This window comes from Deefgea chitinilytica (genome assembly GCF_016881405.1).
Lineage (GTDB): Bacteria > Pseudomonadota > Gammaproteobacteria > Burkholderiales > Chitinibacteraceae > Deefgea > Deefgea chitinilytica.
Genome location: NZ_WOFE01000008.1, coordinates 57,672 through 115,342 on the forward strand (window position 1 = coordinate 57,672; position 57,671 = coordinate 115,342).

General features: G+C 48.0%; 42 protein-coding genes (2 of these 42 cut by a window edge). 12 read left to right on the forward strand and 30 right to left on the reverse strand.

Going from position 1 to position 57,671, the window contains the following annotated elements; all coding sequences use genetic code 11:
- From GM173_RS13345 to GM173_RS13365, 5 genes are all read right to left on the reverse strand, one after another.
- Positions 1 to 957, reverse strand: the 5' portion of a protein-coding gene (locus tag GM173_RS13345; protein ID WP_203571882.1) for a response regulator. The gene continues 183 nt to the left of window position 1, outside the view; 957 of the gene's 1,140 nt are visible here — the first part of the coding sequence; the start codon lies at positions 955 to 957; its stop codon lies beyond the left edge, outside the window.
- Positions 950 to 5,437 (reverse strand): EAL domain-containing protein, encoded by a 4,488-nt coding sequence (locus GM173_RS13350; RefSeq protein WP_203571883.1) that lies wholly within the window; start codon positions 5,435 to 5,437, stop codon positions 950 to 952. The genes GM173_RS13345 and GM173_RS13350 overlap by 8 nt, the downstream gene beginning before the upstream one ends.
- A 272-nt stretch (positions 5,438 to 5,709) precedes the next feature.
- Complete coding sequence (locus tag GM173_RS13355; protein ID WP_203571884.1) at positions 5,710 to 6,108, reverse strand: YidB family protein; 399 nt, start codon at positions 6,106 to 6,108, stop codon at positions 5,710 to 5,712.
- Positions 6,109 to 6,199: 91 nt separating this feature from the next.
- Positions 6,200 to 8,239, reverse strand: coding sequence for a putative bifunctional diguanylate cyclase/phosphodiesterase (locus GM173_RS16320; RefSeq protein ID WP_203571885.1), 2,040 nt, complete (start codon positions 8,237 to 8,239; stop codon positions 6,200 to 6,202).
- 1 nt (position 8,240) lies between these two features.
- Positions 8,241 to 9,191 carry an HDOD domain-containing protein gene (locus GM173_RS13365; RefSeq protein ID WP_203571886.1) on the reverse strand — a complete coding sequence of 317 codons (951 nt, stop codon included), beginning with the start codon at positions 9,189 to 9,191 and terminating at the stop codon, positions 8,241 to 8,243.
- Between the two features lie 389 nt (positions 9,192 to 9,580).
- Here GM173_RS13365 and GM173_RS13370 point away from each other — a divergent pair, with 389 nt between their 5' ends.
- Entirely contained in the window at positions 9,581 to 10,324 is a 744-nt protein-coding gene (locus GM173_RS13370; protein ID WP_203571887.1) for an LOG family protein, read from the forward strand.
- A 71-nt stretch (positions 10,325 to 10,395) separates the two neighbouring features.
- Here GM173_RS13370 and GM173_RS13375 read toward each other — a convergent pair whose 3' ends face one another.
- From GM173_RS13375 to gpmI, 7 genes are all read right to left on the reverse strand, one after another.
- Positions 10,396 to 11,691, reverse strand: a complete 1,296-nt coding sequence (locus GM173_RS13375) for a DUF3999 domain-containing protein (RefSeq protein ID WP_203571888.1) — start codon at positions 11,689 to 11,691, stop codon at positions 10,396 to 10,398.
- Positions 11,691 to 14,432 carry a DUF2339 domain-containing protein gene (locus GM173_RS13380; protein ID WP_203571889.1) on the reverse strand — a complete coding sequence of 914 codons (2,742 nt, stop codon included), beginning with the start codon at positions 14,430 to 14,432 and terminating at the stop codon, positions 11,691 to 11,693. The genes GM173_RS13375 and GM173_RS13380 overlap by 1 nt, the downstream gene beginning before the upstream one ends.
- Before the next feature lie 188 nt (positions 14,433 to 14,620).
- Positions 14,621 to 16,600: a glycosyl hydrolase family 18 protein gene (locus GM173_RS13385; protein ID WP_239078525.1), complete on the reverse strand. Its 1,980-nt coding sequence runs from the start codon at positions 16,598 to 16,600 to the stop codon at positions 14,621 to 14,623.
- Positions 16,601 to 17,216: 616 nt separating this feature from the next.
- Positions 17,217 to 17,771, reverse strand: coding sequence for a hypothetical protein (locus tag GM173_RS13390; protein ID WP_203571890.1), 555 nt, complete (start codon positions 17,769 to 17,771; stop codon positions 17,217 to 17,219).
- Between the two features lie 249 nt (positions 17,772 to 18,020).
- Positions 18,021 to 19,469 carry a S41 family peptidase gene (locus tag GM173_RS13395; protein ID WP_203571891.1) on the reverse strand — a complete coding sequence of 483 codons (1,449 nt, stop codon included), beginning with the start codon at positions 19,467 to 19,469 and terminating at the stop codon, positions 18,021 to 18,023.
- A 49-nt stretch (positions 19,470 to 19,518) separates the two neighbouring features.
- Entirely contained in the window at positions 19,519 to 20,877 is a 1,359-nt protein-coding gene (locus tag GM173_RS13400; RefSeq protein ID WP_203571892.1) for a murein hydrolase activator EnvC family protein, read from the reverse strand.
- Positions 20,878 to 20,998: 121 nt separating this feature from the next.
- On the reverse strand, positions 20,999 to 22,531 hold the full coding sequence (gene gpmI / locus GM173_RS13405) for a 2,3-bisphosphoglycerate-independent phosphoglycerate mutase (RefSeq protein ID WP_203571893.1): 1,533 nt from the start codon (positions 22,529 to 22,531) through the stop codon (positions 20,999 to 21,001).
- 192 nt (positions 22,532 to 22,723) lie between these two features.
- Here gpmI and GM173_RS13410 point away from each other — a divergent pair, with 192 nt between their 5' ends.
- Positions 22,724 to 23,029 carry an ArsR/SmtB family transcription factor gene (locus tag GM173_RS13410; protein WP_239078526.1) on the forward strand — a complete coding sequence of 102 codons (306 nt, stop codon included), beginning with the start codon at positions 22,724 to 22,726 and terminating at the stop codon, positions 23,027 to 23,029.
- 47 nt (positions 23,030 to 23,076) lie between these two features.
- Here GM173_RS13410 and GM173_RS13415 read toward each other — a convergent pair whose 3' ends face one another.
- From GM173_RS13415 to cutA, 3 genes are read right to left on the reverse strand one after another with little or no spacing between them, the layout of a single operon-like run.
- Positions 23,077 to 23,547, reverse strand: a complete 471-nt coding sequence (locus GM173_RS13415) for a TlpA family protein disulfide reductase (protein WP_203571894.1) — start codon at positions 23,545 to 23,547, stop codon at positions 23,077 to 23,079.
- Positions 23,544 to 25,097, reverse strand: a complete 1,554-nt coding sequence (dsbD, locus tag GM173_RS13420) for a protein-disulfide reductase DsbD (RefSeq protein WP_203571895.1) — start codon at positions 25,095 to 25,097, stop codon at positions 23,544 to 23,546. The genes GM173_RS13415 and dsbD overlap by 4 nt, the downstream gene beginning before the upstream one ends.
- Positions 25,094 to 25,432, reverse strand: coding sequence for a divalent-cation tolerance protein CutA (gene cutA, locus GM173_RS13425; protein ID WP_203571896.1), 339 nt, complete (start codon positions 25,430 to 25,432; stop codon positions 25,094 to 25,096). Before cutA ends, dsbD begins: the two co-directional genes overlap by 4 nt.
- Between cutA and GM173_RS13430 the strand changes: the two genes are divergently transcribed.
- On the forward strand, positions 25,431 to 25,844 hold the full coding sequence (locus tag GM173_RS13430; RefSeq protein WP_203571897.1) for an FxsA family protein: 414 nt from the start codon (positions 25,431 to 25,433) through the stop codon (positions 25,842 to 25,844). The two genes, cutA and GM173_RS13430, sit on opposite strands and share 2 nt — an antisense overlap.
- A gap of 18 nt (positions 25,845 to 25,862) precedes the next feature.
- Here GM173_RS13430 and GM173_RS13435 read toward each other — a convergent pair whose 3' ends face one another.
- The 4 genes from GM173_RS13435 to GM173_RS13450 are packed head-to-tail and all read right to left on the reverse strand — an operon-like array spanning position 25,863 to position 28,281.
- Positions 25,863 to 26,156 (reverse strand): DUF167 domain-containing protein, encoded by a 294-nt coding sequence (locus GM173_RS13435; protein WP_203571898.1) that lies wholly within the window; start codon positions 26,154 to 26,156, stop codon positions 25,863 to 25,865.
- Positions 26,156 to 26,743, reverse strand: a complete 588-nt coding sequence (locus GM173_RS13440) for a YggT family protein (RefSeq protein ID WP_203571899.1) — start codon at positions 26,741 to 26,743, stop codon at positions 26,156 to 26,158. The genes GM173_RS13435 and GM173_RS13440 overlap by 1 nt, the downstream gene beginning before the upstream one ends.
- Before the next feature lie 15 nt (positions 26,744 to 26,758).
- Entirely contained in the window at positions 26,759 to 27,574 is an 816-nt protein-coding gene (gene proC / locus GM173_RS13445) for a pyrroline-5-carboxylate reductase (RefSeq protein ID WP_203571900.1), read from the reverse strand.
- Complete coding sequence (locus GM173_RS13450; RefSeq protein WP_203571901.1) at positions 27,571 to 28,281, reverse strand: YggS family pyridoxal phosphate-dependent enzyme; 711 nt, start codon at positions 28,279 to 28,281, stop codon at positions 27,571 to 27,573. Before GM173_RS13450 ends, proC begins: the two co-directional genes overlap by 4 nt.
- Positions 28,282 to 28,371: 90 nt before the next feature.
- On the opposite strand from GM173_RS13450, the gene GM173_RS13455 reads away from it, so the two are divergent.
- From GM173_RS13455 to GM173_RS13465, 3 genes are all read left to right on the forward strand, one after another.
- Positions 28,372 to 29,415 (forward strand): type IV pilus twitching motility protein PilT, encoded by a 1,044-nt coding sequence (locus tag GM173_RS13455; protein ID WP_203571902.1) that lies wholly within the window; start codon positions 28,372 to 28,374, stop codon positions 29,413 to 29,415.
- Positions 29,416 to 29,426: 11 nt separating this feature from the next.
- Positions 29,427 to 30,563: a PilT/PilU family type 4a pilus ATPase gene (locus GM173_RS13460; protein ID WP_275412355.1), complete on the forward strand. Its 1,137-nt coding sequence runs from the start codon at positions 29,427 to 29,429 to the stop codon at positions 30,561 to 30,563.
- Between the two features lie 189 nt (positions 30,564 to 30,752).
- Entirely contained in the window at positions 30,753 to 32,792 is a 2,040-nt protein-coding gene (locus GM173_RS13465) for a type IV pilus assembly protein FimV (RefSeq protein ID WP_444542502.1), read from the forward strand.
- A 211-nt stretch (positions 32,793 to 33,003) separates the two neighbouring features.
- On the opposite strand, the gene GM173_RS13470 is transcribed toward GM173_RS13465, so the two are convergent.
- Together GM173_RS13470 and GM173_RS13475 are read right to left on the reverse strand one after the other, a co-directional pair.
- The gene (locus GM173_RS13470; protein ID WP_203571904.1) at positions 33,004 to 34,887 is read right to left on the reverse strand and encodes a methyl-accepting chemotaxis protein; all 1,884 of its coding nucleotides are present in this window, start codon (positions 34,885 to 34,887) and stop codon (positions 33,004 to 33,006) included.
- Between the two features lie 107 nt (positions 34,888 to 34,994).
- Positions 34,995 to 37,196 carry a RelA/SpoT family protein gene (locus GM173_RS13475; RefSeq protein WP_203571905.1) on the reverse strand — a complete coding sequence of 734 codons (2,202 nt, stop codon included), beginning with the start codon at positions 37,194 to 37,196 and terminating at the stop codon, positions 34,995 to 34,997.
- A gap of 93 nt (positions 37,197 to 37,289) precedes the next feature.
- Between GM173_RS13475 and GM173_RS13480 the strand changes: the two genes are divergently transcribed.
- Entirely contained in the window at positions 37,290 to 37,832 is a 543-nt protein-coding gene (locus tag GM173_RS13480) for a DUF2062 domain-containing protein (RefSeq protein ID WP_203571906.1), read from the forward strand.
- Between the two features lie 12 nt (positions 37,833 to 37,844).
- Here the strand turns inward: GM173_RS13480 and GM173_RS13485 are convergent, their stop codons facing one another.
- The 7 genes from GM173_RS13485 to GM173_RS13515 form a co-directional block, all read right to left on the reverse strand.
- Entirely contained in the window at positions 37,845 to 38,615 is a 771-nt protein-coding gene (locus tag GM173_RS13485) for a BUD32 family EKC/KEOPS complex subunit (protein WP_203571907.1), read from the reverse strand.
- Positions 38,616 to 38,809: 194 nt separating this feature from the next.
- Entirely contained in the window at positions 38,810 to 39,709 is a 900-nt protein-coding gene (locus GM173_RS13490) for a diguanylate cyclase (protein ID WP_203571908.1), read from the reverse strand.
- Positions 39,709 to 46,842, reverse strand: coding sequence for a response regulator (locus GM173_RS13495; RefSeq protein ID WP_203571909.1), 7,134 nt, complete (start codon positions 46,840 to 46,842; stop codon positions 39,709 to 39,711). The genes GM173_RS13490 and GM173_RS13495 overlap by 1 nt, the downstream gene beginning before the upstream one ends.
- 85 nt (positions 46,843 to 46,927) lie before the next feature.
- On the reverse strand, positions 46,928 to 50,125 hold the full coding sequence (locus GM173_RS13500; RefSeq protein ID WP_203571910.1) for an NAD(P)-binding protein: 3,198 nt from the start codon (positions 50,123 to 50,125) through the stop codon (positions 46,928 to 46,930).
- A gap of 184 nt (positions 50,126 to 50,309) precedes the next feature.
- The gene (rsgA, locus tag GM173_RS13505; protein ID WP_203571911.1) at positions 50,310 to 51,194 is read right to left on the reverse strand and encodes a ribosome small subunit-dependent GTPase A; all 885 of its coding nucleotides are present in this window, start codon (positions 51,192 to 51,194) and stop codon (positions 50,310 to 50,312) included.
- Between the two features lie 132 nt (positions 51,195 to 51,326).
- The gene (locus GM173_RS13510; protein WP_203571912.1) at positions 51,327 to 51,638 is read right to left on the reverse strand and encodes a 4a-hydroxytetrahydrobiopterin dehydratase; all 312 of its coding nucleotides are present in this window, start codon (positions 51,636 to 51,638) and stop codon (positions 51,327 to 51,329) included.
- Between the two features lie 61 nt (positions 51,639 to 51,699).
- Positions 51,700 to 52,965, reverse strand: coding sequence for a M48 family metallopeptidase (locus GM173_RS13515; protein ID WP_203571913.1), 1,266 nt, complete (start codon positions 52,963 to 52,965; stop codon positions 51,700 to 51,702).
- A gap of 40 nt (positions 52,966 to 53,005) precedes the next feature.
- Here GM173_RS13515 and orn point away from each other — a divergent pair, with 40 nt between their 5' ends.
- The 5 genes from orn to GM173_RS13540 all read left to right on the forward strand — a co-directional run bounded on the left by orn (position 53,006) and on the right by GM173_RS13540 (position 56,920).
- Entirely contained in the window at positions 53,006 to 53,572 is a 567-nt protein-coding gene (gene orn / locus GM173_RS13520; protein ID WP_203571914.1) for an oligoribonuclease, read from the forward strand.
- Positions 53,573 to 53,738: 166 nt separating this feature from the next.
- Positions 53,739 to 54,233 (forward strand): CinA family protein, encoded by a 495-nt coding sequence (locus GM173_RS13525; protein WP_203571915.1) that lies wholly within the window; start codon positions 53,739 to 53,741, stop codon positions 54,231 to 54,233.
- Positions 54,230 to 54,835 carry an MFS transporter gene (locus tag GM173_RS13530; RefSeq protein WP_203571916.1) on the forward strand — a complete coding sequence of 202 codons (606 nt, stop codon included), beginning with the start codon at positions 54,230 to 54,232 and terminating at the stop codon, positions 54,833 to 54,835. Before GM173_RS13525 ends, GM173_RS13530 begins: the two co-directional genes overlap by 4 nt.
- Positions 54,832 to 55,719 carry an Hsp33 family molecular chaperone HslO gene (gene hslO / locus GM173_RS13535; RefSeq protein WP_203571917.1) on the forward strand — a complete coding sequence of 296 codons (888 nt, stop codon included), beginning with the start codon at positions 54,832 to 54,834 and terminating at the stop codon, positions 55,717 to 55,719. Before GM173_RS13530 ends, hslO begins: the two co-directional genes overlap by 4 nt.
- A 127-nt stretch (positions 55,720 to 55,846) precedes the next feature.
- A complete protein-coding gene (locus GM173_RS13540; protein WP_203571918.1) occupies positions 55,847 to 56,920 on the forward strand; it encodes a TIGR03790 family protein in 1,074 nt (357 codons plus the stop codon).
- A 33-nt stretch (positions 56,921 to 56,953) separates the two neighbouring features.
- Here GM173_RS13540 and GM173_RS13545 read toward each other — a convergent pair whose 3' ends face one another.
- The gene (locus GM173_RS13545) at positions 56,954 to 57,328 is read right to left on the reverse strand and encodes a hypothetical protein (RefSeq protein WP_203571919.1); all 375 of its coding nucleotides are present in this window, start codon (positions 57,326 to 57,328) and stop codon (positions 56,954 to 56,956) included.
- A gap of 72 nt (positions 57,329 to 57,400) precedes the next feature.
- On the reverse strand, positions 57,401 to 57,671 hold the 3' portion of the coding sequence (locus GM173_RS13550) for a DUF6882 domain-containing protein (protein ID WP_373309386.1). 215 nt of this gene lie beyond the right edge of the window; only the last 271 of its 486 coding nucleotides appear in the window; the start codon falls outside the window, past its right edge; it ends in the stop codon at positions 57,401 to 57,403.

Here is a 57,671-nt window from a genome sequence, read left to right on the forward strand (position 1 = left end):
CACATTGCTTAGAATAATGGATGCAGAGGCGCGGCCAGAGCGTTGCATTTCGTCAATATTGGCCAAGGTGGTGGTGAGTTTTTTGATCGTGCTGTCGATGGCATTTCCACGCTGAGAGGATTGGCTGGAGGTATTGATCGCCTCAAGCCGAATTTCAGTTGCTTCAATCAGCATCGCCAAATGATCACGTAATCGACCACAGCGATCTGGATCATTGATGGGCATATTGCTAATTAAGCAGCGCACGTGCGGATACGTAATTGACATTCGGGTTTTGAATTGGGTAATCCGATCCATGGTCGCCATATGTTGTAGGACGGATACTTCGAGCTCGGTAGCGGGGCCCCGAAGATTGAGCGCTAGTGTTTGCCCTGCCGGCAATAAAAGCTCTACCACGCCATCTACGTCAAACATCGCTAAGGCTTTGAGTGTTGCATTGGCCAGTTCAAGCGGTGTTTTACTTTGATTAAAAAATTTAATCCCTTCCAGCATCAGCCCAGTTTCACTCATGCTAGTCATCGCCAGCATCGCGGTATTGGTGGCGTATTGGGCTTGTGATTTAAGCTGCGCGCGTTCCTCTATCAGCTTGAGTACATGAGCGACTTTGACTTCAAGCACTTTGGGGTTGACGGGTTTGAGCACAAAATCTTCTCCGCCGACTTCAAAGCCGCGTAAGCGATCTTCAATCCCATCAAGCGCGGACAGAAAGAGTACCGGAGTGTCGCCGATAGAAAAATCATCTTTAATTTGTTGGCATAATTCATAACCATCCATCTCTGGCATTTTAATGTCGGCAAGTATAAGGCTAGGTGCTTTGTGTTTTAATATCTCTAGAGCAATACGGCCAGATTCTGCGGTGATGACTTGGCATGTCTCGCTCAGTGCTTCACAAATAAAATCCAGCATAAATTCATCATCATCAACGACTAATACCAGCGGTTTCACAACATCATTCATTTTCTAAGTCCTTTTGAATCAATTTATTTTTTCGCGATGGCTGAAACTCATTGGCATTGCTTTCCCAAGCATGTTTCCAATCAAGCAATTCAGCTGCGGGCATGGGGCGGGCGATTAAAAAGCCTTGAACTTCGTGGCAACCAATCGCCACGATTAAATCCCAATCGGCTTGAGTTTCAACGCCTTCGGCAACTAGGTTGAGTGAAAATTGCCGCCCCAGATTGGCGCTGTGCTCTAAAATTCGCTGTGCTGAGCTGTTGTGACTAGCGCCATGCACAAAAGCGCGATCGATTTTTAGCTCAGTAAACGGCGTTTGCATTAGATGTTCTAGTGTAGAGAAACCGGTACCGAAGTCATCGATTGATAGCCCAAAGCCTTTAATTCGTAGGCGCGTTAAAATATCTAAACTCAAGACATAATCGTGAGATAGCTGGGTTTCCGTAATTTCTAGCGTGATGGCGCTTGGAGAGACGTCGTGTTCTTGCAGTATTTTTTCAAACAGTTCGGGTAACTCAAGTCGATTTAAATTATCCATCGAAACATTGACCGATAATTTGAGAGAGAGCCCCTGGTGTTGCCACGCTTTGAGTTGCTGAACAGATTGGCGTAGCACGCAGAACGTGAATTCATCAATCAAGCCTAGCGCTTCAATTGCTGGTACAAATGAGTTTGGGCCTAATAAGCCTCTGGTCGGGTGATGCCAGCGCGCCAAACTTTCTGCACCCATCACACGCCGTTCTTGCGTGCTCACCTTGGGTTGGAAATACAGTTCAACTGCGTTATTGGCTAGTCCCCAGCGTAATTCTGCTTCATTGAGCGCAAGTTCATGCTGGTGGTGGTCTATTTTGGGCACGAAGAGCGCGCTGGTGGGTTGGGTTAGTAACTGAGCGAGTGCATTGGCTTGGACTGGTTTGCTTAAAGAGCCACCTAATTTTAGTCCAAACGAACTGGCGAGCCGTTCGGTGGCTTTGAGGACTTGTTCATCCATCCCCGACAAAATCGCAATCGCGCCGTTGTATTGCAGCTTACCCAATTCGCGTAGAAATTCGACGCCGTCCATGTCGGGCATTTGCAGGTCACACAAAATCCAGTCAGGTTGGCTGGGCTGTTGAGCGAGATAAGCGAGTGCATCACGCGCTTGCATAAAGCACGCTAAGTTACTTACCCCGATATTGGTGAGTTGCTGCTGTATGACTTCGAGCAGCAATTCATCATCATCAAGCAAGACCACATCAAGCTGCTTGGCAAGAGGGGTTGATTGTTGTTCTGCAACGCTGCTGGCGAGGGGGGCGATGAAATTGAGTTGATTAAAGCGTTGGCACGTTTGAATAAATAGGGTATCGGCCTCTTTAATCATATTTATCAATTGTTCTGGTGGTATACCTTGTTGATCAAGCGCTGAGAGCTGTTGCCCCAAGGCCATCGCACCGACCGTTTTGGCGGTCGATTTCAATTTGTGACATTCAAGCGCAATCCTTTCATAATTTGCCGATTGCAGTGCTTGCTCGATATGGAGTCGGCTTTTTTCATAAGCACTAATAAATTTAGCAATGTAATTGCGCTGCCGTTCTGGTTTGTCGCCCAGCATGGTTTGGATGACGCTTTGATCCACGATTTCATTTGGTTTGGGCGCATTGACTTCAATTGCTGGCCTGGGTTCGTGTTGGAGGCGGGCGAGTAAAACACGGTAGAGGCTGGCGACATTGATCGGTTTACCGATGAAGTCGTCCATGCCTGCTTCAGCACATTGTTGTTTGTCTTCACTGGATACATTCGCGGTCATCGCAATAATAGGCACTGCTTGCCAATCTGGATTTGCCTTGAGCTTGCGACAGGCGGTGAGCCCGTCCATGTTGGGCATTTGTACGTCCATCAAGATGGCATCAAATGGTTTGCTTTCTGCAAGTTGGATGGCCTCAAGACCATCGTTGGCAATCTCTACCGTGATTCCAATCTCTTGCAATAACTCGGTGCCAATTAGTTGGTTAAATGGATGATCATCTGCAAGTAAAATGTGTTTTCCTTTCAGCATGGCGAGGCATTCTGGGTCTGGCGAGGCTGTTGGGGGGAGCGCGGTGGGTTGGGCTGCAGGCAGCTTGATGCTGAATTTAAATTCGCTACCTTCGTGGAGTGCACTGATTAATTGAATATTCCCTCCCATTAAATGCACGATTTGTTGGCTGATAGCTAGCCCCAAGCCTGTACCGCCGTATTTACGGGTAGTGGAATTGTCTGCTTGTTGAAAGGATTGAAATAGTTTGCCTTGTTCTGCTGCGCTGATTCCGATGCCGCTGTCTTTTACTGAAAAATGGATTCGTTCATCTTCTTCGGTCTGAACGGACAAATGAATATCGCCTTTGGCCGTAAATTTAATCGCATTACTTAATAAATTAAGCAAAACCTGCCTTAGTCTTAACTCATCACCAATACATCGCGTTGGAATTGCCTCGCTGATGTGAAGGTGAAGTTTTAATCCCTTATTTTCGATTTGCGTTGCAAATAGTGCGACTAAGCCATTGACGAGTTCTGCAAGGCTAAATACATGTGCATCAAGCGTAAGTTTGCCTGCTTCAATTTTAGAATAATCGAGAATGTCGCTGATGATACCTAGCAGATGGCTGCCAGATTGTTCGATTTTTTGAATATAGTCGCGCTGCGTTTCGCTTAAATTGGTGCGCAAGGCGAGGTGGGTCATCCCCAAAATACTATTGAGCGGGGTACGAATTTCATGGCTCATATTGGCCAAAAATGAACTTTTGGCCTGGCTGGCTTGCTCGGCTTGCTGCTTGGCAATGACAAGCTCTTGGGTGCGGCGCTGCACCCGTAGTTCTAAAGATTCGGCTAATTGAAGTAGATTATCTTCGTAGGCAATACGCTCGGTAATGTCACGCACCATTGCGGTATAGATTGGCACGCCATAGTTGTCGGAATAGGAAATCGCGATTTCGACTGGAAAGGTTGTGCCGTTTGCGTGCTGCGCAGCGACTTGACGCGCGGCTTTCCCGCCCATTTTTCGGGTTTGATTTCCTTGAGCCGCAAAATGATGCATGTGTTGTCGATGATTGGCTGCAACCTTCATCGGGATGAGTGTTTCAATCGGTGCGCCAAGAATTTGATGTGCGGCAAATCCAAACATTTGTTCGGCTGCACGGTTAAATAAAATAATATTAAAATCCGCATCCGTGGTAATGATGGCGTCCATCGCCGCATCGATCATTCCGGAAAATTGAGCTCGGCTAGCCAGCAGTTTATGTTCGCTGGCTTTGAGTTGGGTAATATCGTTAATGCTGACCGGCACGTGGCGTGCCTCATCCAAACTCTGTGGAATAGGAAAAGAAAGCACGGCTTGTATCTTTTCCCCTTGCAGACTGACTAAATTGACCTCGCTGGTGAAGGTGAGATCTCCGCGCCAAAATGCACAGAGTTGTTCTCGTACGACTTGATCGGTACCTTCGCCAAATAGACGCGTAAAGCTACGTAGAAAATCGGCTTTATTATCGCTGCCAAATAATTGTAAAGTGGCCTGATTGACGTCGATGACTTTGATTAAGTCCATCATTTGATACGCTACAGCTGGGTTATGCCTTAGATAAGCTGGAAAATCGCTGATTTCGCTTTCGTGTAGTTCTTGTAAATGCTGCACTAATTTTGATTGATCTTGATTCCAGATCGAAATCCCTGCGTTATCAAATAACTGACGATAGCTTTGTTCACGGAGCCGACGTTCGGTGATATCGCTGATAAAGCCTTCAATAAATAGCAGTTGCCCGTTTTGATCGTAAATTCCGTCGGCTTGATCCCATACCCATTTTTCACTGCCATTTGCTGTGATAATTCGATACTCATTACTGCAGTGTAATTGGTGGCTAATATTGTATTGGCATTTATCCCAGAGCCATTCCACATCGTCAGGGTGAATTAGTTTGCCGAACGTGATTATCCGTTTTTCAATGAAGTCTTCGGCGGAGTAGCCGGTGAGATCTAAACTGCCTGCGGTGCAATATTCTAAAGTCCAGTCAGCATCGTTTTTGCAGCGATAAGCCATACCCGGAATATGGCGTAGTAAATGAGAGAAGCGCTGTTCGCGTTCGCTAACTTGTTGGCTTAATTTATTGAGCGTGGTGATGTCTTCGACATTGCCAATGTAATGCGATAATTCACCGTGCGAATCAAATTGCGGCGTGCCTTGCGATAAAACGTATCGAATTTCACCATCGGGCAATAAAATCCGAAACGTCATTTCAAATGCGGTTTGGTTTTTTACCGCTTTTTGCCATTCTGCGGATACTGTAGATTGGTCGTCAGGGTGAATATGACGCGACCAGCCGTCGCCGAGGCTTTCTGCATGGCTGAGCCCAAATAGCAGTTGCCAAGCCCGATTACTATCACAACAAGCACCCGTTGCGTCAGTAATAAAAAGACCTACGGGAATAGGATCAAGCCAAGCGGGGATGATTAATGGGCTGTTTGAATTCAGCATAGCCATTTGGGACGATGATTATTCGTTCTTGTAATTTAGTGTATTGTCAGAGTAAATGCCTAGTTTGTTTTTGATTGTTTTTTTGTAAGTAGATCTATAGATGTAGGGATGCTGGCTAGCTTGGTGCAATTTTTGTGGCGAAAGGTGTTCAGCGCTGAGGATGATAAGTAAGGAAAGAGGCTTATGAAGTAAAAAAACGACCTCGTAAGGTCGTTTCTTTGTTTGAGTATTGCTATGTAATCCTTCTAATTAATGGGCTACATGCATATACCTTAGCTAAAAAGTTTCCCTTTTAGTAAGCCCATTGCTGCGCCTACGAGGTCTTGCTGGCCTGCTTCAACTTCGCCGTTGGGGGTTAAGCCGTCAATCAATTGGGGTAATAGCGTTGAGATTTGACCCGCCGCAGCCTGTGGATCAACGCCAAATTTTTCTGCGACCGATGCGACGAGCTCGCTGCCGAGCACGGATTCGATTTGTTCTGCAGAAATAGGTAAGTTTTCCCCTGAGGAAACCCAAGACTGAGCCACTTCACCTAGGCCACCTTGTTGAAATTTTTCGAGCAAACCTGATACGCCACCCTGTTGTTCGAGTAAGCCAGCCAAAGCGCCCATACTGCCTTCTGCATTATTGCTACCCAAAAATTGACCCGCCAAAGTATCGAGTAAACCCATGATGTTTTCCTATTTGATAAATGAGTAATAAATGGTCAAACCGGCTTGCACCTGGAGGCTTATTCTTAGGGACGGCGTCAAGAATGGCAAGTTAAATTTCAGCTTTGCGGGCAAGGAGTTTGGCGAACTCGCCACTGGGTAAGGGCTTACTGAGAAGATAGCCCTGCATTTGATCACAATCGATTTGTTGTAAGAATGTAAGTTGTGCCGCGTTTTCAACGCCTTCGGCAATCAAGCGTAGATTTAAACTTCGAGCAATCGCACAAATGGCATGAACCAGTCCCGCGCTACCATGATCGCTGGGTAGTCCTCGAATAAAACTTTGATCAATTTTTAGGTAATCGAGTGGAAAGCGTTGCAAATACGATAAATTGGAATAGCCAGTACCAAAATCATCCAAAGCGAGTGAAAAGCCAGCCGCTTTAAGGCGAGTGAGTAAACCAATGGTGGCTTCATCGTTTTGCATCAATATTGATTCGGTGAGCTCAAGTTCAATGCGGCTGGGGTGCAGTTGTAAATGGCTAAGCAGGTGGCAGAGTTGCTCGGGTAAATTGTTTTTGAATTGCCGTGCCGATAGATTAATTGAGAGGCGTGGCAGGTAGAATTCGGCCTCATCCCATTCGGATAATTGTTTGGCGGCTTGCAGCAGCACCCATTCACCAATCGGTAAAATCAAGCCGGTCTCTTCGGCAAAAGGTATAAATTCGGCTGGCGATACAACGCCACGCACAGGATGTTGCCAGCGAATTAGTGCTTCGGCACCGACGATCTGCTTTGTGTGGCAGTCGAACTGGGCTTGATAAAAGAGTTGGAGTTCATTGCGCTCAAGCGCATGGTGCAGCTCGCTAGATAATTTAAGCCGCGCCATCGAGCGCTGATTCATTTCGGGCGAATAAAACAGCATGTCTTGTTGTGCTTGCTTGCCACGATGTAGCGCTACGGCCGCTTGATTGACCAGTTTTTCGGCATCACGACCATCATCGGGATAAACGCTGATGCCGATATGAGCATTAAGTAATAATTCTTCATGGCCTAGCGTAAATGGATGATTGATTTTTTCCAGTACTCGCTGGGCGACCATGGCGGCGTCGTCACGATGGCGAATATCAAATAAGGCGATATAAAACTCATCGGCGCCAAAGCGGGATACCACGTCCTCATCGCGCAAGCTGGTGCGGATACGTTGTGCAACTTCGATTAACACTTGATCGGCGCCGCTATGCCCAAATGAGTCATTGAGTGCTTTAAAGCGGGCAATATTAAAGCAGAGCAGGGCGCCGTGATGATTATTCCGCCTTGCTTCGCTTAAAGCTTGCTCGAGCAGCGCAAAAAGCATCGTGCGATTGGGAAGGTTGGTCAGTGGGTCAAAATAGGCCAGTCGATGAATCTGGGCTTGCGCTTGATGTTGTTCACTTAAATCGGAAAAAATCGCAAAGTAGTGTGTGAGTTCGCCGCGTTTGTTTTTAACCCCATTGATTGCCAGATGAATGGGGTAGCGTACGCCTGATGCACGCTCATCCCATAGATCGCCTTCCCAGTGATGATGTAGTTTGAGCTGTTGCTGGAGCTCTGTTAGTTTTGCCGATTCTCGTTGCAGAGCCTGAAAGAAACTAGGCAGTTGCGCTATGCTTTGTTCGAGATTGCGTTCGGTGATGTGATGGTAAGCTGCATTGCAAGCAACGCAGTGGAAGTTTAAATTGGTGATGACAATCGCATCGCTGGCTTGTTCGAAAATATGGCTATAAAGTCGATTTTTTTCTTCAAATTCCAATTGTTCAGTGATGTCGGTCAGGTAACCAATCATCCGGATTGGTCGATTTTGCTCATCACGCACCAAGGTCAGATGAATTTTGGCCCAAAATACATCGCCATTTTTTTTGCGACGTAAAACCTCCATTTGTGCGTGCCCTTGAATCAGCACTGCATTCAGAAATTCGCTATCGTCCGGACTTTCATCGGCGTAGAGCAGCAAAATATGCTGGCCGAGTACATCGTCGGCGCTGTAGCCAAATAGTTGCTCGGCGCCTTGGTTCCAGCCAGTAATATAGCCTTGCAGATCGAGTGTGATTAAAGACGCCGCTAATTGATTGATGATTTGGCTATTGGCGCCAAGTTCATTATTGGGGCTCACTTTAGTTTGACCCACAGATTAAGCGTTGCACCCAGGTGATCGCTTTGAGATCGGTATTAATCCAGCTGGCTTGTTTGGCGAGCAATGGCTTGAGCACGGGATGGTGGATTTCACCTGCTTCTAGCATCGCGAGTTGCTGAAGTGCGTGACCTAACAGGCCGTCGCCTTTGAGTAATGCAAGGCGCAAATTCGTTTCGAGCGGCAATGGTGCCAGTAGTTGTTCTAGCGGTTCGCCAAATAGACGATCCAGTAATGACAACATCCCGCACAGAAAAGCTTCATCGGCGCTGGTGTTGCCTAGCCAACCTTGTTCTGCCCACAGCGCTAAGCGTTTGCCACGCATTGCTGCAGCAATCAATATGACGGGGGCAGCATCAGCTTCGCCATATTGTTCGGCATACAGCAGCAATTGTAACCAGCGTTGTAGTTGGCGCCGCCCTAGTATGGTAATGGCTTGGCGAATGCTGCGTGCTGGTGCGGCATTGCCCATGCCAACTGAATTGACTAATTTCAGTAGATGAAGCATCAATTGTGGCGCTTTGGCTAAAGTGCTTTCTAGTGCACTGGTTTCGGCATCGCTGACAATCAGACTGAGTAGCTCTAATAGGATAGGTTTGCTTGGATTGGCGGCATGATGGCTGCTGCTGGCTGCGGTATACCATGCGCCGCAAGCCAGATCCAAAGTATTGAGTTGTTTGATCTGATTGGCATTCTGTAGGTGAAAATGCAGGCGTCCTTGATTGGGCAAAGTAATGCCATTGTTGCTTGCTTCAACAGCGATGATGCTATCCGTTAGTTGTTGCTGTGGATTACCGATTGCAAAACAGCTAAGCGCGCCTAATTCTTGGTTTAGTAACGCGGCCCCCAGTTGATCTGCATATTCAGCGCCATGATGGGCAAATAGGCCAACCCAGTGTTGCTGTTGATTCCATACTAGTTCAAACACAATCATGGCTTGATTCTCAATATATGCTTGTTTCAAATTAGGCTTTGGATAGCTGAAGGGCAAGGGAATGTCACTTTTGGAATGGGCTTGATTGAGTGTGTCTGTGAATTAAATACCAAGAAAAATGAAGTGGTGCAGGATAGAATAACGGTGAAGGGGTGTTGGGGATGTTGATATCGGGCGCATCAAATTGATCACTTGGAAAATCTGGTGATTGATACTTTGTTCATCGCCCAACTCGCCTCAGCGTGGTCGAGCTGCAAGCGTAAACAGCCCTTTGAGTTTGCTAGATCAATGGCTTATTGAAATCCTTGTTTTTAATACTTACAGAAACAAATTTTCTGGCTAAGATAAAATCGTCGTCGCCACAAGGCACGCAACATAAGTGAAATATCATGATTAATGCATACAACAAACCCGTCGGCGTGATAGACGACGAAGAAGCGCTGGATATTGTCGGTTCAGCGGTTTTGAAACTTTGGGATGCGGTGGATGATTTGTCGCGTTTGCGGCCTGCGCATACCCCTGATTATCATGTCACCATTTTTGGTTCGGCGCGGATTGAAGAAAATACGCCGGCGTATGAGGCAGTAAAACAACTGGCGGCACAGCTGGCGGCGATGGGCTGCCGAATCGTGACCGGTGGCGGACCTGGTTTGATGCAGGCGGCGAATGAAGGTGCTAGCCAAGGTGCGCCGAATAAGCCGGAAGCCTCGGTTGGAATTCGGATTGATCTCGATTTTGAGCAAAACGTGAATGATTTTGTCGGTCGCGTATTTGAGCACAAAACCTTTTTCTCGCGCTTACATCATTTCATCATGCGTTCCAATGCTTTTATTGTGACGCCGGGTGGCATCGGTACTTTGTTGGAATTATCGATGGTGTGGCAATTGATTCAGGTGCGCAAGTTGTACGATACGCCGATTATATTGGTCGGTGAAATGTGGCATGAACTCGTCGATTGGGCGCAGCACTATATGGTCGATAATAACGCTGGTTTAGCCAGTCCCGTCGATATGCAAATTCCGATTGTTGTCGATACGATTGAAGATGCGATTCACTTGATTCGTGAGCATCACGAGCGCTGGCAAAAAACCGATCGTGAACTCAAACCAGCCCGCACGTCACCGCCGCGTTGAGCGGGACTCTTGCAGAAAACCTCGATTTCTTATCAAGAAATCGAGGTTTTTTTGTTTAAATGATGTGTAGTTTATTGCTTTGATGATTTGAGTTGACCCATTAAGTTGCGCGCCATCACGGCTAATACGCCAACCGCTACGAGCAATGCGCCCCAAAGTAGCCATTTTTTTTGTTGCGCCGGATCGCTTTGCTCGGTTGGATTGGGGTTCAGGACTGCGCTGGCGACGCTGGCCCTTGCGATTGGCTGATTTGGCGTAATGAGTAGATCGGCTTCGCTTTGCACCGCGCTTTGGATATGTTTATTGCCGTAGGCGAGGGTAAACGGTGGCTGGCCTCGTGCGACAAAGATGAGCGTGCTGGGCGTCCAGCCCATTTCAATTTTGACTTGTCCTTGTCCAATCCCTCCACCTTGGGTATCGAGCTGTAGCTTCCATTCAGTATGGCTATTCGGGCTAAACATGGCTGGGGTATTGCTGATTTCAATGTTGTTACGCATCAATCGATAGAGTACCCCTTGCCAGCGAGACTGCCATGCCGCGTCACTACGCTGGCGCGAGTAAAGCTGCGCTCTTACCACCGTATTGATTTCGGGCAGTGTGATACGCATTTGATCGACTGGCGTTGCAGTCAGCGTTTGAAAGAACAGTGCGCCTTGCTCGGACTTGCTGATGTGAGTGGTTTGCCATTCATGCGGCGCTTGCGTTTTCCCCTTGTGTAAACCCACATCGACCGATTGCAATTGCGGTGCGCCATCTGGCCAGCTTAGACGCAGATATTTAGCGCTCGTGTTGGGGAGTGCCAGCGTCTGCTGCGCGAGTTGCTGATTTTGGTATTGCAGGTTGAGGACGTTGCCGCGTTGCAGCTCGCGCCATTGCTGCAAATCATCGCTCGCTTCAATAATGACGGTGCCGCTGTATTCTGGGTTTTGCCAAGTAAAGGCGATGCTGCTGAGCGGCGTTTTGATCTTGCTGGCATCAACGAGATAAGTAACGAACTCTTTTTGCAGCTCTTGCTGGGTGATGGCGAGCAAGCTGCCGTCGGAATTGCGTTGAATCTGGGTGCGGCTGCCTGGCGTGTTGTGTTGTTCGATTTGGGGGAAGAAGGGCAGTGAAATCGTTTCGGGTTTGGCTTCGATCGCGGGTGGTGTGCGTAAAGTGTACGGCACTAATTCTCCCGCAGCATTAAATACGCGTATATCGCCCAAATCGCTGCGTTGGCCGTGCTGATACACGTCGATTGGCAGGCTTAGTTGATATTGTGCGTTGCCACTGGGCGTGATGAGGCTTTGCTTGTAATGAAAATCAGCTGGGACTGGATTTGCCCAAGCGCTTGAACTTATAAGTCCTAATATCAGCCAGTTGCGCATTATGCTTCCTCCGTAGGGCTTGCATTGCGGGGCGGTAGCGGTGAAAAATACCCGATGAGTAATAACAAAATACCGACACCAATAAATGCCACAATGCGCTCAATGCCGCTAATTCGAGACAGATCAAACATAAATAGTTTAATCACGACGACAGACAATAGCGCAGCACCCACTAACCACAAAATGCGCTCAACACGGCGCGTTGCCGTTAGCATCAGCGCCAGTGCAATTAAAGTCCAGAAAATCGTCAAGCTCATTTGGACCAACATCGAGTCGGCCAAGGCATCGATTTGATACGGAATGTGCTGTGTGTGGTGCAGTGTGCGCAGCAGCACTGCATTGAGCCACACAAAAATTGAGCCGCCTGCAGTCGCTAAAATTAAGGTATTGGGCCATGCAAACTCTGGCCATTCCTCTTTGCAGCGCAGCAACCACATTGCTAATACAGCAAACACCAGCCATTGCATGATGTCGATCGGGTTGAGTAGTGGCAAGTACGGCAGTGGTGTCATATTGCCATCGGCAAACGCGCTATTAATTCCCCAAATCCATAGAAAACCGCAAACAGGCAATGGACCAATTGCCCAGTAAACGCGGCGGTAATCATCGATCGGCCAGCGCTGACCAAGTTTCAATAGTAAGAAAATAGCGGCGCAGAAAGCCAACGGCCACGCAGTGAGTGACCAAATACCTGTAGGTATCTTGTTCAAGAGAAGTAAATTTAATTCATTGGCGAATATACCCATGCATAACCAAAGCGTAATCAGGTGTAGGCCTTCATTGAGCGTCTGTGGGTCTTCATCATCGTGGCGCAATAACAGCCAGAAATTGGCAGCAATTGCGATGGGCCAAATAAGGTTATTCAAGAAGTACCCGTTGTGATCGAAGGCAAGTAGCGCCAGAATTAATGGCAAGGCTTGCGCCGGCCAGCGCGCGGCAGCCCATTGCTGGCGTTGCCAAATCAAGCTAAAAATCGTGCTGGTGAGGACTGCGAAAATAACAAAAGCCAAATTACGCTGTGAAGCGTCGATAAAACGCTCGATTTCTTCGCTATTGCTGCCGACCCACCACAGCAAACCCCAAGTGGCGAGGATCCAGCCTGCCGGGTGTAGTAGTGACTTGCGGCGAGTCCAAAATTCTTGTGAATTTATGTGGAGCTGCCAGCCACAAAATAGTCCCGCCAGTGCCAGCATCAGGCCGCTAATATAGTTGCCGTTCAGTATCGGCATCCTCGCAGTTAGGTGCATGCCCGACATAAACGCCAAACCAGCAAAAAATTGCAGCGCTAAACCAAAAAATAGCGCTAAACGACGTTGTTGACGCAGGCTCAGCCAGACGACGCCAGCCCCTTCTAGCGCCCAAATTGCCGCGCTGACATTGCCATCAAACGCCAGTGGAATGGCTAGCGTGGCAAAAATAATCCCGAGCGCGAGCAAGGATTCGAGCATTAAACGTAGGCGTGGATTGTGTTGCCGAATTAAAAAGAGTCCCAAGCCTAAATAAAATAGCGATAAGACCACCGCTGAAAATGCGAGCCCATATTCAATTTCGTGTATTAACTTGGCGAGCAAGCCAAAACTCACAATCGGTGTACCAAATACCAGCGTGCCATCGATGGGCGATTTAATTTCGCAATCTTGGCGTAGTGCATAAAGCACGCTGATGCCAACATAAAATAAGAAAAATAAAATCAGGAAGGGGAGTGTGCTAGCGAGCAAATCGGGATGATAAGACAACGCACCCCAAAAAGTTGCAATCGAGAAAGTGAACACAAATCCGAGTAAGTTGAGCGGACGCCAAGCTTTAAACCACGCTATGCCAAAAATACCCGCATTCAAAATGGCGTAATAGCTAAACAACATCACATGGCTGCCGCTCCCGGTGGACGTCAGAATCGGTGCTAAAAAACCGCCAATAATACCCATTACAGCTAAAGAGCGCGCGTTTTGCAGAATTGCTAATGCAGCAGAGAAAACACCAATCGCGACCAATAAACCGAGTGCTAAGCCAGCTGGCACCAGTTGATACAGTTTGAGTGCGCCGAAGATGGTCATATACAACATACCAATCCCACCGCCCTGCAAAATTAATGCATAGCCCGATTTTTTGTCGCGTAATCGCCAGCCAATGACAAGCAAGGCGATCGCGCCAGCAGCCAGCCCCGTTAGCCGATACTCAATTGGCAGCATACTGTTGTCGGCGGCGTACTTCAGCAAAAAACCAACGCCAAAAAATAAAATTAAAATCCCCACTCGAACTACGGTATTGCCGCCCAGTAGCCATGCTTTGGCGCGGTTGAACAATTCTTCGGCAGCACTGGGAGTTGCAGGTTTTACTGCGGCAGGGCGAGCTTGTGCTGTGCGAGGCGGGATGATTTTTTCAATCGATGCAGTCACTGTTTCGACTGGCGTAATCGGTACTGAAGTGCTTGTTTTGCTTGGCTCAGTGTGAGTGTTTTCTGCTCTCGGTGTGATTATGCTGGCTGAATTAACTGGCGCTTGCCCAGTGCGTAGGGCTTGCACTTCAGCTTCGAGCTTTTGCACTCGGTTTTGCAGTTGCATCAACTGCTGTTGCAGTGTGCTGGCTGGCACAGTGCTGCTTGACTTGGCATTGCTGCGATTTTGGCTATCAATTAAATGCCCAATGACGCCGCCAATCGCCGCCATGACTAAGGCGGTTGGCCATTCATCAATGTTCCAGCCAAAAGCAAAGCCAACTAATAGCAAGAAAAACCGCAACATAAAACACACCTCGAAGTAACCGTGTCGTCATCATAGTGTATTTAATGTCTGGCTTGTTATGAACTAATTTGCTTTTGAGAGATCGCGGAGAGTGCTGTCGTCTTGAGCGAGCCAGTGCAAGAAAAAGCCCCAACACTGATGTGTTGGGGCTTTGTGAGACTAGCCATTACTGCGTCAGGTTTGCTCTATTACTTGCGAGCAGCGCCCATTGCTTTAGTGAGGGTTGCATTGCTGTCGTCACCATCGAGAGACCAGCTAAATACACCACCCAAGCCGCGGTCTTTACCGTACTGAACTTTAGTGCCGATCACTTCTGGTGTGTCATAAGACCAGAAAGTAGTGCCGTCAAATTTGTACGATTGTTTCGTTACAGGGTGAACATACACAGTGCCTGGGGCATTTTTCAGTACTTTGTAGTCTTCGATACCTGCTTCGTAAGTACCACCCGCGGCTTTCGATGCTGCTTGGTATAGACCGTTATTGGCATTGGTCACACCAGTCCAGCCACGACCATATTTAGGTACACCCAGAACCAGTTTCTTCGGATTCACACCGGCGTTGATCAGTTGTGAAACTGCATCATCAGTGTTGTAGAACGAAACTAGACTGCGATCGCCGTAGCAAGTGTCGCCAGCTTTGCCGCTGCACTTGTAGCTTGGGTTGCTTGGATCTGCGTATAGATGCGATTGGAAGTCAGTCGGACCTTGTGCATTCCAGCCACCGTTGTAGTCGTAGCTCATCATGTTGATCCAGTTGAGGTAACGGCTGTACTCGCGTGGTTCAGTCATATCGATCTTGTCTTTACCTACCCCGATTGCTACGGTCAACAGATACTCTTTGTTGTTTGCCGCAGCCAACTCATCGATCTGTTTGCGGAACTCAGCCAACAGTAAAGTGAAGTTTTTCTTATCATCTGGCGATACGGTGTTGTACGGCTGACCGATTACACCTGGGAATTCCCAGTCAATATCGATACCGTCGAAGATGTTGGCAGCAGAGCCAGGGCCACCACGACCGTCAAACACTGGCAAATTGCCCTTCAGATAAATGTCAATACAAGAGCTCACCAGCTGTTTACGTAATGCATCTGTTTTGGCTGCATTAGAGAACCATTTCGACCAAGTCCAGCCACCCAGAGAAATGAACAATTTCGTGTTTGGATATTTTTTCTTGTACGCTTGCAATTCGCGGAAGTTACCAGCGAGTTTGTCGTCCCATTTGATTGCATCGGATGCATCAACACGGCGTTTTGCCGTCAAGCCAAAGTCTGCCCACGCATCGCCGCCAGTGCCGGCATCTGGAGCGTTCGGGTTAGTTGCACCTGGTTCAAGTTTGTTGATAATGCCGCATTCGTAGCCACCATTTTTTTGATAGATATTGCCGAATGCGTAGTTAATGAAGGTCAAGTGCGGAGCCGCACCAGAAGTAATGATGTCAGCTACTTGGTAATCACGACCGTATACACCCCATTGCGTGAAGTACGAACCTACTTGTGCGCTAGTTGGCGCTGGCACTTCTTGGCCTGGCGCTAATGTTGGCACTGCGGTTGGTTTTACTGTTGGTGTAACAACTGCAGTTGGTGTAGGAGTCGCGCCCACTGGTGTTGGCGTTGGTGTGGCACCAACTGGTGTCGCAGTTGGGGTTGCAGTTACAGTGCTGCTGCAGTCACCAACGTATTTCCATGGACCCCATTGGTCAGTTGTTGATGGTGTATTGCCTTGAGTCCACCAATTTGCCGTGAATTTTTTGCCATTGTAAGCAACAGTTGCGCCGCCGTTATAGGCAGTGGCCGAATTCCAAGCTGCTACCGTGCCACATGATGGTGGAGGTGCAATCGGAGTTGCAGATGGCGGCATTGGCAATGTTGGATTTGGGGTCACAACCGGCGCAGTGGTTGGTGTCGCAGTCGGTGCTGTGGTTGGTACAGGTGTAGCGACCGAACCTGATACTACTTTCCATAGTGTTGGCGTTGAAGCAGGATTCCAGTTCGCACCCACGTAAGCAGTATGCGTCACCAAGGCTTGATAGTCTTGACCTGAATACGACACTACGGCGCCAGCATTATAAGTCGTACCTTCTTTCCAAGCGTCTGCAGCATATGAAAAGCTAGCTACGGCCATCATGGCAGCAGGGATTGCAGCTACGGCAAAACGATTAAAGTGTGACATGCGGATCTCCATCCTATTTGTTTGGTTTTGGCATTTAATTGGTACTACGTTTGATGCCCGATACTGTCAATTAATTGAAAGTATTGTTCTTCTCTTCACTGTTTATGATGCAGCTCAGTCGTTGCTGAACTGTCGTTGTCGTTATTTATTTCTAAAATAAATCGGCTGTCAATACTTTTTTTTTCCTAGATTCGCTAGTGACGAAAGGCTGATTTTGTACTGTAAAGAAAACTACAAATAACTGATTTTTCTTTTTTGTGCGGTGCAATAAAATCTGTTGTATGTGTGCTTTTTACAATGTTTCTTTGTCTGATTGACTAATGCTGCAGTGCAATATTAGGGTTTGTTGATGTAGCAATAAAATATTGAGCATGTAGTTTTCTCGACGAAAACTACAGCTAAAAAATGTGTTTTTCATGCACCTGTGATTGATATCACAATCGCTTTTTCTTATCAGGTTTCTGCATAATTTCTTTATTTTTACTTATTTTGTAAATTTTTCTGGCGTAATTTAGTTGCGGATTGCTGGGTATGAATTATTTATGCTTGTCAGAAAGTGGTATTAGCATGCTAAGACTTGTGTTTGGGGTTATTCATGATTTAATCCAATCCATGTTTAGCTTTGCTGTGTGAGTGGTTGCCAAATTTGAATTTCGATGTACAGCTCGAAGTCGTATTCCCAATATCGCTCATAGGGAACGAGATGGTCATTGTTGGGCAGTCCAAACTGGCGCACTAATTCTGTAAGCTCATTGAGTAAAAATACTTTTTCAAAATAAGGTTTGTCAGTGCGGCTTAGTGCAATAAAACTGTCGGGAAATGTGAAGGAGGTCGTGAGCGGATTGAGATCGCTTAGATCGATAGTGAGTGCTTGATGGTGACGATTGAGATTTTTAAACCATTCTGATGCTCCCAAGATCAAATAGTTTGGGTGCTCGATTTGGGGTTGGCCGCCGCGCTCGATAAAAAGCGCCCGTAGCCGTTGTTCGACGAGTTTGCGTTTTTGAATATAGTCACGACCATAGCGACGGCGATAATCAGGATCGGACTGGTGCCGATTTAAGAGCGCTAAAAAATGTGGATCTTCTCCGCCAAGGGGGAGTTCAGATAAGCTTTTAAATGGACCATATTCTGGCAAATAGTAATGCGTAGCAAAATTCGGTATTTTCATGTTTGATATTTGCTTGTTTTGTATTGTAAAGATTTAGTGTTTAAAAGTTGTAAAATTACAACGATAGGTGGGGATGAAGCGCGTAATATAGCGTTTATGGAATGCGACTTGAACACGCTACCAGACGAGAGCTCCACCCGATGCCCCATCCTGAACAATGGGGCATTTTTACGTCTAATGAATTAGCAACTATCTGATGCCGAAAAAAAACGCCGCCCGATTGGGCGGCGTTGATGTGGTGAGTAACTATTACTTCAAATTAGGCTTCTCTTTGTTGAGCATCAACTGCTGAACCTTGAGAACGCTTAAGGCCTGTTGCAGTTGATAATCCGATTTAGAAACTAACTCCCGTGGATTTTCTTCTGATTCAGTTTCACTTGCGTTGGTTTTTGCTGGTTTTTTCGCTTCGACCTTCGCTGGTGTTGGCACTGGTGTAACTTTGCCGGCATTTTTATCCGTTGGGTTATCTAAATGTTTCCCCAAATCGGCTTCACGCATACGGAATGGGCTTTCCTCTTTGTTACTGAGGGTGGCGTCTTCCACGATGATGTCGGGGGTAATGCCCTTAGCCTGAATTGATCTGCCTGCTGGCGTGAAATACCTTGCTGTTGTTAGTTTTAGTGCGCTTTTTTCGTCAATCGGTAGGATGGTTTGCACCGAGCCTTTGCCAAAAGTTTGCGTTCCCACCACGAGCGCACGCTTGTGGTCTTGCAAAGCACCGGCTACGATTTCAGACGCTGATGCCGAGCCACTATTAACGAGTACAACTAAAGGTACCGTTTTGACTTCAGGCGGCAGATTTTTGAAAAAGTCTTTCTTGCTATCGCGCTGATAGAATTGTGGGCTGGCGGTGAGCTTGATTTTAGAATCAGCAACACGGCCTTCGGTGTAGACCACTAAGGCATCTTTGGGTAAAAACGCGGCAGACACGCCAACGGCACCATCGAGTAAGCCGCCCGGATCATTACGCAAATCAAGCACAATCCCTTTGAGAGGCGCTTTGTTTTCTTTGTACAGTGCTTCAATCGCTTCGCCGAGTTTTTCCGATGTATGCTCTTGGAACTGAGTCACACGAATATAACCATAGCCGGGTTCCGCGAGCTTGTATTTCACTGATTGAACTTTAATGATGGCGCGTTTGAGTGTCACAATAATTGGCTTGCCTTCGCCTTTGCGAAGTAGCGTCAAGGTGACGGGCTCGCCAACCTTGCCGCGCATTTTGGAAACCGCTTCATTCAGCGACATACCTTGGACTTGTACATCACCAATTTTAACGATGAAGTCACCTGCTTTAATGCCTGCGCGGTAAGCGGGTGTATCTTCGATCGGTGATACCACGCGAACTAAGCCGTCTTCCATATTGACTTCGATACCAAGACCGCCAAATTCACCTTGGGTGTTGACTTTGAGCTCTTTAAAAGCCTCTTCGTCTAAATAAGTCGAGTGTGGATCTAGGCCTGATACCATGCCTTTGATCGCTTCACTAATCAGTTTCTTATCATCGACTGGTTCTACATAGCTTTGTTTGATGACGCCAAATACCGTTGAGAAAGCACGTAGCTCATCAATCGGCAGCGGGTTGTTCGCTACTTCTTTATTTGCTGTTGCATTAAAAGACAAGCTAATGGCGATACCAAGCCCAGCGCCGGCAGCAATTAGGCTGACTTTTTTCCAGCGACTGTAGGGTTTATTCGACATTCGTATATTCCTATTGGTAATCGTTAAGGTTCAGCATGAACTCATTCAGTTATCTTACCCAAGCGGCCGGATCAAGTGGGCGGCTATTTTGGCGTATTTCAAAGTATACGCCGGAATCAGCCATTCCGCCGCTATTCCCTGCGTTGGCAATCGTGTCGCCTGCTTTGACTGAATCGCCTACGCGTTTTAAGAGACTTTCGTTGGATCCGTATAGACTCATATAGCCATTGCCATGGTCAATGATCATCAGGTTACCAAAGCCGCGTAGCCAATCGGCAAATACAATCCGACCCGATCCAACAGCGTGAACTGGCTCACCTGTGTTTGTGCGGATAAATAGCCCTTTCCACGTGCCACCTTCGCCGCGTGGCGTGCCAAATCGGCCAATGATTTCACCCTTTGCAGGTAGGCGCATTTTACCTTTCAAAGCAGCAAAATTAACCCCCGCTTGGCTTGAATCGGGAACGGTATTATTGACGTCCCCTTGGCTTTGCGATGCTGTCGCGTTTTCTTTCGGTTCAGGTGGTGCCGAAGGAATGGGTTTTCCTGCTGTTTTTGCTGCCTGTTCCAGTTGAGCTTGGCGCGAGGCTCGCTCGGCTTTCGCTTGTGCTGCGGCTCGTTTTTCTGTTTCTTGCTTTTGTTTGGCTGCCGCGCGTGCACGTGCTGCTTCTTGTTGTTTAATGATCGCGTTAAGGCGATCAATCAATTGGGTAATTCGTTTCTCATCCGCCGCGAGTTTTTGAATCTGATTGCGCTGACTATTGATGGTTTGTGATAGTTGGCTGACGAGTTCTTTTTTCTCTTGTTGTTGTGAAACGAGTTCTTGGCGTTGTCGCTGCTTGTTGCGAGCGATTTCTTGCAGTTCTTCGTTTTTTTCTCGAATGGCATCCGCGAGCAAATTGAGTTCACTTAACTGGCTTTCTAGTTGTTTGGCGAGAGCTTGTTGTGATTGGGCGATGTAGCGGTAGTAGCTTAAATCACGACTAGCTTGGCCGGGGTCTTTTTGATTGAGCAATAAGCGCCACGCTTCCGTATTGCCAGTTTTATAGCGACTTTTGAGCAATTCGCTCAGTTGTTTTTGACTGGTTTGAATGTTTTTACGCGTATTGCTGATGTCTTGATTGAGGCGCGCTAATTCCGCGGCGGTGAGTTGGCGTTCGTTGGCTAATTCATTGAGAACGCGATTGGCTTCTGAAATCGAACTTTCGGCATTCTTCAATGCATCAGCGGCTTCAGAGCGATTGGATTCGTTGGCGACAAGGTCTTTTTGCAATTGCTTGATTTGCCCGCGCAATTCTTGTAGTTCAGCTTGCTTGGCTTCCGGTGCGCTAGCGGGATTAATTTTGGGCGCCGCAAACGCAGTGCTAACAGCGCTGGTGGCAATAATAAAGAGTAGTCGTTGCAGCACTGAATCGACTCGAGTAAATAATGATCAGAAGCGATACTGTACTCGATTCATTGCAACGACTAAACCCTTAGTCGTATTTGCGGGCTGATTCCGAATCAATCAGCCCGCATTTGGTACTTTTTTACAAAAACTTAATCAGTGATTTGCCGGTCATTTCCGCTGGTTGTGGTATGCCCATCATGGCTAATAGTGATGGTGCGATATCTTGCAGGGCACCGCCCGGTGCCAAGCGAGCTTCACGACCGATGTAGCAGAATGGCACCAAATCCGTTGTGTGTTGCGTATGTGCTTGCCCCGAGTCTTTGTCGAACATCATTTCGCAATTGCCATGATCGGCGGTGATGATCACTTCACCGCCAATTGCCAATTGCGCAGCAACGACTTTACCTACGCATTCATCGAGCGTTTCAACTGCTTTGACTGCCGCTTCAAAAATACCACTGTGTCCGACCATATCGCCGTTGGCGTAATTACAGATAATCGCCGCGTACTGTTGGCTTTCGATGGCGGCAATGAGTTTGTCGGTGACTTCATGCGCAGACATTTCAGGTTTTAAGTCGTAAGTCGCGACCTTGGGTGATGGCACTAAGATGCGGTCTTCACCGGCGAATTCTTTTTCTTCGCCGCCGGATAGGAAATACGTTACATGCGGGTATTTCTCGGTTTCGGCAATTCGCAATTGCTTCAGGCCCAAATTGGCAATGTATTCACCAAAGCTATTTTGTACTTTGGGCTTGGTGTAGGCGACGGGGTGATTGTAGGCCGAGCCGTAATCGGTGGCGGTGCAGAAGTAGCCAAATGCGGGCTGGCGTTGTGGGTGTTCAAAGCCTTTAAAGTCGCTGGCGGTGAGTGCGCTGGTGAGCTGACGTGCGCGGTCGGCACGGAAATTCATGAACACTACGGCATCACCGTCCGCCATTTGCGTTGGTTCACCAATCACAGTGGCCGATACGAATTCGTCGTTCTCATCGCGTTTGTACGCGTCTTCCAAGCCTTCAATCGCGGTTGCAGCGCTGTATAGTCCGATACCATCTACGATTAATTTGTAAGCGGGTTCTACACGTTCCCAGCGAGTGTCGCGATCCATTGCCCAGTAGCGACCAACGATGCCAACGATTTTCGCTCCATTTGCATCGCAAATGGCTTGCAGTCTATCAATATATAGTTTGGCGCTGCGCGGAGGTGTGTCACGGCCATCAAGAAAAGCATGGACGCGAATATCGGCAACGCCTGCTTCGTGGGCGGCTTTAATCAAACCAAAGACGTGGCTTTCATGGCAGTGCACGCCACCGTCTGACATCAAGCCCATGATGTGTAGGGCTTTATTGTTGTTTTTGGCTGTATCAATGGCGGCTTTTAGGACTGGATTGTCTTTGAGAGTATTGTCTGCCACATCGCAATCAATGCGGCTGATGTCTTGTTGCACGATACGACCTGCACCGATGTTGAGGTGCCCCACTTCTGAATTACCAAATTGACCAGCTGGTAGGCCGACAAATTGCTCCGAGGCGTTTATCGTTGTGAATGGATATTGTGTGAAAAGGCGGTCGAAATGATGCTTGCGAGCGTGTAAAATGGCATTGTCATTGCCACCGGTGCGGTAGCCAAATCCGTCCAAAATTAATAGCAATACAGGCGTGATTTTTTGCGACATTTCTTGATCCTTGGGTCGAAAATAGAAAGTGATGATTGCGTGTTCCGCAATTTAATCGGGGTGTACAGTTGGAATCAATATCAATTATGGGTAGTATTCTAACCTATGCCGCTATTATGCCGTGTTCGCGTTAGTCTTTTTGCTGATTGAAAGCAGAAAAAATATAATTAGATTTGAAGAAAGATAAGAGACATGATGGATTCTATTGCATTAATGGACGACGAGCACATCGACCAGGCTTCACGCGCGATGAAGGCAATGTCACACCCGTTACGTTTAAAAATTTTGTGCGTGCTGGCAGACCAAGAAGTGAGCGTGCAAGACATCGTTGAACGTGTTGGCACGACCCAATCCAATATTTCCCAGCATTTGGCGTTGATGCGCGAAAAAGGCGTGTTGCGAACGCGTAAGGATGCGAATCGTGTCTACTATCGAGTTGGCGATCAGCGCACATTAGAAGTGGTCGCAATGATGCGGGATGTATTTTGCGGCTTTTAGGGTATTTAAACGCAGCCTTTGTTTGATAATGGCTGCGCTCATATACCTCACTTGGTTAGCGCTTTGAGCTGGCCGTCTAATTTTTCCTTGCTCAGCCTTCCCAATTCCTTTGCAATCTGATTGCCCTTGGCGTCGTAAATCACGGTAAAGGGTAGGCCTCCCTGCACATTCCCTTGCGCGCGCATCAATGTCATGGCGTTATTGCCGCCGATCAAGATCGGGAAATTAACTTTGTACTGTTTAACAAACACGCTCACAGGCTGGACTTCGTCGATGGCAATGCCAATAAACTGAACTTTGCCTTGGTATTTTTTCTGTAATTCGACCAATTCCGGCATTTCTTGGCGGCAAGGTCCGCACCATGTGGCCCAATAATTCACCACGATCGGTTTGCCTTGCCATTGCTTCATAGCCTGCGGTTTGCCGCTTAGATCAGGAAAGCTGGCGGCCATAAAATCGGCGGCTAGTGCGATTTGGCTGGTAGCGATCAGGCTGATCGCGAGGATGAGCTGTCTCATGGTTGTGCCTTGATTTGTTCAAGTGTTTGCAAAAACTCGCTTGGCTTTTGAAAGCCAATCACGCGAGGCTTTAGTTCTTGCCCATTCGGGCTATAGAAAATCAGCGCAGGTGGGCCGTAGAGGCCATAGCGAGCGAGTAGCGCTGCATCGTCGCTACTATTTTTAGTAACATCCAAGCGAATTAGCACGACATCTGTTAATTCATTTTGCACGGTTTTGTCGCTTAGCGTTTCACGCTCAAATTCAATACAGGCTACGCACCAGTCGGCATAAAAATCGAGCATAACGGTTTTGCCGCGAGCCGCTAGTAGTGCTTGATCCAGTTGCGCGCTTGAGCTGACGGTTTGGAAGCTGAGTTCGTGTTGTATTGGCGCAAAGTGGGGTGCCCAGAGTGGACGCGATACCCAAACCGCCATCGCTAATAATACAACCCCAAAAAACAGCTTGATGCCGTGCATCACGCGCCCAGATAGGCGCGGCAAAATGGTCGAGCCAAACGCACCAATCAATAACAGTGGTAGGCCTAAGCCAAGTGCCATTACATATAAGGCGGTGCCACCCAGTACCAAATCGCCTGTTTTGCCCAAGTAGGCGAGGGCTGCGGCCAGCGGTGGGGCGATGCAAGGGCCAACCAAGAGTGCTGATAATAGCCCCATTACAAATACAGAGAGCCAGCGGCCGCCGGGTAGGCGATTAGCCAAATTATTGATGAAATTGTGCGGGCCTTGTGGCAGTTGCAAATGAAATACGCCGAGCATCGCGAGTGCCATCAGGACAAAAAATAATGCGAACGCGGCAATGACCCATGGTTGCTGCAGGGCGACGACCAATAAAGTGCCAGTAGCAGCCGCAGTGATGCCGAGCACTGTATATGCGAGCGCCATCCCTTGGACATAGACAAAAGTTAAACCAAAGGCTTGCCAGCGTTTCGGTTTGACTGCTTTGGCGTTATGTCCAATCACGATGCCCGATACAATCGGGATCAGTGGATACATGCAGGCGGTGAGCGCAAGGCCAATTCCGGCCAAAAAAAACACGCCAAGCGTGCCGAAAAAACCGCCAGAAAAATAATCGGGTTCACTCGTAGTCTGTGGGTTTGGTGGGGCACTTGCACCAAATAGATCTTTGAGCTGATTGCCTGAGGTATTTTTACCAACTTGTAATTGTTGTGTCTGTGGTGGGTAGCAAATCCCCGCATCGGCACAACCTTGGTATTTGAAGGTGATCACTTGATTGGCCGGAACGGCTGTTTTGAATTTAAGTTGAATCTCAACGTCGTGTCCGTAAACTTCGACTTTGCCAAAGCTTGGATCGTCTTTGATTTTGCCTTTTGGGAATACCGCTTCGATGGTTTGTCCGGCCGCCGAAAAACTCATCCGGTCGCGATACAGGTAATAATTGGGTGCCACGCTAAAATGAGCGACCAAAGTTTGTTCGTTGAGTTGAGTTAACTGCGGAACAAATGCTTTTTCTGGCGGTAAAAATTGGGTTTCAGCCTGTGCGCTGAAGGTGATTAGGCAAAATAGTAGCCAGCTTAAAAAACGGTTCATGCTTTGGTCTCAATCGTTTCCGCTTGCACCCAAGCTAGGTAGCTGGGCAAGCCATAGGTCACAGGAAGTGCGATAATCTCAGGAATTGTATAAGGATGGTGGGTTTGTAGCCAGCCTTCTAATTTTGGATATGCAGTGACGCTGGTTTTGATCATCAATGGAACTTCATTGGCGCTTTCAAGCCTATCTTCCCAATGGTAGATAGATTGCACAGCGGGTAAAACGTTCACACACGCAGCGAGTTTTTCTTTGACTAGGCCTGAGGCTAGCGCAGTGGCGGTAGTTTGATCAGGACAGTTGCACCACACGATTAATATTTCAGTTGGAGTTGTCATGCCTTACCTTTTGTTTGGATTATTGTTGGCCTACCCATTTGCCGAGGTGATGTCATTAATATGGCTGGCAGATGCCATTGGTACCGCTTGGACCGTAGTTTGGATGGTGGCCTCATTTGCGTGTGGCGTTTTGATGTTGCGGCATAGTCGGCTCGCCGTTGGGCTTAAATTGATGAACGATATGCGTTCGGGCCAAGTCGGCGTGAATAGTTTGTTTGGCATTGCGCGTTACTTTGTTGCGGCCATTTTGCTGATTATTCCTGGTTTAATCAGCGATGTGATTGCTTTGGTGTTGTTACTACCATGGAAAAGCAAATCGAATTTGGGTCAAACCAAGGTAGATGACGGCATCATCGATGCCGAATATCGCCGTGTTGACCCTATTGATGAAACACCTCGCATCGAGCGCTAGTGGGTATTGCTTGCTAGGCTATGCAGGGTTTAGCTTTTCTGGTGATACCTTGCTGCCTGTAATGGTGAAAACTTTGTTTTGGGTGTTTTCACCACTCAGCAGTCCTACTTGCTGTGGCCGAACGCCAAATTGATCGGCCAACCAAGTCACTAAGCATAAATTCATTTTGCTGCTCACTGGCGGCGTTGCGACACGAATTTTGAGCGCATCACCGTAGTAGCCCAGACATTCAGTTTTCTTACCGCTAGCCTGAACGTGAATCCGTAAAGTTAAACTAGCGCCATTTTGAGTAAACCAACGATTGTGAGCCATTACGCAGATACCACGACTTGTTGCAAAATAAAGGGCTCCATTTGGGCGACAAACACATTCAGTAATAGCTGAATGATCAGAATCAAAATAAATGGAGTAATGTCGACGCCACCAATCGGATGAATGACCTTTTGAATCGGGCGTAAAAAGGGAGCCGTTAATCCAGAAACGATGGGCATAAATGGATTGTACGGTGACAGCCAGCTCATTAAGGCCTGACCAATTACCGCAGCAAATAACAGGTACAAGGACATTTTGAACAGCTCAAGCGTCGCAATTAATATCAGCGCCAGAATCGACTCAGCCGACATAAAGTTGAACGGCCAAGGGCTAATCGCTAGCAGCATTGCGTGCATCGTCAGCGCGCAGAGCCAAGCCAGTATCATGCTGGTGCTGTCATAACCCTTGAACGGCGGAATCAAGCGGCGTGTTGGTAGTACGATCCAATTAGTGAGTGCCAGCACGAACTGACCGAGTGGATGGCGAAATGACACTTTGGCGGCTTGAAAATAAAAGCGCGCCAATAGCAATAAAATAAAAAAATCTAAAATATTGCGCAGCAAAAAATCGAATACGCTGGTCAACATAGTGCGTCCTCTTGATTATTCGGTATCACGACCCAGTTCGTCGCCTAACTCACGGGAACGGGCGGCGGCAGCCGATGCTGCGGCGATAATTGTTGAGCGTACTTGGCTAGTTTCAAGCGCCTTAATCGCGCGCTCGGTGGTGCCGCCTTTAGAGGTCACTTTGACTTGCAAGGTTCCTGCGTCGTCATCACTATTTATGGCTAATTTTACTGCGCCAGCAAAAGTCTGATAGGCCAGCTTTTGTGCAATGTCGGCATTAAAGCCTTGGGCTTTGGCTGCGGCTTGTAGCGCTTCCATAAAGTAAAAGACATAGGCCGGGCCGCTACCTGAAATCGCCGTAATGCCGTCGATTTGGCTTTCATCATCGACCCAAACTTGCTCACCAATCGAGGCTAAAATACGCTCTGTGAGTGCCTTATCATCGCTTGTTACTTCTGCTGCTGCATAGACGCCGGAAATGCCAGCTTGCACCAGCGCAGGGGTATTGGGCATCACGCGGATAATCCGCTCATAGCCATTGAGCCATTTAGAAATAGTTTCGGCGCGTATCCCAGCGGCAATTGAAATCACTAGCGCATCGTTCACTTGCGGCAGAATTTGCGCGGCGACAGCGCGAAATTGCTGGGGTTTGATCGCAAATACAATCACTTGGCTGGCGGGGATACGTTCCTCCGGCGCGCTGGTGCTGATGCCATATTGCGCGCTAAGCTCAGCGCGTTTGCCAGTGTCTGGCTCTACGACATGAATGTCTTTGCCGGTAAAGCCTTGCGTTAACATGCCGCCAATCATGGCCGCTGCCATATTGCCGCCGCCGATATAGGTAATTTTCATGGTGCAGTATTTCCTGGTGGATAAGTTCTTGCGCCAAAAATAGCGCTACCAATGCGAACTAAAGTGGATCCGGATGCAATTGCGAGTTCTAAATCCGCCGACATGCCCATTGAAAGGGTGTCTAGTGCAAAGCCTTGACTGTTGAGTTGTTCTTTGAGTTTCACTAATGTGGCAAATTGCGTTGTTAACCGACTGGCATTATCAGTGGCTTCGGGTATACACATCAAGCCACGAATTTTGAGCTCAGGCAATTGACTGACTTGTTGCGCCAAGTCGAGTAATTCATTTGGTGCGACGCCAGACTTGCTATCTTCACCAGAAACGTTGACTTGAAGGCAAATATTGAGCTGCGGCATATCGCTCGGGCGCTGTTTTGCGAGCCGTTCAGCGATTTTGAAGCGATCAATAGTATGCACCCATGCCGCGTTTTCAGCGACTAAGCGAGTTTTATTACTTTGTAATGGGCCAATAAAGTGCCATTCTAAATCGGTACAATCGCTTAGCTCTTGTTGTTTGCTTGCTAACTCTTGTGCGTAGTTTTCTCCGAATGCACGCTGGCCATGCTGATAAAGCGTGCGGATGTCCTGACTTGGGAAAGTTTTACTGACCGCTAACAGGGTAACTTCATTATCATTGCGCGATGCAGTTGTGCATGCAGCGTGAATCCTCGCTTGTACGTCTTGCAATGCAGTAAATATCGTTGCCATAATGAACACAATCACTCAAGGGCCAATACGCCCTTTATTTCAATTAGGGCTAGCTTGAGGCCTTTAGATGGATAAGAGGAAGAATTATAAATGGAAATCTCAGAACTCTTAGCCTTTTCGGTAAAGAATAAAGCATCCGACTTACATCTTTCCGCAGGCTTGCCGCCAATGATTCGTGTGCACGGAGATGTGCGCCGTATTAATTTACCTGCGATGGAGCATAAAGACGTACACGATATGGTGTACGACATTATGAATGATGGCCAGCGTAAAATTTACGAAGACACGCTAGAGTGCGATTTTTCATTTGAAATCCCTAATCTTGCGCGTTTCCGTGTAAATGCTTTTGTACAAAATCGCGGCGCTGGTGCGGTATTTCGGACGATTCCTTCTAAAGTACTTTCTTTGGAAGACTTAGGTGCTCCTAAAGTATTCCAAGATATTGCACAAAATCCGCGTGGCTTGGTGTTAGTGACCGGCCCGACTGGTTCGGGTAAGTCAACTACCTTGGCCGCAATGATTAATTTCATTAATGATAACGATTATGGTCATATCTTGACGGTTGAAGACCCAATTGAATTTGTGCACCAATCAAAAAAATGTTTGATTAATCAGCGTGAAGTGGGACCGCACACGATGTCATTTTCGAACGCGTTGCGTAGTGCTTTGCGTGAAGACCCTGATGTAATTTTGGTGGGAGAAATGCGTGATTTGGAAACCATCCGTCTAGCGCTGACCGCCGCAGAAACGGGGCATTTGGTGTTTGGTACGTTACATACCACATCCGCAGCCAAAACGATTGACCGTGTGGTTGACGTATTCCCTGCGGCAGAGAAAGAGATGGTGCGATCTATGTTATCAGAGTCATTGCGTGCTGTGATTTCACAAACTTTGTTGAAAACAAAGGATGGACAAGGTCGTGTTGCTGCGCATGAAATTATGATTGGTATTCCGGCGATTCGAAATTTGATTCGCGAAAATAAAATTGCGCAAATGTATTCATCCATTCAAACTGGCTCGCAATATGGGATGCAAACACTAGATCAGTGTTTACAAAATTTGGTGCAACGAAATATTGTTTCAATTGCTGATGCGCGTAGTAAAGCTGCAATACCTGATAATTTTAAAGGCTAAGAGTTTGCATCATGGAAAAAGAACAAGCCGCAAAATTTATGCATGATTTGTTGCGCCACATGCGCGGCAAAAATGCTTCGGACTTATTTATTACAGTCGATTTTCCGCCAGCAATGAAAATTGATGGCCGAGTCACGCCTGTTTCAAACCAGCAATTGACTGCACAACACACTAAAGAATTAGCTCGTGCGATTATGAATGATCGCCAAGCTGAAGATTTTGAAGCGAATAAAGAATGTAACTTTGCGATTAGCCCAGGCACGATGGGGCGTTTTCGTGTAAACGCTTTTATGCAGCAAGGTCGGGTTGGTATGGTGTTGCGGACGATTAATTCTGAAATTCCAAAACTGGATGATCTGAATCTGCCGCCAGTTCTGCGTGATATTGCGATGACAAAGCGGGGGTTGGTGATTTTTGTTGGTGGAACGGGCTCTGGTAAATCGACTTCTTTGGCTGCGATGATTGGTCATCGAAATGAACATGCTTACGATCACATCATCACCATTGAAGATCCAATTGAGTATGTACACGAGCATAAAAATTCGATCATTACTCAACGTGAAGTTGGCGTTGATACTGATTCTTGGATGGCCGCATTAAAAAACACCTTGCGACAAGCTCCAGATGTGATTTTGATCGGTGAAATTCGCGACCGTGAAACGATGGACTATGCAATTGCTTTTGCTGAAACGGGGCATTTATGTATGGCAACCTTGCATGCTAACTCGTCGAATCAAGCATTAGATCGGATTATTAACTTTTTTCCTGAAGAGCGACGCTCACAGCTTCTGATGGATCTGTCTCTGAATTTGAAAGCATTTGTTTCTCAGCGGTTGGTTCCACATTTATCAGGAAAAGGACGTGTTGCTGCCGTTGAGGTAATGCTTAATTCACCATTAATCTCGGAGTTGATCTTTAAAGGTGAGGTACACGAGATCAAAGAAATTATGAAGAAATCTCGTGAATTGGGTATGCAGACATTCGATCAATCGCTATTTGATTTGTTTGAAGCAAATCGAATTAGTTATGAAGATGCTCTTCGCAATGCGGATTCGGTAAATGACTTGCGTTTGCAAATCAAACTGAATGGGACTGAATCTAAAAATAGAGATGTTTTATCTGGGCTCGATCATCTCGATATTGTGTAATTTTTAGATGTTGAAACTGTATTTTTTTATGGCTTTTTGAATTTTAAAGCTGTTTTTTGGAACTATAATTTGGATAGCGTAAGTTATTTAAAATAAATAATGATAAGAAAATGGCCCCATTTGATGTTTGATTCTCGCCTGCTTGCCGTTATCGTTTTGAGTTTGCTAATGGTAAATTCGGGCGCGGCAATGCTGGGTGAAATACGCGTTCATTCTGCGCTTGGTGAGAGATTCGATGCGAGTATCCCTGTCGCAGCAACCAATGATGAAGATATCAATAGCAATTGTTTTCGTTTAGTTAGCCCGCATGATAATGCAGAGATCAATTCATTGCGTCGAGCTAAATTGACGTTTCAGCACGATGGTGATGGTGGCCGCCTGTTGATTAATGGATTTGATACCCAGCAAGAGCCTGTAGTGAATGTGTCTGTGCGTGTAAAGTGCCCAGGTGAAGAAGATCGCGTCTTTCAGCGTGACTATAGAGTGCTACTTGATCCTAGAGAGTATATTGCCTCGCAAGGTCGTCGCCCTAGCGATATTATGGCCGGTAGCAACAAGCAGAATCGCCGTAATTTGCCTCGACTTGGTACCGCTTGGTTGACTGAAGAGGGAGATTCTGTTGCCAGCATTGCCCGCAGATATTATCCGAATGATGAGAAGTTGCGCGCAAGATTGATTGAGGCGATCTATGATTTAAATCCTGATTTACCCCAAGGGACTTCGGTGCGTCTTGGCGGCGATTGGCGTTTGCAGTTGCCTCCTCCTTTGTCTAGTCCTGCCGTTGTTAGCCAGCCTGCTCGAGTACAGGCAATGACCCCGCAAGAGGCTCAGCCTAGGCTGACTTTAGATGCGGTTCCTTCTGCGAGTGAACTGCCTCGTGCTAGTTTAACGCAACCTAATGGAGAGTTTCGTCTTCGCCTGTCTGTGCCCAGTCTCGATTTAAATCAGAAAAATTCGCTAAGTCCTGAGGAAACATTACGGTTACGGGAACGCTTGTTGTCTTTGGAAAGTGATGAACAGGCCTCGCAAATGTTGCAGCTTAAGTATCAGATTGCGCAATTAGAAAAACAATTAGAAAGTTTTAAAGCCAGCGCAGTTGAAGCGTCGCCTTTGCGAGTTGAAAATCAAAGACAGGCAAGTAGTTACTTTTCTTTATCATGGCTGTACGTGGTCGCCCTAATTATTGTTGTCGTTGCGCTTGTATTGTGGCGTCGATATGTTTTGCAACGCCAAGCTCAAGAAGAGCCTTATTCGATGCTTGGCATCTCAACAATGCATGTCAATCCATATGGTTCAGCGCCGACTCCACGCTCTTCAACGAACTTTCATAGCCAGTTTATGCCTCGGACTGGTGGTTTTGTTGATGATGAAGTCGCTATTCCTGTGCGAAATATTGATGATCAAGAATGGCATGATGAAGATGTTGATGTATTTTCACCAAATTCGGTGGCTGAAGAGGCTCAATTATTAATTGATCATGGACTCACTAAACAGGCGATCAATCTATTAATGCATGAGGTTGCTGAACGCCCAACGTCGTTGGCGCTTTGGATGAAGCTATTTGATGTGTTCCAACAAAATAATATGGTTGAATTGTTTCAAGAACGCGCCGTTGCATTCCGGTTACAGTTTTCTAGTGAAACACTTTGGCAACAAGTTCAAGCTTTAGGGTTGCAAATTGATCCGAGCAATCCATTGTATCAATCTCTGGATGTGATGTCTGATTTAGCTTCAGTGTCAGAGACTGCTCAGGTCGAGATTGTTGAGCGTAATTTGAGCGCCGGGTTGTACAATGCGGCTGGGTTTGAGCTTCATGATGGAGGGGCAGAGAGTCATGACGTACAAGCAAAACAAGATCTTGAGTTTGAGATTGATTTTTCTCCGTTGCAAGAACAAGCACTAGATGCCGATAACTCGGAGCAGGTTTTTATTGCTTCAATCCCCGATTCTTTTGAATTGAGCGAAGAGGTTGCGTCAATTAGTCAATCTTTAAAATCTGAAAGCCCTTTGGATCGTGAAGTTCAGAGCATGTCTAGGCCTGTAATTCAAGAAGGGGACTTTGTTTCAGATGATGAAGTATTGAAAAATATTGCCCAATTGATCTGCAATGGCCAACGGAGAGAGGCGTTTGAACATCTGGAGGTGCTGCTGTACAAAGGCACTATGCCGCAACGTTTAACTGCATCTAAGTGGCTGGATAAATTGCTGAGTAAGTACGGAAAACTTTAAATCAGCGTGCTTGCTAATTCATTTTTCCTAGTAAGTTGTCTTGCAATTTCTCGTATTAGTCTTTGTGAAGCTTAATAAAGCGTAAGAAAGAAGCGTAAGTGATGTTAACTAAACTGACTTCGTTTGAGTGTAGATTAGAACTTTGTCAGATGTTTTAAAGAACAAAGCCAGTGAAGTTGTCACTGGCTTTGTTCTTTTTAGATGATGGGATTTAAAGTTTAAAATTACCAAATAGTTGCCTTAGGAATACGGCCAAATCATTGAGTTGATGTACTGCACCGGTTGCTCTGTGCAGGGCAGCATCTGATTGCTGCATTTGGTTAGTGATGTTTTCAGCACTTTGCGCCATTGCCGTTGTAGCATCTTGTTGCTCTTTGGTTGAGTGTGCAATTTCGCCAATTTTGATCATCACGGTATGCATATTTTCACGAATGTGGGCAATTTTTTCGGCTGCAGATTCAGAGAGCGTAACGCCGCTTTGCACGGTGGTAATCGTCGACTGCATGTTGGCAACAGCAGCATCCGTTTCATTGCGTATGCCATCGATCATGCCCGTAATTTCAACTGTGGCATGACCAGTCCGCTCTGCTAATTTACGAACTTCATCTGCCACAACTGCAAATCCACGGCCTTGTTCACCTGCTCGAGCCGCTTCAATCGCCGCGTTCAGCGCCAATAAATTGGTTTGGTCGGCAATTTCTTTGATTACTCGGATAATTCCGCTAATTTCCTGCGAGCGTTGATTAAGACTATTTAAGAGACTCGCTAAGCCTTCTACTTCCGCCGCTGATTGACTCACTTCTTTAGCTACTTCACGGACAGTTGAAGCCGATTCTCCAGAGAGTGCACCTGTACTCGTCACTAACTGATTGGCGTCATTTGAGTTGTCTGCAATGTGGCTGATGCTGACGGTGATTTCTTCAATCGTTGCGGCATTCGAAGCCGCCAAGTCTGATAGTAGTGCAGAGTCATTCGCCAGTTGTTGTAGCACGCTATTGATATCGGTTACACCGTGAGTGAGGTTCTCTGTTTCTTTACGGATATCAATAAACATCGTGCGAAGTTGGCCTGTAAATTGATTAAAAGCCATCGCCATTTGCGCGATTTCATCATTGCCTTGGATGTTTAGCGTACGCGTCAAGTCTCCACCACCACTGGCAATCTGCTGCATGCGATCACGCATTACACGCAGGTTCACCAGCATTTTGCTTACTAACATACTCGCGATTGGGATAAGTACTACCAACAGGCCAATCAAGGCGACTAACGCAATTATCAGCAGTTGATTGAGCGGCGCAAGTGCGACTGCCTTATCAATAACAAACATCAGATACATGTCAGAGCCTTCAATCGGCTGAATGTAGACAAGTCGAGATTTATCATCGATTTGTATCGTGTTAAGTGATTTCTCACTGGCGTATTTGGCAAGTAAGTCAACAGATAAATCAGGGCTGATTTCGTTAATTGGTTTTTGGATATACGCTTGATTTTTGTGCACAAGTACTTTGCCATCTTTACCGAGTAAGATCGCATAGCCTTCGCCTGTGAGTTTGATATTGAGAACATCTTTTACAATATCATCAAGCATAATATCGGTGCCGACCACGCCTAGCAGCGTTCCGTTTGCTTCAACTGGCGACGCGAACGACATAGTGAGGCGTTTACTACCTGCATCAACATAGGGGGCCGTTAGGATGGTGCGTTTTTCTGCGACGGCTTGTTGGTACCAAGGTCGGCTTGTTGGATCGTAGCCTGCTGGTAATCCAAGCTCTCGGCTAGTAATCATTTGCTTATCGGCTTTGCCAAAGTAAGCCGAATCAAACTTGGCACTTTTTGCGCCTTGAACTAAAGGCGGCATTGGGTCAGCGGCTGTGCTGAGTGCTGTCGCCATGGCGCCAACAATCATCTTGTGACTAGAAACCCAGTCGCGTAGCGTCACATTATTGCCTGTTGCGGTGGCGACAACTTCACTATGCAACGAGTCAATCATGACGCCTCGCATCTTGAAGTAACCACCCAATGAAATTAAACCTACGGTGATGAGCAGCAAGAGGGCAATAAAAGCAATTAACTTATTGCGTAGAGAACTAAACATGGCGTGCCTCGATAATGTCTTTAGACGTGAAATCAGAATAGATCTTATCGGCAATAAAAAACAAATCTTTTATTGTTTTGTTTGAATAAACGTCATGTTTGTTAATGCTAAAGTCGTGATACTCGAATCACACCTTGTATTTCTTTAAGACGGGCAAAAACTTTATGTAATTGTTCGCTATCTTTGATTTCAATCGTAAAGCGCATTTGGGAGCGAGCGTCTTTATTTTGTGTATGTACAGCTGTTACGTTGATTTTGTCGCGTACCATCACATCTGATAAGTCCCGCAACATACTGGGTCTTTCGAGTGTTTCGACCAAAATATCAACTGAAAAAACGTGGCCACTCGATTTACCCCAATCGGCTTTAATTAAACGTTCAGGCGCCTCAGAAGCGAGCCGTTTCAGCGTAAGGCAATCGGTGCGGTGAATGGAAATGCCGCGGCCTTTGGTCACAAAACCCATTACTTGATCTGGCGGTACCGGTTTGCAGCACTTAGCCAGCATGGTCATGAGCTTGTCTATCCCTTCGATTAATATACCCTCGCCGCTTTGATTGGCGCGTGCGGTTTTAACAAAGTCTTCTGGTTCGTCAGGCTCATCAATTGGCGCTAATGATTCGTTAAAGGCAATTGCTAGGGCTCGTAATGAGCATTCACCTTGCCCTAAGGCGGCAAATACATCCTCGATTTGTTTGTAGCCTAATTTTTGTGCAATTAGTTCATGACCAATATTATTCGCTCCGGTGCGCGAAGATTCTTTGTCAAATAGCGCACGACCTGCTTCAATCGCCACATCGAGATGTTGCTGACGAATCCAGTGGCGTACTTTTTGCTGTGCGCGATGACTTTTGATATAGCCTTGGTGCAGCCAATCTAAACTTGGACCACCGGTTTTGGCGGCCAGTATTTCAATACGTTGACCATTTTCGAGTGGTGTTCCGAGTGGAACAATCGCCCCGTTAACTTTAGCGCCACGGCAGCGGTGGCCTAGATCGGTGTGCAAGTGGTAAGCAAAATCGACTGCGGTACTGCCTTTGGGCAGCGAAATAACGCGCCCAGCAGGGGTGAGCACATAAATCGTGTCATCGAATAATTCAGCTTTAAATGCATCCGAGAAATCAGCCTCACCGGCGACGTCTTCCCGCCAGTCGAGCAATTGCCGTAACCAGGCGATTTTTTCTTCGTAACGCGAATCGCCTTTCCCGCCTTCTTTGTAACGCCAGTGGGCTGCGACGCCAAATTCAGCGTGTTCATGCATATCAAAAGTACGAATTTGTACTTCAACGGCTTTGTCTGCTGGCCCGATCACCGCTGTGTGTAAGCTGCGATAAAAATTGCCTTTTGGTTGGGCGATGTAATCGTCAAATTCACCCGGAATTGGTTGCCACAGGTTATGTACAATCCCGAGTACAGTGTAGCAATCTTTGACATCATCAACCAAGACCCGCACCGCACGAATATCGTATAGCTCAGAAAAATCGAGTTTCTTTTTCTGCATCTTTTTCCAGATGCTGTAGATGTGTTTGGGCCGCCCCATTAAATCAACATGAGTCACGCCAGCCAGCGCAAGTTCGCCGCGCAGCTTGCTGATGACATCCCCGATGAACTGTTCGCGATCAACGCGGCGTTCGTCGAGTAATTTGGCAATTTTTTTGTAGGTATCGGTGTGCAAATAGCGAAAACCTAAGTCTTCCAGCTCCCATTTGATTTGCCAAACGCCCAGTCGATTGGCCAGTGGCGCAAACAAATCCAGCGTTTCGCGCGCAATAATCCGGCGCTGTTCTTCGCTGACGTTAGCAAGGCTATGCATGGTTTGCGTGCGCCACGCTAGCTTGATTAGCACGGCACGAATGTCTTCCACCATGGCCAACAGCATTTTGCGCTGCGCTTCAACTTGTTGTGCGTAATCTTCTGCTTTGCCATGCTGTGGCTGTGCCAATTGGCGTAATTGCCGTACTTTTAAAATGCCATCGACCAAGGCGGCGACTGTACTGCCAAAGCGTTTGTTAATTTGCTCGGTGGCGCTACTGAGCTTGTCTGGCACGCAAAACAACAAGGCCGCAATCACTGCATTGGCATCCATACGCAAATCAGCGACGATGGAGGCACTGGCAACAGCGTGTATGAATAATGAAGTTTGCGTATCCGGATTGAGCGCATTGCTATATAACTCGGCAACCCAATCGAGCGCTTCACGCAGACGAGCCAGCTCTTGTGGCGGATAACGCTCGGAAAGGGCGATCAGCCAGCGGTCAGGATCGGCTGCTTCAGCGATGGATTGGGCGAGTGGGCGAGTTACGGCAACCATGATTTTCTATTTATCTTATTTGCTGAAGTGAATAATTGAATTTTGCGACAATAATGCAGTCTGTCATAGCTAAATTCACGAGAAAATTGCCGAATGCCCCGCAAATATTTACGTCGTTGGCTACCTAATCATCAAACGATGTTGCAAAACCGCTGGCTTAGCCGTTTTGCGCATTGGTTTGAGCATCCGAATTTATTTCATTTAAATCGCAAATCGGTGGCCGGTGGCTTGGCGGTCGGGATGATTGGTGGCTTGATTCCGGGGCCCTTGCAAGTGATTACCTCGTCGATTTTGTGTTTGATTTTTCGAGTGAACTTGCCCGTTGCCATTTTAGGTACTTTCTATACCAATCCATTAACGATAGGGCCGATTTATTGGTTGGCTTATCAAATTGGCGCGTGGGTGTATGGGGCGAGCGGGGCGGTTAAAACGATGTTGATGCCATCATTTTCTGCCTTGAGTTTAGTTGATTGGATGTCGGCGATGTGGGTTTGGATCCAGTCATTGGGGGCGCCTTTATTGATTGGTTTGCCTTTGCTGGCGCTGCTATTGGCTTTATCTGCCTTTTTCTCGGTGCATATTATTTGGCGACTTTGGGTGTATTGGTCGCTAAGGCAGCGTAGAAAAAGGCGTTAGGCCAATACATCGTTATTTTCTTAGTACGTGCAATAGTTCACCAACGCCTTGTAGCGATACGACATCGCGTCCCCAGGGCTTGCGTTGGCGCGGAAGGTGGCGCAAAAATGCTAATTGCTGGCTGCAACTTTGCACTAGTTGCTGAACTTCGGGGTCATCTTGTTGTAGTTGTTGCTGCCAAAGCCTCGTCAGGGTCACAGGATCGGTATTCATTTGGTATGCCGTCGAGTGTAGATAGAGCAGCCAATCCCGGGTTTGGGCGTAGGCGACGGGCAGCGTTTTGCTGGGGTCGTCCTCAAAATCGATAAATTGAATCTTGCCATCTTGCCACATGATGTTGCGGGCAAAAGCTTGACTTAAATTTTGACCGCATTGATGGACGTGCAAAATCGCTGCTAGCCCTGCTTGCCAAACGGCTAATTGCTGCTGTGGCGAAGTGCGAATCAATTCATCGACTGAATGCGTGCCAGCGCTGGTCATTGCAAACCACTGATCGGCAATATGCCGCACCTCAGGTACTGGAACCCCCGCTTGTCGCAGAGTTCTGAGGCGCTGAATTTCGATGGCTTGTGCGGCGGCGCCCCCGGGAGCCGGTACTGCGCAGAGCAAGGGCTGCCGAAATATTTTGGCCAAGGCATTTAATAGCGTGTAGCCAAATTGTGGGCGTGCGGCTTCTTGGCGCTTGATGATTAATGTTTCGCCTGAGATGTCTTCCACCAAAATTCGGCCTGAGTGTTTGAGTAGTTCAGATTCGATTTGGCGAATCAATTTCGCAGAAAACATAAATTAATTGCTCAAAATAATAAGGGTATTGCTTTGTTGTCTATGTTCTGTAGGTATTACAAGGTTATACCTAGTGTGTCGGTTGGGTGTGCTAGTGAGTATAAAACTCGTTCGCGTGTTACATTCACGGCGGCGCTTCAATTGGCCGCTCAGCCTGAATCTGTGGAGGTATTAAGCGTGCGGTATTGTTTCGTTTAAGTGGCCAAGGCTCGATTGCGACCCGCAGCTTTGGCATGATACAGGCGAGCATCGGCGACTTGCAATAAGCTTTCGGCCGTCGGCGGCACCTTGGCTGAGCTGCTGGCGATGCCAATACTCACCGTGACACATGCATAGTCTTTTGATTTTTCGTGTGGAATTTGCAGTGAAGCAATTGCCTGGCATAGCTCTTGAGCTAGTTCGAGGGCGCCATCAATTAGGGTGTCTGGCATGATTAAAACGAATTCCTCGCCGCCATAGCGGGCGGCTAAATCACTAGGGCGTTTCATTTTGCCATTCAGTACACTGGCAATGGTTTGCAGTACCCGATCGCCCATCGCATGACCATAGTAGTCGTTATATAGTTTGAAATAATCAACATCCAACAACGCGACCGATAAAGGATTGCCAGTGCGTCCTGCGCGCGAGCATTCCGCGGCCAACACTACATCGAGTTGGCGTCGATTAGGCAGCTCAGTGAGGGCGTCAATATTGGCTAAAATTTCCAGCATTCGGCGTTGCCGAGCCACTTGCATGTGCACCGCAACGCGGGCTTTGACTACAGCAGAGTGAAATGGCTTGGTTATATAGTCAGATGCTCCCATTAATAAACCGCGTTCTTCATCGTCTGGCGTGTCAAGACCCGTGATAAAAATCACCCCAATTGGCGCTGTTTGTGGATCGGCTTTGAGTAAGCGTAGCACCTCATAGCCGTCCATTTCAGGCATCATGACATCCAGCAAGATCAAATCAGGTTTGAGGTCTCGTGCCCGAAGCAAGGCTTGTTCGCCATTTTTTGCTAACAATACGGTGTAGTCTGCTTGCAATAGCTCGCCCAAGAGTTGTCGATTACTGGCCGAATCATCCACGACCAAAATTTTTTGCCGTTCGCTCATTATGTATCCTGCTGGGCACGTAATGCCTGTTGTAGCTCAACGAGCGCGGCGATTGCAGCGTCCGTTTCCATATAGTCAAATAAGCGACCAATTTCGCTAATCTGTTTTTGCCAACGTGCCGCTAATAGTTTACTGAGCTCATCCAGTTGTCGGTTAGCGGCAAAATTGCCTGTTTGGATCAGTGGGGCGATGGCATCTAGTTGCTGCAAAGCTTGATTAATATTGTTTTCAGCATTCGATGGCACTGGCTCGCTCGCTTCGACGGTATGAGCAATCGCATCAAGCGTAATGGCCAATTGTTGCTGAAAATACGCTACACGTTCTGGAATTTCTGCCTCTTTGCCAACGCGTACCGCCGTTTCTAACGCTGCAGCACTGCTCGATAGCGTAGCTGCGCCTAAGTAGGCCGCCGCAGACTTGACTGCATGTGCGTTGTCAGCAATCCGTGGTAAGTTTCGTTCGGCTAAAGCTTCGCCGACGATTAGACCAACGGCTCCGTAGTCGCGGGAAAAAATCGCTAAGGAGCGTTGTAATAAACCTTGATTGCCCCCTAGCAATTTTAAAGCTACTGTTAAGTCGAGTCCTGTGACTGGCGCGGCTTGGCTGGTTTCGATTACGTAGTTACTTTGCTGTTCCAGCTGAACTGGCACGGTTCTGCCGACCAGTTGTTGTGGTGAAATCCAGTGTTGCAGTGTTTGGATCAGTTCTTCGGCATCGATTGGCTTGGTAATGTGTGCATTCATTCCCGCGGCCAGGCTAGCGTCGCGATCTCCCACCATCGCGTGAGCGGTCATCGCGATAATTGGTAACTGTAGACCCAATTGCCGTATCGCACGGCTGGCGCTTAAACCATCCATGATTGGCATTTGAATATCCATCAAAATCAAATCGTATTGAGTCGACTGCACCTTGTCGAGGGCAATTTGGCCATTTTCGGCGATGTCGATGGTGATACGCGCTTCGCCGAGAATGCCCAGTACAATTTCTCGATTAAACTCGGTGTCGTCAGCGAGCAATAGCCGCGCACCATCGAGCAGCGACAGTGGCGCGCTGGGTGGATGAGGGACTGTGGTCGTTGCACTGCTGCTCGAGCCTAGCAGCGTTTGGAAATGCTCGTGTAGCAGTTGTCGGCTAACTGGTTTTACCAGGAATCCATCGGGCTTAACTTGGTTTGCTTGGCGCATGATGTCATCGAGGGCATAGGCTGTAACCATGAGTATTGCTGTAGGGCTGTTGCTAAGTATGGATTCTGAGCGTATACGTTCAATGGTTTCGATGCCATCCCATTCCGGCATTTGCCAATCCATTAACACCAAGTCAATAGGCTGCTTGGCTTTGGCGGCGTTAATCAGGGTGGCTAAGGCTGCTTTGCCGGAGTCGGCCAGTACGACTTGGGCGCCGAATGAGCTGACCATTTCGGCAAGCACTTCTCGGGCTACCGCATGGTCATCAACAATGAGTACACGCTGAGGGATTGTATGAGCGAATCCAGTAGCGGCAGGATTGGCCTCCGTGCCTAATTCCAGCGTAAAACGGAATGTACTGCCTTGCCCCAGTGTGCTGCCAACGGTGAGCTGGCCGCCCATCATTTCGACTAATTGCTTGCTGATACTTAGCCCCAAGCCAGTACCACCATATTTGCGCGTGATCGAGCTATCTGCTTGAGTGAAAGATTGAAATAGCGAGGCAATTTGTGCTGGGCTCATCCCGATGCCTGTGTCGCTAAGGGTAAAGCGTAATGCCACGCGGTCGTGCTGTTGGGATTCGACGCGGATGTCGAGCACAATCTCACCTTGCTCGGTAAACTTGCTGGCATTGCTGGCCAAATTATTCAGCACTTGGCTTAAGCGTAAACGATCACCGATTAGACGTTGCGGTACATTCGGCGCAATGCGGAAAATGACCTCGACGTCTTTCGCCTCGGTACGCAGCATGATTAAATCTGATAGTGGATTGAGCAAGCTATCCAATTGAAATGGGATGGTTTCCAATTCAAGTTTACCGGCTTCAATTTTCGAAAAATCGAGGATGTCATTGATAATCCCGAGCAGATTTTCTGCCGAAATGACAATTTTTTGCAGGTAATTACGTAACTTTTCGTCGTTGGCGATTTTTAAAGCAAGGCGGCTCATCCCCATGACGGCGTTCATTGGTGTGCGAATTTCATGGCTCATATTCGCCAGAAACATCGATTTGGCTTGCGTGGCTTCTTCGGCGCGTTCTTTGGCTTCGGCTAAGGCAAGTTCGGCTTGTTTGCGTTCCGAAATATCTTGGATAGTGGTGATGATGCCTTGTTCTGGATGCTCGCTATCGAGTAAACGGGCGTGGAGTTCGCAGTAAATCTTCTGTCCCTGTTTATTCACTAATTGCAGGTCAGCATGGTAGCCGCCTTGCATGATTTGAGCATAAGCAATCTTGGCATAGTGCTCGGCATCTTCATCGCTGGCATAAAAAATACGTGTTGGCTGGCCGATCAGCTCTTCTCGTTCGTAAGCAAATAGTTTGGCTAAGCCCGCATTGCAGCGCTGCACGATACGGTCTTTGACAAAAGCAATCCCGATGGCGGTATTGTCGAAAATTGCCTGCTGTTCCAGCAAAGTTTGATTCAGATTGGCGGTGCGTTCGGCGACCTGACGCTCTAGGCTGTCGTATAGGCGCGCATTATCAATTGAGATCAGCGCTTGTACCGCGAGCACACGTAGAAATTCGACGCGTTCTTGAGTAAAAGCCCCAGCGGTTAAATTATTTTCTAAATACAGCACCCCAGTCACTTGGGAGAACCGCATAATCGGCAGGCACATCACCGATTTAGGGTGCTGAGCCAACACATATGGATCCATCGCATAATTTTCTGAGTGGCAGATATTTTCCTCAATCACTTCTTTGCCGCTGCGAACCACGTAACGTAATAAAGACAGTGGCAAGAGTGGGCTGCTGAGTCCGTTTAGCGCGATGGCTTGCGATTGCAGAACGTTGACTTGATTGTCGGATGCTTCGCCTTCCAAAAACCAAGCTTCGGTGCTTGCTTTTGGATTAGTGTTGCTGAGAAACAAACGTACGGTTTGTGCGCCAGAGTTTTCTTTAACGATGCCCAGTAGCTTGGCTAAGACTGGGCTGAGTGCCACTTCACTGGAGAGCGCATGATTCGCTTTCAAAATCGAGGCAAGATCAAGAAAATGAAGACTGCCCATTCCAGTATTTGCGGTTCCAGATAATGGTGTCATCGAAGTTGTTTGGCGATTTTTATTGCGCGTGACGGGAACGAGCTCAGGGTAGCGATATTGTAATTGCTTAGCTTTGCCTTCTGCTCCCCATGTACGATAGAGCTGGAGGGCATCACGGAAGAATACCTCGGCAATCCGTTCTTGCCGCTGTACCAGCCAGAATTCGCCATACAATTCATTGGCCAGTGCCGCTAAATTCACATATTGATTGTTTTTGGCGGTGGCGATGGCTTGTGGGTAAAGCGTAATCGCGCAGGCGGTATCGCCATTTAATTGCGCGAGTTGAGCTTGCAGTAGTAATGACTGCGCCGCAAAATTGGCGGGGCATTGCTGTGCCCAAGCGAGGAATTTTTCATTTAGCTGCAAGGCTTGGGTATAAATTGCGGCATGGTTTGCGTGTGTTGGCTGGCGTTGTAGTGTGCGCAGCCGAATGAGGGCGGTATAAAAAGTCGCTTCTGGAATCTTGCATTGACCAGGCACATATTGTTCGACCAGAGTGAGTTTGTCGGCTAATTCTTCTGCCTGCTCGGTATCAAACAAAAATGCATTTCGAATTTTTCCGTGATAGAAATAGGCCAAATGCAATGGCTTGCTCGCGTAGTCGATCAGAAATTTTTCTTCGCTAAATTCCGCATCGTCATACGTTGCTGCGTGTCGTGTTTGGCCTTGTAGATTTTTAATAGACTGCACCGTGCCTACGCTGGTGCAATCGACCATATCCTGCTGCCCTGTGCTGGTCAGTAGCAAAATATCGCGTTCACAACTTGCTAATAGTTCGGAGAGGTTTTGCCCTTGAATCACTCGGTCGGTCGAGCGAACTGCGACGATATAACCGACGGTGGCAAAATCGCCACTTTCCAAACTCCAGGTGTATGCGTTGTCGTAGTAGGCATTCGAAGTATTGAGTGGCTGATGCCAGTAATTAGTAAACGTGGCAAACAGAAAATGTGTACTGCCACGAATCGCTAAATTAGTTTGTGCATTGGCAAGTTCAATCGCACTGGCGCCAAACTGCGCCGCGACGTCGTGTTGTTGCAAAATAAAAGCGACGATGAAGGCATAATTTACATAGGCAAACGGTGAAATATCGCAATGCCCCGCCTGTAAGGAAAGCCGGGTCATGGTCGTCGTTGTTAGTGCATTTAAATTGGGTAAGCCGGCCAGGTAGCTGGCATACCACATCCCAAATAACAATTGCATCGCGGCAAGTTGCTCAGCGTCACTTAGGGTTCTGCCTTGCATCAGTTCGGCCATCGAGCGATGGGCGCATAAAGTGGCGATGTCGCTAAAATCTTGCGCTACTTCTTTGAGTAAGTCTGCATCCTCGGTTGGGATCAAAAAACCCAGTAGCTGCAGTCCTGTGCGCTGAATCGCAATCGCTTCCAAGAAACGGCCTTCTAGCTGGTATTGGCTTGCTTGTATTGTATAGCAACGGATTTGGTCCAATACCCTAGTGGATTGACGCAGCACCAGCGGGTAAATACGTTCGGCACTGGCAAAATCGCCAGAAAGATAAGCGCTTTCTGCAGCACTAATATGTAAATCCAGCGTGAGTTGAGGGCAGGCTTGCCAGCAATCGGTAGTGAGTAGGCTTAAGCCAATCTGCAAGTGATGAAACGCGGCTTGGTAAGCTGCCGAGGTGCGTGCTTTTAGACCTGCTTGTAAATTTAAGTGAGCAATCGCAACCCGTTCTGCAGGATCGCTAATTAAGACCCGACCGGCATTAAATTGCTCGATGATCGTAAATAATTGATCGTCAATATGGTCGCTAGGCACCTTGCTAAGCAGTAAGCGGCCAATGCTCAGGTGGTGATGCTGTTTCTGTTCATCGCTTGCCAGTGCATATGCCGCTTGTTGTACACGGTCATGTAAAAAACGATAGCTGATGAGGGGTTTGGTGTCGTCTTCTTGCAGATATTTGTAGTGTTGATCTAAGGGAAGAATCAAATCGGCTTGCAAGGCAGGCCAAAGACCAGCTTGGGTTTGGTAGGGAGTCCGTTTGCAAACGGTCGCAAGCGTACTCAAATCAAAGCGGTTGCCGATACTGGCTGCCAATTGCAGCAGTTGCTGAGTCAGCTCGGGTAGTCGACGAATTTTACTGATCATTAATTCGACAACATTGTCAGTAAAGTCGGCCTTTTCAATTTGCTCAATATCCCACAACCAGTGATTACGCTCAAAATCAAAACTCAGGTACGCTAATTCATAAATGGTGCTTAAAAATTGATTGAGGAAAAACGGATTGCCTTGGGTTTTGTCGAAACAAAGCTGCGCCAATGTTTGGCAGTCCGCCGCAGGCATGTGCAGTGCATCGGCGATCAATTCATTCACGTGACTTTGTTGCAGGGGCGCTAAATTGAGCGTGTGCAATGTGACTTGGCGTTTGAGTAAATCATCCCGCAGTGCAATCAAAGGATGCGCCGAATCGACCTCGTTATCACGGTAAGCCCCGATTAAAAGTAAGTAGCGCTTATCCGCGTCGCGCATACTCCACTCAATTAATTTTAATGTGGGTTGATCCACCCACTGTAAATCGTCCAGAAAGATCACCAGAGGATGTTCTTCGCTAGAAAAAACTTGGACAAAGCGCTCGAAAAGACGGTTGAGCCGATTTTGCGATTCGAGTGGCGGCAACTCAACCACGGCTTCGGTATCGCCAATGATTAAGCTCAGTTCGGGAATAAGTTGTGTGATGACCCCTGCATTGGCACCCAAGGCTCCGTGAATTTTGGCCGCCCATTGGTCAAGTTGTGAGCGAGGCTCGCTCAGTAATTGGCGGATCAAATCTTGAAAGGCTTGAATGAGCGATGAGTAAGGCGTATTGCGCTGATATTGGTCGAACTTGCCCGCCATAAAATAACCACGGCGAGCCACAATAGCGCGTTGAATTTCATTCACAATCGCTGATTTGCCGATGCCAGAAAACCCCGCCACCAAGAGCATTTCACTTTGCCCTGTGCAGACACGGTCAAATGCATCCATCAACACTTTGGCGTCTTGCTCGCGACCATACAGTTTTTGTGGGATTTGAAATACGCCGTTGTGATCGCTTAAACCCATCTCTTGATTCGGATTATTTGATTGCTGAGTTTGGCAATGTTTTAAGTCGTTGATGAGCGCTTGTAAACTTTGATAGCGTGCCTCAGCATTTTTTTCCAGCAGTCGTTGCAAAAGCGTAATCAGGTGGGGTGGTAGCGATTGAAATGCGGGCAAGGACCAATCTGGTGTTTGCGCCAAATGGCAGTGCACCATTTCCATGGCATCCGAGCTGGTAAACGGCGTTTTTCCCGCGAGCAGCTCGTAAAAGGTAATTCCCATCGAGTAAAAATCAGAGCGATAGTCAACGATGCGATTCATGCGTCCCGTTTGCTCGGGCGACATATACGCCAGGGTGCCTTCTATTGTATGTGGGTTTTGAATTTGTGGGCTTTCTTGGCCCAATTCACTGGCTACGCCAAAATCGATCACTTGGAGTTGGCGGGTCGTTTCATTCCAGCACAAATTGGCGGGATTAATGTCTTTGTGAATGATTTTGTGTTGATGGATGAATTGCAATGCCGCGCATAGTTGCAGTGCAATCTCGTAAAACGAGGCCAGATCAATTGGTCGGCCTTGTTTCAGCTGCGGATGTTGATTGAGCGACTGCCCGTGTTGATCCTCCATAATCATCACCCAGTAGGCATCGTGGTGTGTCAATGCTAGCGGGCGCGAGATGTTGGGATGGCACAATCGCTCTGCAATCGCATATTCGCGCTTAAAACGTGCAATATGGTGGTGGGAAGGATTTGATTTATAAAAAAATTTGAGCACCACTGGCATCAAATCCCGCTCATCTATAGCGCGAAACACACTGGAGTGTTCACTGTCGTGTAATTGCTCGAGCAAACGATAAGCGGGGAGAGAGATCATAGTGAGCCTTACTCAAGACACCTCGCCATCGGAATGAACTCGCGATCAATTCGCTCGCTCATTCAGATGGCTTGGCAAGTGCAAGTTAGAATGTTTCGTGTTGAATCGTTATAGGATAGCCGCTTAATGCACGGGCTGCTTGCAAGCCAGAGATGACTGTTGATTCTACGCAGCCTAGGTTTAACGCCGCATTATTGACCCAGTCGCCTGCCAAGTACAAATTGGCAAAACCGGATTGGTCAACTTTTAGGCGATACTGATTGGTATTGGCCGCGTTGCAAACATAGCGTTCGGTTGGGTCAACGTTAGCACGGAAATACTGTCCATCCAGGCGCGCTTCACCTTGCCGATTTTCTAAATCAACGAGCTTAGACCAATCTAGGCTTTGTCCATCGGCTTGGGTAGCATAAGGCCATAAATGACCGGTGTAATGCTTGAGCCATGCCTTGGCGCTTTGTTTAACACGCTCTTCTTGTTGCGCTGGGAAATTATGATCGCTAAACGGGGGTATAGGCTCAGCGTCCTTCATATTGTTGCAGAAGTAGGCAATACCAAAGGGTTGTTGATTCAGCGGCCAGTTTTCTTTGTCTAGCGTTTGATCCATGGCTGCCCAAGTATTAAACGGCTCGCCGTAGGCATCCAGAATCGGGCTCGCTAAAGGCCAGCCAGTTTCTTCTAAATTAATATTGAGCCAAAGCTGCATCGCCTGAGTTTGCGTGGTGGCGGCATTGTTCAGCATCGCTTGCCAAGCTGGGTTGGCTTGGCTGAGTTCTTCGGTAATAAACGGCAGGGCGGCGACGGAAATGCCAAGTACGACAAGGTCAAAGTCTTGCCCCAGTTGCAGCGTTTTTTTCGCAACGGCCGGCCACGGGCTCCACGCCGACTCCAGATTAATGTCTTGCGCTTTGAGCGCTTGCCCTTGTTCGAGTTGCTCGTACAGTGGCGTAGACGGCCAGCACGGCAATCCTTTCACATCGTACAGCGGATTGTAACTCGCAATATTCGGCTTTAAGGTTGCTTGGACGTCAATATCAATTGATGCGATCTGCTGCTGGTCGGCGCTTAAATGTAAATTGCTTACCTTGTTGAAAAACTCGAATTTGACGCCGCGCTGCTTGAGTACTTGGTAAATCGGCGTCATTACCACATCGCCCATGCCGGCTTGCATCTTCCACATCACCGCCCCTTTGTAGCACAGCGTGACCAGGATATAGCTGTGTAGTAATTCCCCTGCCGAGACGTTGCCGCCAATGGCAACGCCGTCGCCGACGATTTTGTTTTCGCCATTCGGAAAGCCTAAATACAAATCATAAAACGCGCGTACTAAAGCCGAATTAGCCGCATCGACGCTAGCGCCGTGCAGAATCAGCCATTCGGTAAAATCATACTGATTGATGGCGGTGTAGCCTTTGATTAAAACGCCATCGAGCAAAATGCCTTTGGCAACCGCGAGTGCGATATCGACCAGCGTTAAAATACGGCGGATTGAATCGAAAATTTCGGCAAACGGTGCTAGTACTTGCTCAACTAAGGCTTTGATTTCGGCAATTACATCCAGCCAGTGGTTTGGAACTGGCGTGGTGTGCAGTGTGGCGATTTCATGGCGTTGCGGGAATGATTCATAAAGGCTTTGCAGTTGCGTAAAAATACGCTCCACTTCGTGTTCGACCACCATTTCAACCGGTTTACCGACCACGTCGAGCACTTTTCCTAAAATGCTATCCCCTGTATGCGACACGCTGCGCGTAAAGTGGCGTGCTGCGGCTTGCCGTGCACTGTCCGATTTACCAATTTGTTGTTGCAGCGCTTGATGCAGTTCAGTCAGTGACTCGCGAAGGTGGGCGAAAAACCCAATCGGGTGATCGCTTTTGCTATCGCCTTGACCTGGAACTTCACCGTTAGGCTTGAATGATAGTGCCCAAGTGCGCCATTGTTCTTTCACATATTCTTCTACCACAATCGTGTTATGCGGTTTGAACGCCTGATCCCATGTTGCCAGTGGTGCATTACTAGAGCGCGCTAATTCGGCGTAGCAGTTTTGAATCAGTGCAAAGGCATTGTCGTAATAGCCAAACCAGATGTGCAGGCCGTGCTCTTCAATCCGATCGGCGATCTCGCGATTGCGCCCGCTTGCGCCTTTGCCGCCGAGTCGCCAGCCCATCTGATAGATGGTGATGTCATATTTTGATTGCCAATCTGGATCTTGAGTGATGCCATAGGCTGTACTTAATGAACCGATGCCGCCACCAAGGATGGCGATTTTTTGTTTTGGCGGCTTAATCGACTGTAGTGTTTTTCCTGTCTCGAGTGAGAAATCCACGTTAACCCAAAATCCTTTGGTGCTGACAGTATCGACATCTGGCGTACTGGATATTGGTGTTAAACCCAGCTGACTGACAATCGGATGGCTGGCTAGACGCATAAATTGCAAGTCGAATTGCTTCAAGCTCAGGCCTTTGAGCCATGGAAATCCGCCATGAAATGCTTGTAACTGGAACGGTGCGCTGGTGATGCTGCGTACTTCGGCATTTTGCGCGCCTTCAATTGCTGGGAATTGCTTGATAAATAGCGCAGGGCAGTGTGCGAGAAAATCTTCATTGATATCGCCCAATACCTCGCCGGTTTCGCCGCAAGTCCATTGCTGGCCAAACAGGTGCTCAATCATTCCAGTGGCGGCTTCGCTGGTGCTGGCCCATGCCGCGGCCGCGGGTGGCTCATCGCTTTGGTCGAGTAGCGAAATGAAATCGTATTGTTGGGCAATGCTTTCAGCGCTCAGCGTTTTAAAACCGCAGGTACTGGCGGTAAATTGCGGCTGCCACACGTTGAGTTCGCCGTTGGGGTAGGTGAATGCGGCGAGTTGTTTGCGAAAACCAAACATTTCCCGGCCAGTGGCTATTGCTGAGAAACTATCAGGAAATAAAAATGGCAAGAATAGTGCAGGTTTAAATTCACCGCGTGCGAGGGCTTGGCGATCATAACAAGGAATCCAAAACGACAATTCTGAGTAACGTTCCTTACCGTATACCTGACCTGCTGGATTGCTGGCGTCGATGGTCATTTGCGCCATAATCATGATGCTGAATGTTTGGCCTTTGGCGGCTAAACAGCGGTATTCAAATTGGCCTGCTGAAGGCTGATTGATATAAGTATCCAGTAGCTGATTGAGGGCGCTGGCTTGGCTGTCGAGGATAAACGTTGCCATCTTGGCATCGCTAAACAGATAGGGTTGGCCAAGAATCGGTAAGCCGACTTGGTCGACGATATACGGAAGGGATGAAGTCATTAAACACCTAGCGACGGTTTAAAGTCAGATTGCTGACGAAACAGTCATTCTAGTATGGTATTGTGAGTAATGTTGCATCGTCACGGGACTGTTGAAAATTTGCAACGATTTGATGGTGCTGATGTATTGCCCTGTGTGCATTGTTTTTATTTGTTTCTAGGGCAATACGTCTGATAGATACGACTTAGTATTTACTTGTTGCAGCCGCGCTGAGCTCGTCTTGCAGTCTGTGTAGAAAAACCAGTCTTTCATTGGCAATCTTACCGTCGGCAATCGCGGTGTGAATCGCGCAGCCTGGCTCTTGGCGATGGCGGCAGTTGTGAAAACGGCATTGGCCCACATACTGCGCCATATCGGGCATCAGACGTGGTAATTCTTCGACGCCAATGTGTGCTAAACCAAATGATTGCAGGCCGGGCGAATCAATCAATTCAGACGTCGCATTTAATTTATACAGCTGCGCGTGCGTCGTGGTGTGTTTACCCGAGTCGAGCGCCGTGGAGATTTCTTTGACCCGCGCATTCGCATCCGGAATCAAGGCATTGGTAATCGTTGATTTACCCATCCCCGATTGGCCAACTAAGACTGAAACTTGACCATCCAGCCACGGTGCTAACGGCGATAAATCTTGTTTGGCCGAGATTTCTACCACCGGATAGCCCAAGCCCGTGTAATAGGCCAAGCGCGCGCGCGCGGCATCGGCCACGGGTAAATCACATTTATTCAGGCAAATAATCGGGCGGATACCTTCGGCGGCGGCGGCGATTAGCGCGCGCCCAATCAGTTCGTCCGAAAAACTCGGTTCCGTCGCGACAACAATCACAATTTGCGTCACATTGGCGGCGATCATTTTGCTGCGCCACGCATCGGAGCGGTACAGCAGGGTTTTGCGTGCGAGGACTTTATTGATGACTGCTTGTTCGGCATTGAGTACGTCGATATCGACTTGGTCGCCACAGGCGTAATCGGTTTTTTTGCCACGGGTCGAGGCGGAGAGGCGGCGGCCATCGGCAAGTTCAACGATATAAACTTTGCCGTAGCTGGTGACAATGCGGGCGGTTTCGCTCATGGGTCCTTTATTAAATCAGAAAAAACGGAGTTCACGAAAAGTACGAAAAACTGAATCTAATGCACAGTGATATCGAGTCTGCGGTAAGCAGAAGCGATTTTGTTCGTCGTTTTCGTGGACTGAATCACCGTTTTAGGTCAATGCATCCACGCGCGCGGCGCAGATAAAGTCATTACGTGATAAGCCACCGACTGAATGCGTATTCCAAGTGAGTTTACAGCGGCTAAAGCTCAGCGTGATGTCGGGATGATGGTTTTGTTGATGCGCGATAAAAGCGACGGCGTTGGCAAACGCCATCGTTTCATGAAAACTCTTAAAGCGAAAAGTTTTCTCTAGTGTATCGTTGACGATAATCCAATCGTTCAGCTCGGTGGACAGCATTTCTGCGGCAAGTGCATCGAGCTTTTCGGCTTTTTCAACGCAGTGTTGGTTATTGAGCGACATGGTTTTCTCCAGTGGGCTTTCTCATTGTTGTAGCCCACAGCTTGGCAGAAGCCAAAGCCAATTAAGCCGCTAACCGTTTTAAGGCGGCAATCCGTAAACTGGCTGGTGGATGGCTATCGTAAAACACACTGTGCCACGGATCAGGTGTTAGCGTAGCGGCGTTATCGCGATACAGTTTAACCAGCGCATTGACCAAGTCACTGCTTGATGATTGACTCGCGGCAAACGCATCGGCTTCGTATTCATGCTTACGCGACATCATCGAGCTGATTGGCGCAAATAGGAAAGTAAACACCGGCAGCACCATAAAAAATAGCAATAGTGCTGTGGCAGTCGATGGCGTAGTTACGCCGAGTCCGTTGTAAAACCACAGCTGTGTTTTCAGTTGCCCTAGCACCCACAACATCCCCAGCATCAAGGCGAACGTCCACACTAAGCGTTTCACAATATGGCGATGCTTAAAATGACCGAGCTCATGCGCCAGCACGGCTTCGACTTCAGACGGTGACAAGTGCTTGAGTAAGGTATCAAAAAACACAATCCGTTTCGATTTGCCCAGTCCAGTAAAATACGCATTGCCGTGGCTTGAGCGTTTGCTACCATCCATCACGAACAGACCATTCGATTGAAAACCGCAGCGAGTCAGCAAACCGACGATGCGGTCTTTCATTTCGCCGTCTTCCATCGGCACAAATTTATTAAACAGCGGTGCGATAAACGTCGGGAACACCCACATCAAGGTCAATGAGAACACCAACCAAGTCGCCCATACATATAGCCACCAGTGCTCGCCCATTGCACCCATCAGCCACAACACGGCAGCAATCAAAGGCAGGCCAATCGCCGCGCCAATTGCGGTGCTTTTGATTAAATCGGCGATAAATAATTTGACTGTCATTTGGTTAAAACCAAAGCGCGCTTCGATGACAAAAGTGGAAATCAAGGAAAACGGCAGCGATAACAGACTACTCACTACGCCGAGCGCGGCAATCAGCGCCACGCCGTGCGCGGTCGAATTGGGCGTGAACCACTGTGCTGTCAGTTGCGACAACCATTCAATCCCGCCGCCCAGCGTAAATGCGGCGAGTACTATTGCGTCAAATAAAGTAGTCGCCATACCAAAGCGCGTTTTCGTCACCGTGTAGGCAGCGGCGCGCTGATGCGATTCGAGCGTGATTTGCTCGGCAAACTCGGCTGGCACTGCACGGGAATGGCGTTTTACATGGTTGATATGACGCAGCGCCAACCAAAGCTGTAATAAAACGCTAGCAAGCAGCGCAAACAGAAAAAGAAGTGAAAATTGGGTAGCGCTAAAAAGGTCGGTCATGAAGTAAAATACTATTTTTTCAAGATTGGATTACGCGAGTATGCCACAAGACCAGAACCGACTCATCTGGGTCGACATGGAAATGACGGGTTTAGAGCCTGAAACCGACCGTGTGATCGAAATAGCCGTCGTGATTACCGACAATGATCTTAATATCGTTGCCGAAGGCCCGGTGCTGGTGATTCATCAGCCTGATGAATTGATGGATAACATGGACGAATGGTGCGTTAGAACGCACGGCAATTCTGGCCTGACCGCTAAAGTGAAAGCATCGACAACGACCGAAGCTGACGCCGAGGCGCAATTGATCGCGTTTATTTCCGAATACGTACCGAAAGGCGTTTCGCCGTTGTGCGGTAACTCGGTGCATCAAGATCGCCGCTTCTTGGTGAAATATTTGCCTGAATTAGAAACGTGGTTCCATTACCGCAATTTGGATGTGTCGACGCTCAAAGAGTTATGCAAACGCTGGCAACCCGCGATCGCCAAAGGTTTTAAAAAACGCGGCGCACACACGGCATTGGCCGATATCGTTGAATCGATCGACGAACTTAAATACTACCGCGAGCACTTTATTCAAGCGCCAGCGGTGGAAGAAGCGTCTTGATAAGATAAAAAACCTGAGTCCACGAAAAACACGAAAGGCACGAAAAAATTCAAAACCTTGAAAGTGTGTTCTGTTGACATGCTTCACTTCGTGATTTACGAATTGATTTTTTCCTTTCGTGCCTTTCGTGGACTATTTTGTTTTATTTTAATTGAGTCACCAGCAAATGTTTAGTTCTGAAATTGAAGCTTTAGCCGCCGAGCTAGGCCAAATGTTACTCGCCCGTGGCGAGACGGTGACGACGGCTGAATCGTGCACCGGCGGCCTGATTGCGGGTGCGATTACCGAAGTGGCGGGGTCTAGCGCGTGGTTTGATCGCGGTTATATTACCTACGCCAATCAAGCCAAAGCGGCGATGCTCGATGTGCCGATGGCGTTTATCGATGGCCTCGGCGCGGTGAGTGAGCCTGTGGTGGCCGCGATGGCGCAGGGCGCAGCGGATGGCGCGTGCGCACGTTGGGCGGTGGCGGTATCGGGCATAGCAGGGCCGACAGGTGGTTCAGTGGAAAAACCCGTCGGCACCGTCTGGCTGGCGTGGGCCACGCCGTACGGTATTACTACTGAAAAGCAGGTATTCGCTGGTAGTCGTTCTGAGGTAAGGGCTGCAACGGTATACCGTGCGCTTGAGCGCTTGGTTGAATTAATGAAGGAACAAGCATGACGACGATTGTTGCCGTAAAAAAGGACGGCGTGATTTCTATTGCCGCGGATAGTCAATCCACGTTTGGTGACACGCGCCTTGCGGCGCTGGATGATGCGCGCTGGAATAAAATTTTTCAGCATGGCGACAGCTATTTTGCGATTTGTGGCAGCGCTGCGCACGATTTGGTTTTGCAATCGGCGCTGAAAAAAATGAAAAAGCTTGATTTTTCCAATCGCGCCGCCATTTTTGAATCATTCCGAAAATTACATAGCAAGCTGAAAGACGATTTTTTCCTCAAAACCGACGAGGAAGAAGACGACGCTTATGAATCGAGCCAGATGACGGTGTTGATCGCCAATGCGCACGGCATTTTTGGTGTGTACAGTCTGCGTGAAGTGTATGAGTTTGAGCGATTTTGGGCGATTGGTAGCGGCCGTGATTATGCGATTGGTGCGATGCAGGCGGTTTACGATCAATTAGCGGCCAGCGACATCGCCAAAGTGGGCGTCGAAACCGGTTGTATGTTTGACGTGGCATCCAGCTTGCCAATGACAAGTTATAGTGTGGCCTATGTTGGCGCAGCGCCAGCGGCGGTTGCAATCACAAAGAGTAAAAAATGAAAGATATTTTAGAGCGTTTCTTGTTTGATCAAGCCCCAGTGCGCGGCGAGTTGGTGCAACTTGATGCCACGTATAAAGAAGTCCTCGCCCGACATCAATATCCGCTGGTGCTGCAACGCATTATCGGCGAATTGATGGCGGCTAGCGCCTTGCTGTCGGCGATGCTGAAGTTTGACGGCACGCTGATTATGCAAATGCACGGTACCGGTGCGGTGCAATTGATCGTCATTGAATTCACGTCGGACCGCACGATGCGCGCCACGGCGCGGTGGGATGCGGAAAAAATCCAAACCTACGGGCCCGGTTCGTCTCTTGCCGAGTTGCTCGGTCGTGGTCGTTTTATGATTACGCTCGACCCTACGGTGGGCGAAGCCTACCAAGGCGTAGTCGGCATGGAACGCGGTCAATCGGTGGCGCAAATTATCGAGCACTATATGGCAACGTCTGAGCAGCTGGAAACGCGACTTTGGTTGGCGTGTAGCGAGCCTGGCAGCGATAACAAAATGGCGGCAGGGATGATGCTGCAAAAAATGCCAGCGCAAAGCGATGAAACGCAATCATACGAGCATCTAGTCACCTTGGCTGAAACGGTAAAACCGGAAGAATTACTCGAATTGCCAGCGCGCGAAGTGCTGTATCGCTTATTCCACGAAGACAGCGTGCGTGTGTTTGATCCAACAACACCGCGCTTTGCGTGTTCATGCTCGCGCCATCGCGTGGCCGGTATGATCAAATTGATGGAACGCGATGAAGTCGATGAAGTATTAGCCGAGCGTGGCAATGTGCATATCGTCTGTGATTTCTGCGGCAAAGAATACGAATTCGACGCGGTCGATATCGGTGCTTTGTACGCAGGTAGCCCAGAAACCGGCTCGGTACACTAGGGTATTGCGCTATAGCTCTTGTTGGTAAATTGGGTGGTGTATATACCCTATAAAATCAAAGCCGCTCCGTGGAGCGGCTTTTTAATTTCGCCATCATTTTTAGCTGGCAGCAAGGACATTTGCCGTTATGATGCGCTTTTTAATGGCCGTGGCGAATGCGATGCGACATTTATTCCTTCTTCTGATGTCTTGCTGGCTAGCGACGGTGTCGTTGGCTACTGAGTCAAATCCGCCACGTTACAGCTTGGGCGCCGAGCAGCTCGGCCTCGTCGTCAATAAAAATGACCCGCTTTCTGTCGAAATCGCCGCGTATTACGCCAAGCAACATCATCTAAAACCTGAGCAAATTTTGGAAGTGAGTTTGCCGACTGATCGAGTCTGGCTCGCCGAAGGCGAGTTAGAACAGCTCAAAGCGCAAATCGACGCGCATTTTTCGCCCGAAATTCAAGCGCTGGCACTGGCGTGGAGCAAGCCGTATCGCGTCAATTGCCTTGGTATTACCTATGGCATTACTTTGGGTTATGTCGAAGGTGTCTGCAGCAATCTGGGCAAACCCACACCTGAATCGCCGTACTTTAATCATGCTACGACGCAACCTTTTACTGACCTTGGTATCCGCCCGAGTATGCTACTGGCGGCGAAAGATATGCCCAGCGCCAAAAAGCTAATTGACCGTGGCGTTGCCGCTTGGGGCAATCAACCTAAGGGTACTGCGTATTTTTTAACCACCACCGACAAAGCCCGCAGCTCGCGCGCGCCGTTGTTTCCGGCTAGCCAAACTGTCAAAAAAACCGCAATCAAAATCGAAAACATTAGCGCCAATACGCTGAAAGATAAAAACGACATCATCGTTTATCAAACGGGGTTGGCGAGTGTGGGCGATTTAGAAACGCTGCAATTTGTACCCGGTGCATTGGCCGATCATTTGACCTCGTTCGGCGGCATGCTGACCGACAGCAAGCAAATGAGTAGTATGAAATGGCTAGACAGTGGCGCGACAGCCAGCTACGGCACGGTGAGCGAGCCGTATAGCTATCCGCAAAAATTCCCGCATCCACAAGTTTTGCTCGCGCATTATTTAAATGGTGCCACGGCAGTTGAAGCTTACTGGAAAAGCGTCGCATGGCCCGCGCAAGGGGTGTTTATCGGCGATCCGCTGGCTGCCCCGTATCGGAGTTTGAGTCCGTTTAAAACTCAGTAAGTCCATAGATGGTTTGTAGCAGAACTGAGGCATTCATTTAAATAAGCTCGCGTTGTATTCAAGTGACTTTTGAAATAATGGGCATTGGCTTTGGTTGAATCGTACTGTGGTGGCAACTTGTTTTTTTATGTGCTGCTGAGCTTCTTGGATAAAGGCGAGTTGCTCCTTCTCTGTTAAACCTGCCGATTTTGCTTGTGTTTGGAGCGCCTGCAAGGAATTGCGCTGAATTGTGCGATGAGTTTCAAGCCATTTGTTAAATTGTGCTTGGGTAGCATAACCATAAGGACTGCAAAAATTAGCTTCTTGGCGAGAAGATTCAATGATTGTCAAATTATGTCCAGCAGCATGATAACTAATGGCAAAACAGCAGGGAGAGAATAGCAGTGCCAACAGAATGGCGATTCGCATTGAATAGAGTCCAAATGAAAATTGCGATAAGTTTGCCCGTGATGATCTGGTTACTGAACCCACGGGCAAATTTTAAGGTTTTGTTTGCTCAATAGCCATAATCGCCAAAAACGTCACCGGCCCATTTTCGACTGAGGATGGTGCTTTGTAGCAGCCCAACGCGCCGAGGAAATGCACCGCCATCGCGGTGAGCTCCCAGGCCATTGCTTCGTCGCCAATTTCAAACACATGATCCAAGCCAAATAGCGCAATCCCCGTTAGTGTTTCTAGCTCTTTGAGTTTGGCAGCGCGTTCGCGTAGCGCGGGCAAGACGGTTTCATTGCACCACGCCCATTTCCACGAA

What these genes read in the sequence shown, in the direction of transcription:
- GM173_RS13350 (WP_203571883.1), bottom strand. Translation starts at nt 5,437, where the DNA reads ATGCTGAATTCAAACAGCCCATTAATCATCCCCGCTTGGCTTGATCCT.
- GM173_RS13355 (WP_203571884.1), bottom strand. Translation starts at nt 6,108, where the DNA reads ATGGGTTTACTCGATACTTTGGCGGGTCAATTTTTGGGTAGCAATAAT.
- GM173_RS13365 (WP_203571886.1), bottom strand. Translation starts at nt 9,191, where the DNA reads ATGATTGTGTTTGAACTAGTATGGAATCAACAGCAACACTGGGTTGGC.
- GM173_RS13370 (WP_203571887.1), top strand. Translation starts at nt 9,581, where the DNA reads ATGATTAATGCATACAACAAACCCGTCGGCGTGATAGACGACGAAGAA.
- GM173_RS13375 (WP_203571888.1), bottom strand. Translation starts at nt 11,691, where the DNA reads ATGCGCAACTGGCTGATATTAGGACTTATAAGTTCAAGCGCTTGGGCA.
- GM173_RS13380 (WP_203571889.1), bottom strand. Translation starts at nt 14,432, where the DNA reads ATGTTGCGGTTTTTCTTGCTATTAGTTGGCTTTGCTTTTGGCTGGAAC.
- GM173_RS13385 (WP_239078525.1), bottom strand. Translation starts at nt 16,600, where the DNA reads ATGTCACACTTTAATCGTTTTGCCGTAGCTGCAATCCCTGCTGCCATG.
- GM173_RS13390 (WP_203571890.1), bottom strand. Translation starts at nt 17,771, where the DNA reads ATGAAAATACCGAATTTTGCTACGCATTACTATTTGCCAGAATATGGT.
- GM173_RS13395 (WP_203571891.1), bottom strand. Translation starts at nt 19,469, where the DNA reads ATGTCGAATAAACCCTACAGTCGCTGGAAAAAAGTCAGCCTAATTGCT.
- gpmI (WP_203571893.1), bottom strand. Translation starts at nt 22,531, where the DNA reads ATGTCGCAAAAAATCACGCCTGTATTGCTATTAATTTTGGACGGATTT.
- GM173_RS13410 (WP_239078526.1), top strand. Translation starts at nt 22,724, where the DNA reads ATGATGGATTCTATTGCATTAATGGACGACGAGCACATCGACCAGGCT.
- GM173_RS13415 (WP_203571894.1), bottom strand. Translation starts at nt 23,547, where the DNA reads ATGAGACAGCTCATCCTCGCGATCAGCCTGATCGCTACCAGCCAAATC.
- dsbD (WP_203571895.1), bottom strand. Translation starts at nt 25,097, where the DNA reads ATGAACCGTTTTTTAAGCTGGCTACTATTTTGCCTAATCACCTTCAGC.
- GM173_RS13430 (WP_203571897.1), top strand. Translation starts at nt 25,431, where the DNA reads ATGCCTTACCTTTTGTTTGGATTATTGTTGGCCTACCCATTTGCCGAG.
- cutA (WP_203571896.1), bottom strand. Translation starts at nt 25,432, where the DNA reads ATGACAACTCCAACTGAAATATTAATCGTGTGGTGCAACTGTCCTGAT.
- GM173_RS13435 (WP_203571898.1), bottom strand. Translation starts at nt 26,156, where the DNA reads ATGGCTCACAATCGTTGGTTTACTCAAAATGGCGCTAGTTTAACTTTA.
- GM173_RS13440 (WP_203571899.1), bottom strand. Translation starts at nt 26,743, where the DNA reads ATGTTGACCAGCGTATTCGATTTTTTGCTGCGCAATATTTTAGATTTT.
- proC (WP_203571900.1), bottom strand. Translation starts at nt 27,574, where the DNA reads ATGAAAATTACCTATATCGGCGGCGGCAATATGGCAGCGGCCATGATT.
- GM173_RS13450 (WP_203571901.1), bottom strand. Translation starts at nt 28,281, where the DNA reads ATGGCAACGATATTTACTGCATTGCAAGACGTACAAGCGAGGATTCAC.
- GM173_RS13455 (WP_203571902.1), top strand. Translation starts at nt 28,372, where the DNA reads ATGGAAATCTCAGAACTCTTAGCCTTTTCGGTAAAGAATAAAGCATCC.
- GM173_RS13460 (WP_275412355.1), top strand. Translation starts at nt 29,427, where the DNA reads ATGGAAAAAGAACAAGCCGCAAAATTTATGCATGATTTGTTGCGCCAC.
- GM173_RS13465 (WP_444542502.1), top strand. Translation starts at nt 30,753, where the DNA reads ATGCTGGGTGAAATACGCGTTCATTCTGCGCTTGGTGAGAGATTCGAT.
- GM173_RS13470 (WP_203571904.1), bottom strand. Translation starts at nt 34,887, where the DNA reads ATGTTTAGTTCTCTACGCAATAAGTTAATTGCTTTTATTGCCCTCTTG.
- GM173_RS13475 (WP_203571905.1), bottom strand. Translation starts at nt 37,196, where the DNA reads ATGGTTGCCGTAACTCGCCCACTCGCCCAATCCATCGCTGAAGCAGCC.
- GM173_RS13480 (WP_203571906.1), top strand. Translation starts at nt 37,290, where the DNA reads ATGCCCCGCAAATATTTACGTCGTTGGCTACCTAATCATCAAACGATG.
- GM173_RS13485 (WP_203571907.1), bottom strand. Translation starts at nt 38,615, where the DNA reads ATGTTTTCTGCGAAATTGATTCGCCAAATCGAATCTGAACTACTCAAA.
- GM173_RS13490 (WP_203571908.1), bottom strand. Translation starts at nt 39,709, where the DNA reads ATGAGCGAACGGCAAAAAATTTTGGTCGTGGATGATTCGGCCAGTAAT.
- GM173_RS13495 (WP_203571909.1), bottom strand. Translation starts at nt 46,842, where the DNA reads ATGATCTCTCTCCCCGCTTATCGTTTGCTCGAGCAATTACACGACAGT.
- GM173_RS13500 (WP_203571910.1), bottom strand. Translation starts at nt 50,125, where the DNA reads ATGACTTCATCCCTTCCGTATATCGTCGACCAAGTCGGCTTACCGATT.
- rsgA (WP_203571911.1), bottom strand. Translation starts at nt 51,194, where the DNA reads ATGAGCGAAACCGCCCGCATTGTCACCAGCTACGGCAAAGTTTATATC.
- GM173_RS13510 (WP_203571912.1), bottom strand. Translation starts at nt 51,638, where the DNA reads ATGTCGCTCAATAACCAACACTGCGTTGAAAAAGCCGAAAAGCTCGAT.
- GM173_RS13515 (WP_203571913.1), bottom strand. Translation starts at nt 52,965, where the DNA reads ATGACCGACCTTTTTAGCGCTACCCAATTTTCACTTCTTTTTCTGTTT.
- orn (WP_203571914.1), top strand. Translation starts at nt 53,006, where the DNA reads ATGCCACAAGACCAGAACCGACTCATCTGGGTCGACATGGAAATGACG.
- GM173_RS13525 (WP_203571915.1), top strand. Translation starts at nt 53,739, where the DNA reads ATGTTTAGTTCTGAAATTGAAGCTTTAGCCGCCGAGCTAGGCCAAATG.
- GM173_RS13530 (WP_203571916.1), top strand. Translation starts at nt 54,230, where the DNA reads ATGACGACGATTGTTGCCGTAAAAAAGGACGGCGTGATTTCTATTGCC.
- hslO (WP_203571917.1), top strand. Translation starts at nt 54,832, where the DNA reads ATGAAAGATATTTTAGAGCGTTTCTTGTTTGATCAAGCCCCAGTGCGC.
- GM173_RS13540 (WP_203571918.1), top strand. Translation starts at nt 55,847, where the DNA reads ATGATGCGCTTTTTAATGGCCGTGGCGAATGCGATGCGACATTTATTC.
- GM173_RS13545 (WP_203571919.1), bottom strand. Translation starts at nt 57,328, where the DNA reads ATGCGAATCGCCATTCTGTTGGCACTGCTATTCTCTCCCTGCTGTTTT.